This window comes from Acinetobacter sp. GD03645 (genome assembly GCF_029845285.1).
Taxonomy (GTDB): Bacteria; Pseudomonadota; Gammaproteobacteria; order Pseudomonadales; family Moraxellaceae; genus Acinetobacter; species Acinetobacter corruptisaponis.
Window position 1 is genome coordinate 1 of sequence record NZ_JAOCLL010000019.1, and the last position, 57,671, is coordinate 57,671.

The following is a 57,671-nucleotide window of genomic DNA, read 5'->3' on the forward strand; positions in this document are numbered from 1 at the left end:
TAGATGACCTCCTCTACCCTTTATTATCATTTTTATAAAAGTAACTATATGTACTCATTAAAATTTGTAGAGCTCAAAAACAAAAAAGACCGCTATATAGCAGTCTTTTAACTTAATTAAATAATAATTAATTCATTTTCATCATAAGTGCATAAGCATCACGTTTGTTTTGACGCAATGATTCTATCTCGGACTTCGTCAGCTGTTTTACGAGAGTTGAGGATATACTTTGCTTCCCACTCTGTGAGCCTTTCGAAATCGTACCCGTAAATCGATTTCCACCATGCTTCAAGATTACCATATACATCCCTCAATTGCTGAAGAGTTTCTTTACTTAGAGCTAATTGTGATGAGTATTGTTTACCCGTCAGTGCATATGCTCCAATAACTTTATTCGTCCCAGTTGTTTCAATATGACCTTTTAATGCTGCAAAAGTACCACCTTGGGTCTGGGTATCATCAACAATAATAACACATTTATCATTGTTTATTGTCCCATCAAATGCTGGTGGGTTGGCTAATCTATGCCACCCATCACCGCCAGTTCTTGATACTTTTATAGCTTGAACTATATTCGTATCAACTTCAAGCCCAAGTTTCTTTGCTATAACTGCTGAAGTAGCTAAAGGAATCATATTACGACCGACTGCTTCCTCAGCATGTACAGGTACTATAATAGTTTCCCGACCATCGATAATTCTTTCTAGTTCAGCAATCGCCTCATCCGAAACTAAATCTTTAGCTAAAATATACGCACTTTCAACATCCCCTGCTTTAGCAGCTTCATACATGTAATGAGAGGTTGCATCTCCAAGACCACGGTCAATAACCGTTTTAGGAAACATATTCCAATCTGTGCGATATAACTTCATATTTTTAAATAAGTTTTAATGATGGCTAGCATTAAATTTTACACTAAATTTACCGCTAGCATCTCTTGGATATTATTTTTCGTATCAGGCAGCACTCTCAAAAGCCGTTTGTTTGGACAGTCCCCATGATCATACACGAGGCAGCTTCAAATACTTATGGGCCCATCCTATCCAGTTGTATCTTCTTGCATCACATGAATATTGTATACTCATTTTGACTACTTGAAAATTATGGAACAACGTCAATAAAAACAATAACTCTAGAGTCTTTAGTCGACATTCCTAAAAAGGTAAATTCAACATTTCTTTCCATATCATTTCTTTGTGTCTCTGGATGAACAAAAGAAACATAGCTTATTTCAAAGAATCGGGCTAGGGTTTTTATGCCAATGATTTTGTTCTCTTCATTAGCAATTAAAACATCTAATTCCAGATCAAACTCTTCTAATTATTTAATTAAATCTTTAACTTTCATTTTACTATCAACCTCTATGAATTATTTAAAAAATTAGCACAATGAAACTTGTGAAAAAAATGGATTTGAACAAAATTTTTTAGCAAAAAAAGCATAGCAACCAGAAAAATCTTTCCAGCAATCAACAAAAATATCCCCGTGTGCTTCCAGTTTACAACATTTTGACTACCACACTGCCCACAGTAGTAATAATAGCCTTTGATACGGCCACCGCATTCAGGACAATTTTTATGATTAATGAATAAGTTACTCAACGTCTCTTCTCCAAAATTCTTATTATCAAGTTGTAAGTGAAGATAGCACACATTTATAAAAATGTCTTTTTTAAAACATCAAAAGATGTTATAAAAAAGACATTCGCTACTTTAGGATAACTTTTAAGATGAATTTAAATCTCCTTGATGAAGAATCAATCCAACCTTCTGAACCCACGCCATGTGATTTTTTCAAAGGTGAAAATGCTATCAAAAAAGCTAAACAGTTAGGATTACCTGATCTCGAGTTAGTCAGAAACGCAATTATGATCGGTGATGCTGACTATAGAACAAATACTCACTATAACCGTGCACGCTTTATTGCACGATGGGGAAAAATTGGAGAACAGATTGCTTTACTGCTTCGACAATCTGATCCTGCTTGGATATTCCACAATGACAGCCAGCCAAGAATTGAGAATACAGTAAAGAAAATACAAATTATCTTTATGAGCGGGAATATTGCATTGGGGTTAGCTGATCAAGTTGTATCAGCACACTGTGAAAAAGGATTAATGACATTAAATAATATTAAGGAGAATCAGTCTGCTTATGATGATGAGACAAAATTGAGAACATGGATTTTATACTTTCCTTCAGCATCACATCCAGCCTATAAAGACATTGATATCCCAAATATTCCTTTTGAATTTGCATACCCAACTAGCTTCGTACAGGACTTAAAAGCGAAAAAAATTTCAATTTTACCAAGTGACCATACTTGCAGAATTGCATTTGAAATAGATAATACAGTTCCTGTAAAAACTGATCCTAAGCCAGTATTGGAACCATCTAATGAAATTAAACCAGATGATTTTGATATTCAGCTTGTAGTTTAATCTGAGGTTAATGTGTTTAATAAAGATCGTTTACGTATTGCTAAAGAATTACGAGGACTTAGCAATACCGATTTCGCAGAAAAATTGAGTTGCTCTATCTCTAAGGTAAAGCAACTTTTAGACGTGGATAAAGAAATCAATGAAAATGATCAAGATGATATATGCCGTGTATTAAATTTACCCAAGTCATTCTTTGCAGGTAATGACACACAACCACATGAAACAGACCAAATCTTCTATAGATCGGTTGCTCGTATTAAAGCACAGCATAGAAAAGCTAATGAGGCATATACTCTTTTAGCAATAAATATTAACAAGTACTTAAATCAGAAAGTAAAGTTACCTACTTTTCACCGTCCTGATTTAGATATTACTGAGTTTTTGGGTGAATCTAAGTATGCCGATCACCTAGCGTCAGAGTTGAGAGGTTTATGGGCTTTAGGTAATCAACCTATTAATAACATTGTTTCGTTGTGTGAGCTAAAGGGAATCCGTGTCTTTAGATTACCGACTGAAATTCGAGAAATTGATGCACTATCTTTTTTTGATGATGAAAGTGGTAGCCCTTTCATATTTCTAAATACATTTAAGTCTGCCGAAAGAGCCCGCTTCGATTGTGCACACGAACTTGGTCATATCGTTATGCATACGCATAACAAAAAAATTCGTGTCGAGAAAGATAATCGTGTTCTCGAAACTGAAGCGGATCAATTTTCATCTGAATTTTTAATGCCAACAGATGCATTTCTTTCTACTGCTCCACGCTATTTTTCACTAGAAAATATGATTGAGTATAAAAAGATTTGGCGAACATCCCTGAAGGCTATTAACTATAAAGCTCACAAGCTGGGATTAGTTAGTGATTGGGTTAATCGTAGTAACTCTATAAAGATCAATTCGTTGGGCTACAACATTAATGAACCTGAAGAAACTCATCGAGATGAGAGTTTGATGTTGCCCAAAATTATCTCTGTTTTAGCCTCACAACCATCTTTTGATAAAAATAAAATGCTTGATGAAATTGGAATCTCTGAAGAAGATTTTAATCAATTAACATTTGATGCTTTAGCTAAAGTTGAGCCCCCGAAGAAAAAACATAAGTTATATATTGTCGAGTAATACAAACCTTCCTTAAAAATAATGCGCCTTACGGCGCACTATTTATGCAAAATCCTGATTAATTTTTTTATGACTTCACGCCCAACGTAGTTTTGCATCCCATAAGTCATACTTTAACTGAAAATGTAACTTGCCCCATCATGACTTTTTTCATATAGCCTACTTGAACTGACACCATAAATCCCATGTGTTCCATAAAGCATCGTATACAATTTCAGATAAATTCTTTAGTTATGTGATCAGGCTATGTGCTCAAATTACCTATTTCCAAATAAAAGAAATTTGACACTCTTAGGTGTCGATACAAGCCAGTTTGATCTTGAGCTTAAGGATCATGTCTTTCCTTCTTATCACGCTCCAATCATCTTGAATGGCTCAGAACATTTGGAACTTGATATCGCAAAGTTTGGATTACTTCCGAGTTGGGCGAAAGAATTGAAATTTAGCAGCCACACTTATAATGCACGTACCGAGTCTGTAGCTGATAAGCCCAGCTTTCGACACTCATGGAAATACAGCAAGTTCTGCCTAGTCCCTGTGCAAGAGTTCTACGAACCCAAATACATCAATGGCAAGCCATACTGGTACACCATCAAGCGTAAAGATGATCAGCCTTTCACGGTTGCAGGGATCTATGATGATGCCGTGATTGATGGCAATAAGGTACGTTCCTTTTCGATGTTAACCATCAATTCTGATCATCACCCCTTCATGAAGCAATTCCATGCACCGAAGGATGAGAAGCGATCCATCATTGTTATTCCGGAGCAATATCGAAAAGACTGGCTAACAGCAGATCATGAACACGCGCATGAATATTTCTTTCCAATGCCCGATGAATTCGTCACTTTTCCACGCGATGAGCAGAAACAAAACGTCTTATTCTGACGCATACTTGTTTATCCACAACTTTTTAAATTTGAATTTTAAACGCTGTTAGTAATATCCTATTTAAACAAATTCTACTTCCAAACACGCCTCGTAGCGTAGGAGTATCACATGTCTAAGAAGTTGCCGATCTACTTCTCTGACGATGCATGGTCATCTTTACAAGAGCTCATGGGTCCAGAAGGTAAGCCAAGCCCTACCATCAATACTGTTCTAGAACAGATCGCTGTTCAAAATGAACTGGTTGCGCAGTTAGGGCTTAATGCAGTCCTACCCAAATCCAAAGTCTCTATTCCGGTCTCTTTAGAGCGTATCCCTGCAGGTCCAGCCTTCAGCACCAAGGATGAGCAAGACAAAGCACTCGATTTGAATGAGTTCCTGATTCACAACCCTATTTCTACGTTCATTGCTTATGTAGACAGTGAATCCATGCTTGATGCTGGCCTAGAGATTAATGATCCAATCATTATTGATCGCAGTATTGAAGCCAAGCATTACGATATCGTGGTTGCCCTGATTGATAACAATGCCCACTCTATTGTAAACAAGACATTTTTATCTTTTATATTCAATGGCTTATTTTCCTGCTAATTGGTAATACCATGAAAAATACCATGCTCAGAAAAGGCTTAACAATATTTTGAAAAATTGCCTACTGAGCGCTGCCGCACAGCTCCATAGGCCGCTTTCCTGGCTTTGCTTCCAGATGTATGCTCTTCTGCTCCTGCAGCTAATGGATCACCGCAAACAGGTTACTCGCCTGGGGATTCCCTTTCGACCCGAGCATCCGTATGAGACTCATGCTCGATTATTATTATTATAGAAGCCCCCATGAATAAATCGCTCATCATTTTCGGCATCGTCAACATAACCTCGGACAGTTTCTCCGATGGAGGCCGGTATCTGGCGCCAGACGCAGCCATTGCGCAGGCGCGTAAGCTGATGGCCGAGGGGGCAGATGTGATCGACCTCGGTCCGGCATCCAGCAATCCCGACGCCGCGCCTGTTTCGTCCGACACAGAAATCGCGCGTATCGCGCCGGTGCTGGACGCGCTCAAGGCAGATGGCATTCCCGTCTCGCTCGACAGTTATCAACCCGCGACGCAAGCCTATGCCTTGTCGCGTGGTGTGGCCTATCTCAATGATATTCGCGGTTTTCCAGACGCTGCGTTCTATCCGCAATTGGCGAAATCATCTGCCAAACTCGTCGTTATGCATTCGGTGCAAGACGGGCAGGCAGATCGGCGCGAGGCACCCGCTGGCGACATCATGGATCACATTGCGGCGTTCTTTGACGCGCGCATCGCGGCGCTGACGGGTGCCGGTATCAAACGCAACCGCCTTGTCCTTGATCCCGGCATGGGGTTTTTTCTGGGGGCTGCTCCCGAAACCTCGCTCTCGGTGCTGGCGCGGTTCGATGAATTGCGGCTGCGCTTCGATTTGCCGGTGCTTCTGTCTGTTTCGCGCAAATCCTTTCTGCGCGCGCTCACAGGCCGTGGTCCGGGGGATGTCGGGGCCGCGACACTCGCTGCAGAGCTTGCCGCCGCCGCAGGTGGAGCTGACTTCATCCGCACACACGAGCCGCGCCCCTTGCGCGACGGGCTGGCGGTATTGGCGGCGCTGAAAGAAACCGCAAGAATTCGTTAACTGCACATTCGGGATATTTCTCTATATTCGCGGTTCAGCAGGCATGTCCCCTTTGAGGGCGACCCGACGACAGGATAATCGACCTTATGGTGCGCAAATATTTCGGCACAGACGGTATTCGTGGCAAAGCCAACGAAGGCGCGATGACGGCGGAAACCGCCTTGCGCGTCGGCATGGCGGCTGGCCGTGTCTTTCGTCGCGGTGACCACCGCCATCGTGTCGTGATCGGCAAGGATACGCGCCTGTCGGGCTATATGCTTGAACCCGCGCTCACAGCCGGTTTCACCTCGATGGGCATGGACGTATTCCTTTTTGGCCCGCTGCCGACAACGTATAGGAAGAATAAACGCCCTTTTCACCCAAGTCCAACAGCTTTGGACCGCAGTTGACTCTTTCGACACCCCTGCGATGCAACCCAATCCGGCTGACGGGGAGCCAGCAACGCTGAAAATTTACCCTCCTCTTTCCCACTAGCGGCTCCTTTTCCGACAACCAGCACGGCGGATCCCTGCCGCGGCGCTGTGAACGCAGCATTTTGATTGGTATCGTTGGCCTTCAGGCTCGTCAGTCAAACAGACCCAGGAGCAGCTCAGCCGGTGGCGCCCGGCTTTCGGGTAACGCCCTGGTCCCGCTGGTTTCGGCTTTGTGCTTCAGGTGATCAAGGATCTGCTTGATCACTATAGGGTCTTCAATGCAGGCGATGACTTTCATGGCGCCGCCGCAGCCGCTGCAGGTCTCGATGTCGATATTGAAAACACGCTTGAGCCGTTGCGCCCATGTCATCGACGCTCGCCGTTGTGCTGGTGTTGCCGGTTCATCAGCCACCCTGACCTTGTTGCCCCTGCCCCGTTTTGCCGGCGTGACCAACGCCCGGTGCCGACTGTTGGGTGCGAACACCCCGTGGAAGCGGGTTAGGTTGACTCTGGGCTTCGGTACCAGGGCGGCCAGCCTTGCAATGAAATCCAATGGTTCGAAAATGACGTGCGTGGTGCCGTCCCGGTACGGCGTCTTGAGCTGGTAGCGCACGTTGCCGCCTCGTGTTAACGACAGCCGCTTCTCGGATACCGCCGGGCGGCTGATGTACCGGCACAGCCGTTCGAGCTTCTTGCGTTCATCGGCCCTGGCCGCCACGCCGGCGTGCAGGCTGGACCCGGCTACCTTGCCAATCCCGTCACCGAACGGATCACCACTGGTCGGCAGAGTTTGCAAAGTGAACACCTTTCGCCCCGCCTGTGAACCGACAGCGATACGGTAAGTGATCGAGTGCCCCAGCAGGGGTGTCATCGGGTCGTCATCCACCGCATCCGAGGCCAGATAGCTGTTTTCGACATCCCGTTCCAGCAGGCCTTGCCGTTCCAGATAGCGACCCACCCGGTGGGCGATGGTGTGCGTCAGCTGGGTGAGCTCTGGGCTGGTCGGCGCCTTGACCCAGCGGAAACGCGCTGAGCCGTGGGATTGCTCGACATACACACCGTCGAGAAACAGCATGTGGAAGTGAACATTCAGATTGAGCGCCGATCCAAAACGCTGGATCAGGGTGACCGCGCCCGTCTTGGCCACTTGGTGGGTATGGCCCGCTTTCTTGACCAGGTGCGTGGCAATGACGCGGTAAACGATGCCCAGCACCCACCCCATGATCTCGGGCCGGCTGGCAAACAGGAAACGCAGCTGAAACGGGAAGCTCAACACCCACTGACGCATGGGTTGTTCAGGCAGTACTTCATCAACCAGCAAGGCGGCACTTTCGGCCATCCGCCGCGCCCCACAGCTCGGGCAGAAACCGCGACGCTTACAGCTGAAAGCGACCAGGTGCTCGGCGTGGCAAGACTCGCAGCGAACCCGTAGAAAGCCATGCTCCAGCCGCCCGCATTGGAGAAATTCTTCAAATTCCCGTTGCACATAGCCCGGCAATTCCTTTCCCTGCTCTGCCATAAGCGCAGCGAATGCCGGGTAATACTCGTCAACGATCTGATAGAGAAGGGTTTGCTCGGGTCGGTGGCTCTGGTAACGACCAGTATCCCGATCCCGGCTGGCCGTCCTGGCCGCCACATGAGGCATGTTCCGCGTCCTTGCAATACTGTGTTTACATACAGTCTATCGCTTAGCGGAAAGTTCTTTTACCCTCAGCCGAAATGCCTGCCGTTGCTAGACATTGCCAGCCAGTGCCCGTCACTCCCACTCGATTGTAAACAAGCACACAAAACCCTTTAGTGACAACAATTTGCAAGAACTATCAGGCTCAGTGCCATGAAAAATACCATGACCAGATCATGAGGTTGAACACGGCTTGCGCCGGCAGCGTTCACGCTCCTGGTCGGCGATCTCGCCCGGCTGCAATGCTAGCTCAGCATCGGTCATGCGCTCCAGCACGTCGCGTAGGCGGATGGTGCAAGGAATGGGCGGCAGCTCGAACTCATAGCCGCCGGCGATCATTTCGGCCGCAATCTCCTCGGTGATGAAAAACGGCTCGTCGTCTTGGTTCGGCTTCTTCATGCCCTTTCCTCCTGGCGCTCATCCTGGCCGACAGCGGCCAGGGCATCGGCTTCCGTCAATGCGTCCTCCACGAACGCGCCGTGCTGCTTCGCTTCGGCCTGGCTGACCTCGGCCCATATCCGTTTCACCTGGGCCGCACTGTACCCGGCCAGCTCGGCGGTCTTGTTGATGCTGTAGCCGGACTTGCGCAGCGCGACAACTTGGGCGCGGCGCTTCGGATCAGCACGGCGGCCCTTGTACCGCCCGGCCTGGCGGGCCAACTCAATGCCTTGGCGCTGGCGTTCGCGCCTGTCCTCGTAGTCGTCGCGGGCCATCTGCAAGGCCAGGCGAAAAAGCATGATCTGCACGGCTTCCAGCACGATCTTGGCGACGCCCTGGGCCTCGGCCGCCAGGTCGGATAGATCGACCACGCCAGGGACGGCCAGGCGTGCGCCTTTGGCCTGTATCGAGGCCACCAGGCGCTCGGCCTCGGGCAAAGGTAGGCGGCTGATGCGGTCGATCTTCTCGGCAATGACCACCTCGCCGGGCTGTAGGTCGCCGATCATGCGCAGCAGCTCAGGCCGGTCGGCGCGTGCGCCGGATGCCTTCTCACGGTAGATGCCGGCGACGTAGTAGCCGGCGGCCTTCGCGGCCGTAGTGATCGCCTCTTGGCGTTCCAAGTCCTGCGCGTCGGTGCTGACGCGCAGATAGACCCGCGCCACCATCGGCGCGGCTACTGGCTTCGTCCTGCGCATACTTGCGGGCTCCTTTGGGCATACTCAAATGCACCCATCTTAAACTGGCAGGCCAATTTATCACATATCGATCTAAATGCGCCTAGCTCATTTTTACAGCTTAAATGAGCTATTGAGCACACTCCATATTTCGACTATTATTGAAACATGGAAACGATAAATGCTGTAGCCGCCCTGGCGGCCATCGCTCAAGAATCGCGCCTCGCGGTGTTCCGGCTTCTCGTCCAGGCCGGCCCCGCCGGCATGGCCGCCGGAAAAATCAGCGAAGCGGCCGGCATCCCGCCGTCTTCGCTATCCTTCCACCTGAAAGAGCTGGCACACGCCGGCATGGTCACGTCGCGGCAAGAAGGCCGATTTGTGATCTACGAGGCGAACTTTTCGACGGCCACTAACCTGGTGGCCTTTCTCACGGAAAACTGCTGCGGCGGCCAGGTGTGCAACCTGTCTTGCACCACGGAAGCCGGGAAGGTGTTGGCATGAGACTTCGCCATCTTTCCGACCCCGATTCTTTGCCCGCTTTGGACAAATCCTTTGCCATCGAGCGCCCGGCGCTCGGGCTGGCACCCGACGCCCCGCCGGTGCGTATCCTGCTGCTGTATGGCTCGCTGCGCGCCCGCTCGTTCTCACGGCTGGCCGTCGAGGAAGCGGCCCGGCTGCTGCAATTCTTTGGCGCAGAAACACGCATCTTCGACCCGTCCGATTTGCCGTTGCCCGATCAAGTGCAAAGCGACGATCACCCGGCCGTCAAGGAGCTGCGCGCCCTGTCCGAGTGGTCAGAGGGACAAGTCTGGTGCAGCCCGGAACGCCACGGTCAGATTACCAGTGTCATGAAGGCGCAGATTGACCATCTGCCGCTTGAAATGGCCGGCATCCGGCCGACCCAAGGCCGCACCCTGGCCGTGATGCAGGTATCCGGCGGCTCGCAGAGCTTCAACGCCGTGAACACCTTGCGTCTGCTCGGCCGCTGGATGCGAATGTTCACCATTCCGAACCAGTCGAGTATCGCCAAAGCGTTCCAAGAGTTCGACGCGGCGGGCCGCATGAAGCCCTCGCCGTACTACGACCGAATAGCCGATGTGATGGAAGAACTGGTGCGCTTCACGGCGCTGGTACGGCCGCACCGTGAAGCACTGACAGACCGCTATTCCGAACGGAAAGCGGCCGGCCACGTCATCGACGAGGCCACCGATCTTTCATCCATCGCCATTGCTCCCCAGCCACTACCAGAAAGCGAAACATCATGACCGAAAGAATCTATAACGTCCTCATCCTCTGCACCGGCAATTCGGCGCGCAGCATCATGGCCGAAGCTCTCATCAACACGATGGGGCAAGGGCGCTTCCGCGCCTACAGCGCCGGCAGTCACCCAACCGGCAAGGTCAATCCCTTCGCCGTCGAAAAGGTGGAGTCGGTGAATTACCCGACCGAGAATCTGCGCAGCAAGAGCTGGGACGAGTACGCCACGCCCGACGCACCGAAGATGGACTTCATCATCACCGTCTGCGACAACGCCGCCGGCGAAATGTGTCCGGTGTGGCCTGGTCAGCCGATCTCGGCGCATTGGGGATTTGAAGACCCGGCCGCCGTCGAAGGCACTGACGCCGAGAAGCGCCGGGCCTTCGAACAAACCTTCCGGCACATGATGAACCGCGTCCGCCTGTTCGTGAATCTGCCTCTCAAAATGCTTGACCAGACGGCCATCAAGCGCGAGCTGGCGAACATCGGCAAGACCGAGCAGGAAGCATGAGCGCCGGCGCACAGGCCATCGCCGCGAAGCCGCGCCAGGCCCCGATGAGCGGCTTCGAGCGTTACCTGACGCTGTGGGTGGCCCTGTGCATCGTCGCCGGTGTTGCGCTCGGCCAGGGCCTTCCTGACGTGTTCCAGGCCATAGGCCGCATGGAAGTGGCCCAGGTCAATTTGCCGGTGGGCCTGCTGATTTGGGTAATGATCGTCCCGATGCTGGTCAAGATCGACTTCGGGGCGCTGCACCAGGTCAAAGAGCATTGGCGCGGCATCGGCGTCACGCTGTTCGTGAATTGGGCCGTCAAGCCATTCTCGATGGCCCTGCTGGGGTGGCTGTTCATCCGACAAGTGTTCGCTCCGTTCCTGCCGGCCGATCAACTGGACAGCTACATCGCGGGCTTGATCTTGCTGGCCGCCGCGCCCTGCACGGCAATGGTGTTCGTGTGGAGCCGCCTTACCAACGGCGACCCGCTTTTCACGCTCTCGCAAGTGGCTCTGAACGACGCCATCATGATCGTGGCCTTCGCGCCCATCGTCGGCCTGCTGCTGGGCATGTCCTCGATCTCGGTGCCTTGGGACACGCTGCTGATTTCGGTCGTGCTCTACATCATCGTGCCGGTGATCCTGGCGCAGCTCTTGCGGCGGCATCTGCTCAAGCAAGGACAGGCCGCCTTTGAACGGGCCATGCAGAAGATCGGGCCGTGGTCGATGGCCGCGCTGCTGCTGACGTTGGTTCTACTGTTCGCCTTCCAGGGCGAGGCCATCATCCGGCAGCCGTTAGTGATCGCCATGCTAGCCGTGCCGATCTTGATTCAAGTGTTCTTCAATTCCGGGTTAGCCTACTGGCTGAACAAGCGGGCGGGGGAAAAGCACTCTGTCGCCTGTCCTTCGGCCCTGATCGGTGCCAGCAACTTCTTCGAGCTGGCCGTGGCGGCCGCCATCAGCTTGTTCGGTCTGCACTCCGGCGCTGCATTGGCAACCGTGGTCGGCGTCCTGGTCGAAGTGCCGGTGATGCTGCTGGTCGTGCGCGTGGTGAATCGCTCGAAGAGCTGGTACGAACGAGGTTGAACATGAGTAGGAAAAAACTGAGGAAATGATTGCAGATTGCCGCGCCGGCCGCTTCCTGGCGCATTCGATCACTGACCTGGAACACCTAGTATCCATGCTTGCTGAGGTCGCCCGATGACAGACCCAAAGAACCTAGAGAACAGGCTGCATGAGAAGGCCGACCCGGCCCGCGCCGTTTCCACTGGTCGGGTGCGCTACACACTGGCCGAACTACTGGCCGACGCGGAAGCATCCGGGGCTTACCCGCTGCCGCCGGAGGAACGCGAATGGATGGATGCGCCGTCTGTGGGTCGGGAATGGCCAAACAGTGAAGATTGAAAAAGGCGGCCAGTTCGAGTGGCCGCCCTTTCGTCATTAGCTGCACGCTTGGCGCAAGGCGTTCATTGCTTCTTGAAAATCAGCCTGTGTCGCCCGGCCCGTTTCAGCTTGGTAGTACACCACCATAAAAGCATTAGCGACGGCTTCGGCCAATGGCCCAAGGCTCCGCGCTTCCGCTTGGTTGATGTACTCCAAAGAAGAAAGAATAGCCGCTGCTTGATGCACTGCTTGCCCTGGTTCGATAATATGTTGTGTTGTCATAATTCACCTCTCCAGTAGGTGTTGATTGAAAGTGCCGGGCTGGTTGTGGCCAGCCCGGTGCGCCTACAGGTACAGCCCCGCCGCCTCCGCGAATGCTGACCGCTCATTCCTGCCGCCATTAACCTCAATACTTATCGGCTTAGTTTCGCTCTCTCTCATAGGGTCTGGCCGTGATACAAAAGCGGCTGTTTCTGTCTCTGCATCGACCTCGGTCGATTGATCACCCAGCGGCGAAATAAATACCTGGCTGACTTCTTCCCTTGGCGCTTCATCCAGGGCCGCCAATGCGGCCATGTATGTTGATGTCGTCATCGTGCTAACTCCTGACTTCGTTACTATCTGGGCCAGAATCGGCGCCCAAGCTATTGCCCTCGAACTGGCCAGATTGGCTTGCTTCTTTCGGCTCCATGCTTTCGCGTATCGAAGCAGCCAGTTTTCCGCCTGTGGTTTCGCTCACTCGCTCCTGGAATCCCTGCTTCACTTGAGAGCCGACACCCTTGGCTAACTCGGAGGCCGTGCCTGTGGCCAGCTTCGCGGCCTTGGCAAAGCCGCCACCGCTTGAGCTACTGCCGCTGTCACCAAAGCCAGCCGCTTGGGCGAATGGGCTACTGCCAGCAGTACCCGCTTCACCACCACCGTTTCCGCCACTGCTGACAACTGACCCCATGCTGGACATGTCACCGCCGGTTTCCATACTCGCTGATGCTTTCTGAAAAGCCGCTTGGAGTGCACTTGCACCTCCGGCTGCACCGGCTGCGGCACCCATAACCGCTTTACCTGCCAGGGCAGCGCCGCCAGTTGCCATACTGGCCGCCGTCACCGCCGCCCCAACTGCCGCACCCGCACCGAAGTTTCCAATTCCACCGGCTGCGCCAATACCACCACCAGACACAAGACCAGAAATCATCGGCGGAACTTTGTTGACCAAGAAAAGCAAGATGACCGATATAACCAACATCACGGCCAGTTCCTGGGATGCCATGTTCTCGCTGATTTGCGTGTAGTAGTGATTGATGAACTCTTTGCCAATCGCAACCAGAAGCACCATTGCCATAAGCTGTGCGGCCAGGCCCAGCACGGTCTTGTAGTAATTGATCGCCATGTCGGAAGTCCAACGACTTCCACCAAAGCCAAGGAAGAACACACCGGCATACAACAGAATCCAGGCTGATGCGAGCAACAGCAACAGGTTGACCGCAATCAACGCCAGGACAAACAAAACAGCCAGGGCCATTAGCTCCATGACCAGAGCAGTTGCCATCTGCCGCCATCCCAGCTCCGAGGTGGCCTGTACTGTGCGGTTGTATAACTCGAAACCAAGATCAAGGATGCTGGAGGGCCCAAGATTGCTATTGGAAAGTCCCCCCGCCTGCGCGCCCAGAGTTTGCAATGACTGAACAATCGTACCGGCGATATTCATGCCCTGGTTCGCATTCGTCAGCAACCACCAGAAAAAGCCGGTGAAGATCGTGAAGCGAACGAACTCCGCGAAGAACTCGCCAATGTCGGCCTTGCGCAAAGCCATCATGCCGAATGTCCAGACCATCGAAATCACAACCAGCGTCCAGAACAAACGCGATGCAGCGGACTCAATAGCTGGCCCCCATGTTGCGGCAGCATCATGAAAACGCTTGAGCACATCATTCATAACACCGCTGCTACTTAGCTCCTGCGCCATTGCAGGTTCAGCCAGCACCATTGTGGCGACCATCATCAAGCCACCTAGAGCAATTTTCTTTCTCATGGCGACCACCTCAATAATCATCTTTAGGGCTGGGCTTGAACTCCCACTGACGCATCTGCTTGGCCTTCTGGAATGCTCTGCATTCCTCGGTAAAGGCCTCTCGGTTCGCTTCGCTGCGCATTTCATTCAGTGCTGCCTGGAACGCATCGGGGGCACACGTCGCCGCATTTGGTTCGGGCATCCTTTCCTGTTCACATCCAGCCAACAACAGCAACGTAGCCGCGGTAGTAAAAAAGATTTTTTTCATCTCACCGCCTCCCTAGTAGTTGTCTGCCGGACTCGGGCGAAACGTCCAGGTACGCATTTGCTCGGCCCTGGCATCACCTCGCGCCTCGGCATCGAGTTCTGCTGCAATCCGGGCTGCCTCCGCGTTGTGTTGGGCGGTCAACATGGTGCGAATCTGCAAGAGCTGATTGGCCTGCTGGCTGGCGAGCTGGTTGGCGTAGCCGATGGCCTGTAGCTGGCCAGTTGCACCCTGGGCCGCGCCTTGCAGCCGCTCCAGGGTACGGGCGTCATCCTTCAAAGCCTTTTGCTGGTCGGCAACGGTCTGGAACAGGGCATCGTTGGCCTTCTTTTGCGACTCTGACGCCAGGCGGCGGTTCTCTTCCATCGCTGCCTTTTCGGCCGGCGTGCATCCGCCGCTGCCGTTGAAGCATGGCGAGCTGCGGTAATAGGCCACGTCCTGAAACTTGGCCAGGTAACGATCCAGGCTGCCTAGCTGGTTCTCGTAATAGGCCAGCGTGTTTTGCGCGGCAATCAGCCGGTTGATCGTAGTCTGCGCCTGATCCCAGATATACGCGGCTGGGGCCATCGTGTTCTGGAGCTGATTTTCGTACTGCTGCAACTGGGTCTGGTACTGCTCAATCTGCTTGAGCGTCTGCGCCACCGACTCGATGGCCGTCATGATGTTCTGGGCCAGGTTGCCGCCGTCGATGACGGGGATACCAGCTTGCACAGGGGCGGTGGTAGTGGTGATAAAGCCGGTTGCGAGTGCAACGGCTAGAGCGGTTTTTTTAGCCGCTAAAATTTTGGACTTCATGGTCGTACTCCGTCGATGAAAAGAAGGCATTGCCTTGACCAAGCGTTGTGCTTGTTCTCGGCAACGTTTCATCGAAGAGCTACGCCACTAGCTGATCGGTATTGCCCTTGGCGCTGAGGCCCGGACTTACAAACGTAAAACTACTCTGTTTTTTTATCGCTTTCGGACAAGCCAACTTCCCGGCCAATCTCTTCAAGCTCTAGCGGCTGTACTGCCGCCGTCAGTATTTCGCGTATTTCCGCGTCGGTGCTCCTATCGTTGAGCGCTGCTCGAACTTTCAACGCACGGTGCACCTCGGCGGGTAAATTCCTGATAAGCACATTTGCCATATCAATACCCTTTTGGTGTACCCGACAACCATGCTATCAAAGATATTAAAAATAGCAAGACCTATACTCTTGCAACCGGCGGTAGCCGATCAGCCCCGCAGGGCAGGATTCCCGTTGAGTGCCCCCGGCGCGAATAAGGGACAGTGAAGATAGATAACCGGCTTGCCGGTTAGCTAACTTCACCCATCCTGCCCGCATTTCACCCACTATTGAAAATCTAGCGCATATCGAACGTAAAGCGTTTTATCGTCAAACAAACACCGATTCTTGGCAACATAACCGTAATCGTCACCAAATCGGCCTGCAATCGACATAGTCGCTTCAAAATCGCTGCTCAATCGGCTTTAAATCGGAACCTAAAATGCCAACAATCGACACAAACCATTCGCCCCGATGGGGCGAGTTGGACGCCAAAAAAGAAGGGCATAACCCGCCCCTCAAGTGTCAATGAACACAAGAAATTTGCCTCCCCTCCCGTCATACCACTAAGGCGACGTATTGATACTTGAGGGGCAACCTTTCCTGATGTTGACACCTTCACGCAGGTTACTGGTTATGGGCGTCCAACACACACGGCTCATTCCTGCTTGGTAATAATAAGAATAATAATCTTCTTATTATTCTTACCGAACGAATGGGCACTGCTTAGCCATTTCACGTTTCGAGCCAAGGTTTCAGTACAGATAACTACAAGTGCACACAGCGGCCCTCCAGCACCGTTAGACGCAGATTCTGCTTCAGCTCATGGAATAAGGGACTCCGGGTTGTTTTCCCCTCTCACAAGGCGTTTCAGCGGCCACTGAAGCCGCCTTCTCTTCTTGGCGTTAAACCATCGGCCTATGGCCGATTGATAAAGCCCGCCAGGGCTTTATTGGCAAGGTCAGAACGCGCCCTCAAGGCGCGAGCTGCACCGCGCATGATGGATTATCTTTAGATAATCTTGGATGGATTTCCCAAACTGCCCGCAAAGCAGCGCACCGTCTGGGTTTTCCAAATTGGGACGGGGAACGTTACGACGGCAGAAGGGGAGCGTTACGACGGTAACAAGGGAACGTTACGACGGTAAACGGGTGCAGTTGCCGTGGGGCCAGGCCTCTTGATCTCCCATTTTCCCTTGGCGTATTCGTTCACTACCCAACCCACGGCGGCAAGTTCGGCCAGTGCCTTCCGGGCAGTCTGACGGCGTTTTTTCATAGCTTCGGCATTGGCTTCATCTGGCCAGACATAGCCGCAAAGCGTGTCCAGTTCCACGCGCCCGGATTTGCCGGGGTCGATCCAGCCGCATAGCCGTTGGTGCATCAGCCGTGCCGGATCAGTCTGTAGCACCCGCACTTCCGCCATGTCGATACGGGCATATGGACGATGCCCCAGGATCGCTTCGGCAATACGCGGATTCAGGGCAACCCATAGCCTGCCGTCCGTCTCGTCAAAAGCATGACTCATCAGGTGGAACGCGGCTTGCCGCCGTCCCTTCGTCACAAGGATGGTGACGTTCGACATGCGCAGCAGGCTGGCTTTGAGCGCCTTGATGTTGTCGCCGCTATCCGTCATGCCCGTTTCTGAGAGCAGTTTGGTCAGGCTCTCACGAACCACCAAGCCGTCTTGCTCAATGGCTTCGAAACGGGGTTCAAGGAATAGCCGTAGCTGTCGCCCCGTCTCACTGGTCGGTTCCGGGGTTAGCAAGATGCCGTTCGGGCCGCCAAGGGCCACGATGCCTTGCAAAAGACGCATATCATCGGCCCCGAGAGGTTCGAATCCGACGAAACGCATGGATTCGTCCTCGCCAAAGGTGTAGGTCACGTCCAGCTTGCAGCGTTTGCGATCGCCACGCTTGAGGCTGCGGAACAGGCCAGGTGCCAAACAGTGCGCGGGATCATGTCGGACGTGGGTCAGGTCATGCTTAGGCTTCTTCACGCTGTCTCCTTTTCACCTTGCACTGCCGCTCCAGTACAGCAGGCTTCAACACGCCGCCGTCGTGCCGTCTAAACCAGAGTTCTTGAAAAGGTGCGCCATAGTTGGCCTTGCTGACGCCAAAGCGGACAAAATACCCACGCTGACAATCATCGACCCCCAGTATCTCGGCCTCGCCTTGCGTCATGCCGGATAGGTACGATTGCCAACGGATGTTATCAACCAGTACGGACGATCCACGACTGGCCTGCTGTTGATCGCCCGACCCCATCATGGCTGCGCTTTTACTCGCGTGGTGCAGAAACACAATGGAGCAGCCTGTATCAGCGGCTATGGCCTCCATGTGCCCAACAACCTGCGCCATCGGCCCGCTAGCGTTCTCCTCCTCAATGTGGAAGCGCCGCAAAGTGTCCAAGATCATCAAGCGACGACCTTCAGCGGCTCGTTTGAGAGCATCGAACCAGCTAGCAGCCATGATGTTTGGGCATTTACCGATCAAGGGTTCAATGAGCAAACCATCAGCCACGGCTTGCCGTTCCGCTGCGCTGAGGTGTGCCCCAAGGGCGTGCAGACGATGGTGAATAGCGGCCGGTGGATCTTCAGCAGGCAGATAGACCACTTGCCCGGTGGGAAACTCGCCTATTTCAAGTAAATCAGGCCCGCCTGCAATCTGTGCAGCCAATTGAAGGGCCAACATGGATTTACCAGCCCCACCAGGCGACACAAGAGCACCAACAGTGCCAGCAACCATATTAGGCAGAACATAATCAATGGGTGGCGGCAATTCCGTGAAAGCCGCCATAAGATCAAGAGCCATATAACTAGCCCTCTATAGGGCCAGGTCGCGCAGCTTGATCACCCGATGATTTACGTGCCTCAATCCACTCTTCGACCTCTGACAAATCCCAGGCGACATTTCTACTGGTTAACGCGATACGGCGTGGAAAATCCCCTCGCTGCTCCAGGTTATAAATTGTTCGTGTCGAAAGCGGGATCATCTCCAGGAGCTTCTTCCTGTTGATGAGGGTCTTTATATTTTGCATGGGTCAATACCTCTCAAATGAATAGTTGCTATTCATCGAGTAGCTGCGCGAAGCAGCTAATCGGTAATTGACCTGCCCGATGCCAATGGCGGCCTTATTTATAAATTCACGGCATCAACTTCAATGCTATCAAAGATAGCAAAAACATCAACCCTTACTGCCTCCCGAAGTCCACTCATCAATCATATCGGCCCAATCCTGCAACATCGCCGCCCGCTGCTCGCGGTACTCAGCCTTGTTGTAGACAGCCCTCACGCCCTTCTGCTCGTGCGCCAGGCACTTCTCGATCCAGTCGGTGTTGTAGCCGGCCTCATGCAACAGCGTGCTGGCTGTGCGCCGCAAATCATGCGGTCCGAACTTGGTAAGTGACTTCCCATCTTTCTGCGCCGCCTTGTAAGTCAGCGTCAGCACCTGGTTAAGTGTGGCAGCGCTCATCGGCGCATCCGAGTCGTACCGTGATGGCAAAACGAAGTCGGAACCACCGGCAAAGGTTTTCATGGCAATGAAAATATCCAGAGCCTGCTGGGACAGAAATACCAGGTGCGGGTTACGGCGTTTCATCCGCTCCTTTGGAATCGTCCACAACGCTTCGCTGAAATTGATCTCGCTCCAGGTCGCATTGGTCAGCTCGCTCTTGCGCACCATCGTCAGCAATAACAGCTTGGCCGCCGCACGGTTTGTTGGGCTTGTGCCCACTCGCTCCATGTACTGGTACATCAGCCCAATTTCTTCTGGCGTCAACGCTCGGTCACGTGGCTCGAATCGAGCGATGCTTGTTGGGCGCACCAGTTCTGCCGGGTTTTCGACCTTCTGCCCACGCTCGATGGCCCAGCGAAATACCTGCAACACGATTTCACGCACATGAACGGCGGTGGCCGGTGCGCCTCGCTCAACAATGGCATCAGCCAGCGCCCGCAAGTCTTCGTGGGTGATCTCCACCAGCTTCTGATTGCTGAATTTCGGCTTCAGCTCACGCTCATAAACCGAGCGGCGCATATCGCGGGTGGAGTCGGCCATCTGGTAGCCACGCAGCCACTTCTCCGCCCAGGCACCGAACGTCTCTGCATCTTTCACCCGCGCCTTGTCTCGGGCTTTCTCCTTGGCCGGCGACTTGCCCGCCGCAACCATCTTCTTGGCGTCACCCAACAGCTCGCGGGCTTCGGCCAGGGTGATGCCACCGACACCATAACGCCCAAAGGTGATGGTCTCCTGCCGACCGTTGATTGAGTAGTTGTAACGGAACGAGATGGAGCCGGCTGGAGTCACTGCCACATAGAGACCTTCCCGGTCATTCACTTTGTAGAGTTTGTCCCTGGGCTTGAGATTGCGCAGCTTGGTATCGGTCAGCATGTACCTTGTCCTTCTTCGTCTCCGATACCATGCTGAAAAAATCTCGAATTTATCGTATTTTTTCTTACGAAACAGTAACTTATAGAATATTAATACCATGAACACACAAAAGAACGCAGCATGGTATCGGCATCAATCATGGCATCGCCAAACCATAATACCAGCTTTAATGCCATGCTCAAACGGTGCTTGGCGCTTCCTCCCGTTGCCAGATCGTGCCAAACACAAACAAAAAAAAGCCCGCAATTACGCGGGCTTAGCGGCATTTCATGCCATCAGGTGCCTGGCTGTGCCAGACGCGGAATCATTCCTCGACCATTAAGCGGCTGATGATCACCAATAAGATGTCCAAGTCTGAAATCAAAGAGATATTTGGTGATGAAAATTATCCGCTTCCAGAACTTTGGTTGAAGGCTGAAAATCCGAATTACAATCACATCATTCCTGATGACAGTCAGACCATCTCAATCTGGGGTGTGGTGACTTTTAATTTAAAGCGTATTTATCACCGCTCATAACAAGAAGAATAACAATGCAAAGTGAAAATGAAATATTCGCGTTAGTCGACGTGAATAATTGCTACGTCTCATGTGAGCGTGTGTTTAATCCTGCCTTGAATGATCGCCCGACCATTGTACTCAGCAACAATGATGGCTGTGCTGTGGCCAGAAGTCAGGAAGCGAAAGACTTAGGCATCAAAATGGGTGTTCCTGTATTTCACATTCAGGATCTGATCAAGCAACATAGCATTCAGGTGCTATCCAGTAATTTCTCCTTATATGGCGAAATGTCTAAGCGCTTTATGGAACTGCTTGGGGACTATGTTGCACCAGGAGATCAAGAAGTCTATTCGATTGATGAATGCTTTCTGAAGCTCACAGCTTATGAGCATTTATTTGACCTGACCGAATATGCGCAAGATATGAGAGCTAAGGCTTGGCGTTGGTTAGGACTACCCTGCTGCATTGGGATTGGTCGCTCTAAAACTGAAGCCAAGATTGCCAATCATCTCGCCAAAAAGAACAAGTTCTTCAATGGGGTCTGTAATCTGGCCCATATGGACCCATGCTCTACAGAAACGCTACTCGCGCAGGTCGATGTGTCTGAGATTTGGGGCGTCGGCAGGCAGAACTGTAAGAAGCTCAATGCCATGGGTGTTCAGTCTGTGCTGGATCTCATCAATGCCAACCCTAAAGAAATCAAAAAGCAGTTCAGTATCGTGATGGAAAAGACGGTGCTTGAGCTACAGGGTCTCTCTTGTATTGACCTGACTGATGATGCTGTAGCGAAGAAGCAAATCATCAGCAGTCGCTCTTATGGTAACCCAGTGTATGAAATGGATGACATCAAAGCTTCTGTCCGGCTTTATGTGGCCAGAGCTGTAAAGCGAATGCGTGAAGATGGCTCAATCTGCAAGATGATTGGGGTTTATATCCAAACCAGTCGCTTTGATAAAACTGAGCGTTACTCACCCTATATCGTGGTTCAAATGCACGAACATACAGATGATCTACTGCTCATCACCAAAGCTGCAATGAAGGGTATCGATCAGATATTTAAGAAAGGCTTTAAGTATAAAAAGGCGGGAATCGTGCTGCTCGAAATCACGGATAAATCCAAATTTGTGCCCGATCTATTCACGGACTATTCGCATAAACAAGAGCGCGAAAAACTTTCAGATGCTATTGAAGCCATCAGTGAACGGTTTGGGAAGAATCTCGTCACGCTAGGCATTGCCAACAATCAAGAAGCCTCATGGCACATGAATCAAAACCTTAGATCACCATCGTATTTAACAAAATGGTCTGACTTACCAAGAGTGGGATAAAACATGCACTTATTTAAATTAACTGATGAACAACTTGCGCAGATCCTAATCCCGAAACGCTTTGTACCACCTACTCCAGTTGAACATGAAGGCAAGAACATGGTTTATGTTTTTGATAGCGAAGATAAGTTTGAACTGACTTATGATGAGCTGGTGGAAATCATTAGCAAAGCTAGAATGGCTGGTCCGAAGTTGATACCTGTCTTAGGCACCGTGAATTAAATTGTGCAGTGTTCGCACGCCACTTGAAACATAACTTGATTGGAAATGAATTTGGGCTGAGAAAAATTCAGTTCAAATTTAACCTGACGGGCACACTAAAAAATGGGTAATTGTCAGATCGAGTTTGGACTACAACACTTTAGCTCATCGATTTACCAAAGTGCTAATCTTTACACTATTGTCTAAAATCCAGTGACCAAATTGTGATGCTAAAGCTTTTAAATTCCCTTTATTATGAATCAAAGTTAGTATGATGCTTTTCATAAAGACAGTTTACTTATAACCAGAGAGATTTTTAAACAATTCCCCTTTAACATGCTTAGGCTATTTGATCCAGAGTTCATCTTTTTGCATCATTTTTAACATTAAATTAAATATAACCAGCGGAGTAACATTTTTTTTGTTAGAGCCGACAACTCTTTGAAAACTAAATTTAACGGTTCGCTCAGGAGCATCCAAATTAACTGGGTAGTTTTGTTTTTCTAAATACAGATGATCTCCTAACATTGGCTCTATACCAGTAATAAAATTAACAATTTGTTGCTCATCACCTTTCATTCGGCATTGAAAATGTAGAAAATTCTTACGCAGTTTTCCAAATAATAATAATATTTTAAGCGCCTTAACCATGTTCTTTTCTTTCAGTGCATCTTGCTGCCTATCATCTTTATAATGAAAATCAAGGAGAGGAATTATTTCATCTGGACGAGTCAGTTTTTTAGCCTTTTCGTAAAGTTCATCAAACCAACTCTCTTCTAAATTCTTACTATAAACATAATTCGTTTTTAAATTAAATTTTTGGCGATCCATCCATTTAGTGCTCATCCATTGACATCGTTGCATCCATTCTTGAGCTTGAGTATCTTCGCTTAAACGACCTTCTCTAAAACTTATCAAACGTTGAAAAGGTGTCAGAGTACTCTTCTCTATACTAAACTTCTTTTCTTGTCGGCCAGCCATCGTAACTGGCTGTGTTTGCTGATAAGAATTAAACCATTTCTGCTGCTGAGTATAACGATTTAGGTTTATGTAGTCTGTACTTGACTTCACTGGACTAAAACACTGTTCTAATACTTTTTTTGAAATGATACACGGCGAATTATAAATTCGATCGACTGCTAATAAATCCAAAACATGAAGGTAATTTGAAGCCGTTTGCTCAATACTGCTATGCCCCATCCAAGAGGCGAGCACCTGCCATTTATGTTGAATAATCTCTTCTTGAGCACGTGCTTTCATACCAAACAATAAATCCCTCATCTTTTTTGCTTTTACCCAAGGACAATCTGTGTAGGTCTTGATCATTTCTTTTGAACCGAGCAAAGTTATTGCTAGATAGTTAGCAGCACTGTGGCGTAATGTATGAAAACTAAAGCCATGATGCATACCTAATATTTGACTAAACAAATCTACTGTAATTTTGCTGATACATTGATCAGTTAATACACGATGATTCACACTAAAAAGTAGATCATCCTGCTGATTAACCAAATATTGCTCATAACGATGTTGTATGTAACGTTGTACTACTAAAAACTCATGTTCTGACAATGCAATTTTCAATGGTATTTGACGATTCGCACTTCGCGTTTTCAGACGGCGATATGAATTGTCTTGGATATGAAGCGTGATATTATTAAAAACTGTATTTTCTTTTTCTTTATAAAGTAGCTCTGGGCAAATAATATCTTGTATTTTAAGACAACGAACTTCATTTAATCGAAGTCCAGTTCTATAACTTAGTAAATACATCAGCTTTAAACAACTCAGATGATCGACCCACTCTGATGCCGTTGGCTCTTGACTTAAATTTTCTAGTTTTTCCAATAATTTGCCAAATAGCAAAGGACTCACTAGCCGTGCATTGCAAATTTGTAAATGCTTAAAACTTGAATTCTGTAACACCAATACCCCTGGAGCATCATAATTCTCTATACAGAATTGATGAAAATCTTTTAGGCGACCAAAACGGTATTCTGCGCTTTGGTGCATCTTACGAGAGGTTTTTCCTTTCACCGAATCTCGTTGAACTGCTTTTTCATCACGTTCACTGCTGTATTTCAATAGCTGCCGATATAAATCCTCATAGTCATCTATGGATTGTTGCTTTAAATCTAATTTATTGAGCCAAATCTCAAATATAAATTCTTTGCCAAACGATCCTAAGTAGCTTTCAATAGTTGATAATTGAAGCCCTCGTTTTTTTAAATGCATTAACCAGTGAATTAAGCGTAGTTGAGCATCAATTAAAGACTTTTCCTCCGTATTAGCATCAACTATCTTCTCCTCTAACACCCTTCTAGTTTCTTGCCAAAAACGTAGCGTGCGTTCTTCTTTATTCCTCTTTTTATCTAAACGCTCAACTTTTTGACCTTTACGTTTCTTTTGACCAAACAACATCAACTCATACGGAATCGTTTGTAATTTGCTTTGAACAGTCGGAACTTCAGGAAGTAACTGCTCTTGTTCAAAATGAATAGGGCGATTATCTGGTTCTGTGACTTGATTGTAATCATTATTCCACAGCAATCTAAATTCGGATGGCCTTAAAGCAACAGTATTAATCTCTTGCTGAAGCACATTACTCAAAAATATATCTATGCTGAGGTTTGGATTAAATTCGAGTACCATTTGCACATCATTAAATGCACGAAATCCACGGCGTTTAATTTGATATTGCAGATCCCCAAGACTTTTTTTCCTGCCTATCTTACTCAAGCTTTCTAAAATACAATCTTCAACTGAATGTTGCAGACAAAATTCTTTCTGAGAAGCTTTCAACTTTTTTAAATATTGCAAAATGAACTGCGCATATGGGTTAAAAAAAACATGTTTCCATTGGTACAACTTTCCCTGTTCTACATCGTTGCCATATTGAGAGTTTTCAACACGATAATGTAGTAACAATGGATTAGTGATTTTTTTGTAGTCCGAATGGTATAACCGAAAACAATTCAGATCTGTACCAAGCTCAATGGCCTCCTGCAATTGCTTCTGAATAGCAATCAAATGCTGTTCATCTGCACAGCCTGAAATATATATAAAACTTAAGCATAAATTTCCCCATAAGTACTTTGGTTCATTCCAATATTCAAATGAATCTTGCCAATACTGCCTTAATTCCTTAAGTACATGGATATGTAGATGCCCCTGTTCTAACCGTGACTCTGTACTCTCAATTTTTCTAGGCAGTACGATCCGTTTAGTATGTGGATTTAGCTTAATTCTGTATGATTTTTTATCTACATTCTGGTTGAATTGCTTCCTTCTTTTATTAAATTCATCTTCAGTAAATTGCATCAGTTTTGATTGTTCGTCTCGGCTCAACTTTTGACTCAAACAATCAACACTATCTTTAATGTCATGCCATTTTTCAGCGATCTGCTGATCAAGTTTTTGCTGCATTTCTTTCGTCAATACTTCAGGTGGAGAAGGCTGTCTATCTAGCGACTTTTTCACCATTTTATGAATATCAACAAATAGATCATCTAGTTGTGGTTTTATTAGTTCTTTGATTTTTTGCATACAACTATTTTCGCTCTAAGTGTTTAATCGATAAAGATTTGACATTATCTTGCAATTGCTGGCGGGCTTGCTGTACATAGACATTCGGGATAAGTGAAGAATGCGGATGAAAAGCCTCTCGGTCACGTTGGTCATGACCATACAGGGCCTGAATTAAGTGAAAAGCTAATGCTGGTTTACCCTCTTGCTGCTCATGCATCAAAAAGTTCATGTCAAAATGACGTAACCAATTCGAATACATATTCTTTGGAAAGACTCCTTGCATATATGAATTCACCCATTTTCTCGATAAAGGGATTAACTTAATTTTCCTGCTCTGCCATTCTTTGACAGTTATCGGCAAGATATCTTTACTAAAAATGACCTTACCAAAAAGATCATTTACAGTTATCTTCTTCTTTGCAAAGACTTGTCTAAAAAATGAACCGTACGCTTCAATAATTTGTTCTAAAAAGGCAGTGTAATTTTGCAGTGTTTTTATGAAAAAATCAGATAAAGGGATAAAACGACCATCTTTTCTTGCTTTACTATTTTTTTTATCATTCACATATAAAAGCTTGAGCTCAACACAATAATCATCCAAATTCCCCAACAGGTTTTTTTTAGGCCGACTTGCCAAACTCAACAAACTGATATGCCACATCCAACACGCATATGCATTAAGTTGATTAATAATGTGCTTATCTTCTTGGATGTTTTCGTGACAATGTCTATGTAAAATATGGAATTGCTCTTTCACAAAATTGGGTTCAAGTGCCAGTTGGCTCCCTATCCTTCCTATAGATAATGCAGATTGCACTTTGAATTGTTGTTGCAATATTTTTAGTTCAGCCGCGTCTTCAGTAAAATGTGTGGAATGTGGTGTAAGTGCTTTTTCTAAAAAGGCTAGATATGTGCTACTGAGTTGAGTTTTCGGTAGCCCGCCATAATAGATACCAGGCATGTGATGCTGACTATCCCGCCCAGCAATTACATGAGCAAGATATTCATTATATGTTTCATAATATATATGAAAATATAATTGAGCCTGCAGTTTTTCTACAGTGATCGAACCTACAAACCGATTATCAAGCCAATTCTTAAGTTTCGTATTAATGTGTGTTGATGAAATTAGTGGATTCGATGCTTGTTCTATATAGTCAAACCAAGCAGAAGGTAAATGTAGTTGATGTGTCATCACTTCATTCCACCGCACATGATTTAAGCTCTTAATCTTCTGCTCTGTAATTTTAAGATTTAATTTGAGTAAATATTCGCGACGTCTACTTGAACCATTCTGGATCAAAATTCCATCTTGAATAAGCTCGTTAAAATCCATCAGTGCGACGGGTGATAATCCCGTCAAAAGTGACAATAAACATGCTGCAGCGATTGCAGCATCCCTCCAGTGCCCGGATAACTCGGTTCTCAACACATAAACAATTTGCTTCAGTATATCTGGCGCCAAATAATGTGGATTTGTAACAAAAGGAGCATGACGGCGCTGGCGATGCCGCATTAGATGCGTCGCATTATCGCTGAGTATATAATTTAAATTTTTAGACTTTTCATCTTCTGAATAAAACTCCATTTCAGGATCTAATAGATCAACTTCACCCTCTTCATCTTTGTGAAGAGCGGCATCATAAATACTGATCTTTGCGTTATGTCCAATATCTACTTGCTTACCCGTTTTAATTTCACGAAATTTTTTGAGTTCATTTTTCGTCGGCCATTGCAAAACTTTACTTTTTTTTGACTTACGCTGACGATGAACAACACGACGATCATCAAGTCTTTTAAAAATTATTAATAGAGCCGATAAATACTCTATGGCTTGTACTTGTTTGAAATCTTTAATATTAAAAAGTTGATTACGATCCTCTTTTTTCAAATTACGTTCGTATATGACATAACAATTTAGCAGCTTACTGCATTCATGAAATAATTCAGCATTATTAGAATCCAGCACATATCGTGAGACATAGCGTAAGAGGTCACAAACATGCTTTTGCTTATTCTCAGCTTTATCAATTTTTGCAAATTCTTGATACTGCCGATATGTTAAAAAACTCGCTTGTAAAATCAAATAGCGTTGCGATGACAGCTCTTGTGTATTACTAGTATCTGGACATGCAAAAAAACTCACAGCAGCTAAAAAAGAATACTTACCAATCTGCCTAGTGCCTGATATATAGCTATAAATTTGTTGTGCTAATTTGTATAGAGCGTAGACTTCTTCATATAAATCATCTGATAGATCGACAAATTGTGTATTCACAACATCATCATGTAATAGACAATAATCTTGTTGAAATTTTTCTGCTAAATCTAAGAATTGCTCTTCTGTTTCAATCTTGGGCATATTCGCTTTCGCTTAATTTTTTATCAAATTGCATTGGTTAAATTCATTACGATCTGAACAATTTGGTAAAAGTTGATCTTTGATTGAACTTTTTGTCAGCTTAAAAAATCTAGCAAAAAATTTAGCATCTAGCTCTTTCTGAGCTTTTCTCTCAAAGCACAAGTGTTGCTGTGATTTTTCGATAAAATCATCAAGATTATGTATCAACTGTAAGATTGCAACATAATTAGAATGTACACGTAAGCATGGCTCCGTTTGCATTAATAGCAATATTTTTTGCCAAATTTTCACATAGATTATTTTGAACTTTGCTTGTACTACTACTTTCTGGCTCTGTTTAATCTTTTTGATTTTCAGTAGTTCTGAGTTAATTTTTACTATCTTAAATTGAACATTTTGTCGCTCAAAGCAAAAGGGCATGATAAATTGCCCCATAAATATCTCTATATTTTTTACTAAATAGTCAAATTTTAACATTTTTATCGATATAAAAAATGAGCATATCTTTGTATATTAAAATTCATTTAATTTATCAACTAAATTTTCTCAAAATTACAATTATCAACAAATACATATGGTTTACTTATCATGGGTGGTCTAAATTTTAAAAATTCTTCCACTTTTTTTTAGTTTTCTGTTATTACATGAAACAATACCGTTGTATTACATTTTGAAATGCTGTGTATGCAGCATTGATCAAAAAGATTCTCTGCTATACTTACTTCACGTGTAGCATCAATGGAGTTTCGAAATGCTCAGAACCACTGAACAGAAAAAAAAATATATTCAAGCGACACGTGCGCAAAACTATCAAGCCAGCCTAAAGCTTGAAGGCATTACAACGACAGCTCAAACAACTCAACAAAGTAAAGCTGAAATCTTGCAAAAATATAAGAAGTATTCGCAACCCGAAACTTAGTCAGGTGCATGTATGGATAAATATGGGGAAATGGGTGACAGCCTGTATTGTTACCCTGGCACAAATATCCTAAAGAACAAACTCAATATTCATGATGAACAAATTTTAGAACAAGCTGAACTAGAACTGTCTGGATTGGCAAGTAACTTAATTGAATATGCTGAACCACCTTACGACTTACAATACTTAAAATCAATTCATGCGCAGCTCTTTGGCGACTTATACGACTGGGCAGGAAAGTTAAGACAAATCGATATTTCCAAAGGTGACACCCGTTTTTGTAATTTTTCCCGTATTGAAATTGAAACCAATAAACTACTCAAACCGCTTCAAGAAAAAAAATACTTTCAAGGCTTAGCACCACAACAACTGATTCCTCAACTTGCCGACTTGTATTGTGAGCTTAATGTCATACACCCATTCCGTGAAGGTAATGGACGTACACAACGGATTTTCTTTGAGCATCTGATTGCTCATTGTGGTTATGGTATTGATTGGTCTCGCATTGACTCTCAACAACAATGGATTCAAGCCAATATTGAAGGTTTTTATGGTAATTTAAATCCATTAATTAAGATTTTTGAAATATGCTTTATTCAAAATACCTAAAATTTAAGTAGTCGAAGCCCACAATCCTTAATGAGCCATCATCTTTGCTTCAATCCACTGATTAATTTCCCAAATAAACCAACAATCACGATTCTTAGAAATCTTAATACTCTTCGGGTAATTTAGGATCGTAATATTCAGATTACTTATCCAGAATTGAATAGATCGTTAACTTAGATAGACTTTTAAGCAATGTAACTTGCCGCATGTTTATCAACATATGTCTCAAAAAAGTCTGCCCATACATAGATTTATGGCGTTTAGTGCTTAAATTTCAGATTAATCTTCGTCTGATGACCTGAATGGATGTTACAGATTACATGCAGGTGAATTACTCTGTGGCTGTATCATGGCTTTTGTGCAATCCAATCCATTTGATCCGAATGTTCTCTTTTGCAATAAAGCAGCCTCTTCTGCTTTTCCTGAACCAACGAACTATGTCATTGATTTGATTCAACCGACAACAGTGATGCTGAATCAAATCTCCAAAGAAGGGATTAAATGCAAGAAATGTGGTAAGAAAAAGATAGGGGATGGAAGTTATTATCCGTCTAATTGGAACCAGCCCATGAGTCGAGATCAGTTGAGTAAGAATCATTTTAAATGAATAAGAGAAGGATGGCTTACCTCACTTCTCCGAATAACAATGCTATGCTTTTCAACCAAGGTTATAAATTGGCAACTACATTTCATTCTTCTTCATGCTGGTCCTATAGCCTGTAGACAATTACTACATCATTTGCATTCAATGCTCAATACAGCCTGTCAGCAGAACCGCAGCGATACTTTTTTTCGTGCATACATGTAGTGTTTAAATCCATTCATTTTTCAATGATCCTCTGCCGTTTATCACATTTATGGTCGATCTTTAACCTTGTGAAAAATGCACATACCGATCCCTTCAAACTGTCAAATTTATGTATGCATGACATTTAAAGAAAATTATCTGATCAATTTTTTTAGGTAAAATTCATCAAGAAAAAGTTATTATTATTCATAACATCACCAATAACCACATAAAAACAATAATTTAATAAATTATTCTTCCAATTTTTTTATATTTAGTGTTATTCGCATAGGTAAATGACATGCCTATAAAGCATATTAATAAAATTCTTTTCATCTTAATCCCTCTCAAATAATTAGAATATCAACTGTATGATATTTAATAAAAGCCAACATGGCTTAGACTATTTCCAAATATATAAAGTAAAGCCAACAAAACTTTAAATGTATATAAAAAATGGTTAAATAATTGCAAGGGGGGCTTTAAAACGTTTTAATCGTAAAGCATTTCCTAGTACAAATATTGACGAGAGAGCCATTGCACCAGCAGCAAATACAGGAGAAAGTAGCAGTCCAAATTGCGGATAAAGTACACCTGCTGCAATAGGAATCAGAGCTGCATTGTAAACAAATGCCCAAAATAAATTTTCACGAATATTGGTTATAGTCGCTTTGCTTAAAGCGATAGCATTCGGCACTCCTTTCAGGTTGCCAGACATCAAAACCACATCAGCAGCTTCAATAGCTACGTCTGTACCTGTACCTATCGCTAAACCAATATCTGCTTCTGCAAGTGCAGGGGCATCATTAATGCCATCTCCAACATATGCGAGTTTACCATATTGATTTTTTAATTTTTTAACGGCCTCTATTTTACCTTCTGGTAAGACTTCTGCAATAACCTCATCAATACCTAGTTTTTTTGCAATCGCTTGAGCTGTATGACGGTTATCACCTGTAATCATGGCAACCTTTAAACCTAACTGGTGTAACGCTTCAATTGCAGCAAATGTTGATTCTTTAATTGGATCTGCTACAGCAATAATGGCAGCAAGTTTCTGGTCAATCGCAACATAGAGAGGGGTTTTTCCTTCTTCTCCCAAACGATCCGAAAATTGAGAAAAAACATTAGGATTCAAACCTAGTTTTTCCATATATCGATCTGCACCAATATGAACCAAATGTTCAGACACCGTTGCTTCTATTCCATAGCCCGTGACTGACTTGAAATCAGCAACAGGAGACAGGATTAATTCCTTATCTATAGCGGCTTGTACAATTGCTCGAGCAATAGGATGCTCAGACTTTGATTCAACGGCTGCCATAAGTGAAAGTACGGCATTGTATTCAAAACCTTCTAAGACATGCAGATCAGTTAAAATTGGTTTCCCTTCAGTCAGAGTCCCGGTTTTATCAACTGCAACCACTTTAGTTTCTTTGAGCAGCTGTAAAGCTTCCCCTTTACGAAATAAAACACCCATTTCAGCACCACGCCCAGTTCCCACCATGATTGATGTCGGCGTTGCCAGCCCCATTGCACAAGGACATGCAATAATGAGTACCGCAACAGCATTAACTAAACTAAAAGTTAGGGCTGGTTCAGGGCCGAAGATAAACCACGTAAGAAAAGTTAAAAGAGAGAGACCCATGACTACAGGTACAAACCACATGGTAATTTTATCAACCAATGCCTGAATAGGCAGCTTGGAACCCTGTGCCTGTTCAACCATTCGGATGATTTGAGAAAGCACTGATGAACTACCAACAGAGGTGGCTTTGATATTTAAGCTGCCACTTTGGTTAATTGTTCCTCCTACCACAGTAGAGCCTATCGTTTTTTCAACGGGCATAGGCTCGCCAGTAATCATGGATTCATCAATAAAACTTTGGCCGTGAATAACTTCACCATCGACAGGGATACGCTCACCTGGTCTAATCTCTACAATCGTTCCTGTTTGAACTTCGGCAATCGGAACTTCTATCACCTGATTATTGAGCTGTATTCTGGCAACTTTAGGCTGCATTCCAACTAGATGTTGAATTGCTAAAGACGTTCGGCCTTTTGCCTTGGCTTCAAAAAATCTACCTAATAGAATTAAAGTGATAATAACCGCTGCAGCTTCATAATAAACATTGACCGTGCCTTGTGGCAGGACACTTGGAAAGAAAGTAGCAACCACTGAATAAAGATAAGCAGCCAATGTTCCTACAGCCACCAAGGAATTCATGTCTGGTGCTAAGCGGAATAAACTTGGGATGCCTTTTTTGAAGAAGCGTCGGCCTGGAAAAATTAATGCTACTGTGGTCAAGAAAAATTGCATTAACCAGCTATTTTGTTGGCCAATGTTATCCATCATAAACGTATGAAAGGCGGGAATCAGGTGTGATCCCATTTCTAAAATAAAAACGGGTAGAGTCAATAAGACTGACAAAATTAAATCTTTTTTAAGTTTTTCTAATTCAATATTCTTTTTATCTTGAAAGCTTTCCGTAGTTTGATGAACTGACTTTGCTTCAAACCCTGCTTTGGTGACAGCCTGAATTAACGAGTCACGAGTGACAGATGAGCTTGCCTGAATAGTCGCTTTTTCAGTAGCCAGATTTACATGAGCTGATTCCACACCCTCAACAGATTTTAAGGCCTTTTCTACTCGACCTACACAAGAAGCACATGACATACCCTCTATCGTAAGCTCTATCGGTTGCAATACTTCCACTTCGTAGCCTGCTTTTTCTACGACTTTAATCAAAGTAGCGCGATCAAGTGGTTGATGTCCATAAATGACTGCTTTTTCGGTTGCCAGGTTTACATGAGCTGATTCAACCCCCTCAGCAGATTTTAAAGCTTTTTCCACACGCCCTACACAAGAAGCACATGTCATCCCTTCAATCTCTAATGTTTCACAGTAGCGTGGCGTATCAGTCATTTCGGTACTCATATACGATCTCTATCATTTAGATATGCTGAGTTCTATATGCGAAGATCAGCTCGAACCAAGATAATTGGGAATTCAGGCAGCACTTTTATTGCAAGCAAGTACAGATTTTATCTGTACGATGAGAAAAACAAGAGTAAGTAAAGTGATAAGGGATTACCACTTTACTCTAACAGAGATTAAGCAGGCTCAGCTGTAAATCCACGCTCACTGAGAGTGGCAATGACTTGATCCTGACTCACCGTTGTGTTGATTTCAACGATACGGTTTTGTAAATCAATATCGAGTGATGCATTCGAGTCGAGCTCTTTAATTGCAGTAGTAATGCCTCGTGCACAACCACCACAAGTCATATTAGCGATGTGAAATTTCATATGTTGCTCCTTTTTAACAAAATATTTGTTTAAACCATTAGAACAGTAACTCTAAACTTTCACCATACAACCAGCCTTTCTCTGAATCAGTTACTTGCTGTAACTTGGTCTGTTTACATCCATAGTTTTCATCAGAGTATTCTAAAGCATAGCGTTCTAATGACTACAGTAAAAGTACTTAACCAACATTAACGTGACTTAAAAATGACATTTTTGTCATCTACGATCACTTTGAAATTTATAAGATAGTTATTTCAATCAATAGTAGTGAACTGAATAGATGAGACTCTTATGGATTGAAGCTAAAAACCGGTGACTACCTTTAATGTATAAATGCCTTATGATGCGATTTTACTGTTCTGATTGTCGTAAGCTGGCAGTCCAGTAGAAACTTTATTGCTCAGCTACAAAAGATAAAAGTACTAATGTTAAATTTCCTCAATAACCTTATTTTGAAATTCTCTTATTCAATACCCACTACTGTTGTTATATAGCCGGTTGTTAATAGAATTGATAGGCCTAATAACATCTCAAATAAAATGGCATGACTAAGGTGTTTAGCGAATTTAGGATGTTGAAGACGCGGGGTGAAATACCATTTGTTGAAGGCAGCTAAAAGTAGAATACTTATAACAAAAAACATTTTAACCATGAAACCATAGCCATATGCAGTATTGATTAAGGTATTAAAATCTTTAATTAAAAGAAGAGCTACACTAGCGCCACAGGCGATTAATATCCCAACAATGAAAGCAGCAATACGTCCAAATACATGCATGCGATCTTTTAAAGGTAAACCACTTATTTCCCGGCTGGTTTTCCATAACGGATACAAAGCCCCCATCCATAACGACATAACTAGAATATGGATTGATAATAAAATTTGAGCAAGTAAGGTTAAATTAGCGACATGTCCGAGCTGGGAAAAACTAAAAATAATCGGGATAAGTAAAATACAAAATATTGAACTTTCAATTATAGAAAACTCACCTTTGTTCCTGTTAACTTTAACCACCATGAGAAGAAGTAAAAGAGCAAAACTAATAGAACGAAGAACGTATATATACCCCGTCGGAGTATTAACCAATATATTAATATACGTGGGGTCCACCATACCTGTAATACCAGTATTGGCAAAACTACCAATCAGAATAAAAAATCCCAAGGTACTGGAAATTAGGCCTAATCCAGCGCCAATTGTAATATATTTAAGAATCGATTCTTTTAGTTCAAGATATTGTCTAAGTAAAAAATAGCAAAAGGCTCCACCAACGACAAAAGCTACACTTAAATATAAAATAACCTTAGTTAACCAAGTGGCCCACATCCAATATTCAGAAATCATTATTTTTGTCCATTCTAGAACAACATGCCAGCACCTCACTGACATGTTGAAAGGTAATCAATTCTTATTTAGTTGATTTGATAGTGAAACTATATTCACCATTCATGTTGTGACCATCTTTCCCCATTGTTGTCCAGACAACGGTATATTTACCTTTTTTCAGTTTCGGAAGAGCGACATCAAAGGATTTCTTTAAGTCATGAGTAACTTTATATTTTAAAGGAACATCTCTTCGCTGAGCATCCAGTAACTTAATATTCATCAACATAACCTCTGCACCAAAGTTAAGGGTCAAGTTCTTTGGTTGACTAAGGATAGATGCATTTTCCGCAGGAATCGCACTCACTAAACTCACATGAGCGAACGTAGTTGTAGTAGCCACAATCATCGTTGCAGCTACTACAACATTACGTAGAGCAGTCATTTTATTTTGAAATAATTTCATTTACGTTTCCTCTTGATTCGTTAGTTCATTAGAGATGACTTTATAAAATCTATATTTAATGAGACCACATCATCTCCTCTTATATTTCAATTATTAGTGAGAGACAGAAACATAGCGATGACTTCAAAATTACATTTTTGTCATTTTTAAAATTTAAAATCTTTAACTATTAAAATAATCTTATTGAAAAATAATGATCATTTAACAAACAAATTATGTAGGTGGTTGATTTATGAAATGTAGTAATCATTTTGTCTAAGAAAATAGTAGCTATTTAATTTTTTATATTTTAGTGGCTTTGTTGCACAAACATTCAAAAGCTAAACTTCTTCCAAGTTATCTAAATTTAAGTGGCAACTTGGGTGTGAGGTCGACCTAAATCTGTAAATTTATTTAATACGGCCACACGTGCATGAATCTCATTGACTTGGCTTTGAAAGTTTCTCGCACGGAGTTTATCGCCTAATAATTTAATGCAATGCATCTTGGTTTCTATCAGACTTCTGCGATGATAGCCTGACCAATTTTTCCATATTGTTCTTCCTAAACGTTTAACTGTTCGAAGTAATTCATTTCGCTCTAGCGAGCTGGTCTTCGTATCTTTCCAAGGTTTCGCATTTTTTCTTGGCGGAATCACCGCATGTGCTTGTCGGTCTGCAATTACTTGACGGCATTGCTTGGTGTCATAAGCCCCATCAGTATAGACAGAGTCAATCTGCTCATCTTGTGGAATCTGATCGAGTAAATCACCAAGCACTTGTGAATCACTCACATTATTTGTAGTGAGTTGAATAGCGCGTATTTGAAGGGTTTCAGCATCTATACCAATATGAAGTTTAGGCCATTGGCGACGATATTCAGGTTGGTGTTTCTTACGCTTCCATTCACCTTCGCCTAGAAACTTTAAGCCAGTAGAATCGACGAGTAGCTGGAGGCCATTACTGCTTTTTTGATAGTTAATTGCAATATCAATATGCTTTTGTCTTCTGCAGATGGTGGAATAGTCTGGTGCTGTCCAATCTAATCTATAAAGATGAATGAGACTTTGCACAAAGCCAGTGACCATGCGTAAAGAAAGATGAAATAAGGATTTGATCATTAAACAGCATTGGATGGCTGTATCTGAATAAGTTTGATTTCGACCATGTTTACCTTTGGGTTGAGCGTACTATTGAGTCTTGGGATCAAACCAAATTGAGAGATTTCCTCGATTTATTAATGCACTGTTATAAGAAGACCAATTGGTTGTACGATAGATTTTAGGTGTGGGCTTATTCATTTTAGAATTATATTGTGGAATAAGCCTTTAGAGATAGGTTTGTGCAACAAAGCCTATTTTAGTTTAAATATAAACATGTTATGTTTAATTTGATCTAATATAAATTTGTGGGCTAAGCACATGACTCAAACACGTCCAAGAATGACCAAATTATTTGAACAGCTTGGTTTAGCTTCTACTGAAGAAGCAATTGCAAAATTCATAGAGAGCCATCAGCTAGCTGGAGATGTTTTTTTAACACAAGCAATTTTTTGGACTGATGCTCAACGTCATTTTTTAGAAGAAAAACTACACTCTGATGGTGAATGGACGACAGTGATTGATCAATTAAATGAGTCTTTACATGAAAATTCAGTAAAATAATTTTCCGTTAGTATTAAGGATCTACATTCTTCCCTGCATTGAATACAACTCATTCATACAGTAGTACTGTTTTGGAGATGGAATCTCTATTATATAAGTAGTAGATTCCTTACTCTGAAATTTGGATTATAAACCCTAATATTAAAAATAATCTTCTTTACCTTCTATCTAATAAATATACCAATAAGTTTAATAATTAAATTATCCACCCTTTTTTCTATAAAAAACTATTTTGATCAACTGTATTTTTTCTTTAAAGGAATAACAGTGTAAATTACATTAAGAATGTGTCTCTAACTAGCCTTGGAGTCATCTAATCATTTCATTTTTATTTTTTTAAGCACATAAAATCATAACAACTTTAATAGTTTTAAAAGATTAATATTAAATAAAATTTTTGTCATCTCAGCATAGACTATATATTTCGAGAAGATCTCAAAATTACATTTTTGTCATTTTTAAAAATAATTAATTAATAGTGCTAAAATTTTTAAGAGAGACAGAGAATAACCAAAAATTTCATCAGTTTAGTAGTCAAATTCCTAGACTCTGTTCAGTACTAAAACATAGCTTTTACTTCCAAATTATTTAAAGGAAAAAATTATGATGAAATTCAAAAACATTTTTTTGGGCTTATGTATCGCAGCCGCGTCATTGAATACATTTGCACAGCAATCCGATGAACACAAAGATCACCACCCTGAAAAAACAACACCATCTGCAGTAACAATTAAGCAAACAGTTACCAGCACCACTGCTACAGATAAAATGGCTGCAATGGATCAACACATGAAGGCGATGCAAGCCATGCATGAGAAGATGATGGCTGCAAAAACCCCACAAGAACGTCAGAAACTTATGGCTGAGCACATGAAACTCATGCAACGAGGTATGAGTATGATGAAACAGATGGGCAGCCAAAGCATGAATGCAAATATGGCTGACCGTCAGCAGATGATGGAAAAACGTATGGACATGATGCAATCCATGATGCAGATGATGATGGACTGTATGCCTCCGTCAGCAACTAAATAGTTACCCATGAATTAGGGGAAAGCACCATGAATCACCAACACCAAGAAAATAATTCAGTACCTAACTTTTGGTCTACACGTTATGCCATTGGTCTAATCGTGCTGGGTGGTATCGCAGCTTATTTTCTATTAACGGAACATTTAGCCCACGTTATCGGTGCTTTGCCTTATTTATTCCTTTTAGCGTGTCCACTGATGCATATTTTTATGCATGGTGGTCATGGGCATAACCACTCGCAGCAAAAAAAATCCGATATATCTGATAACAAAAAATAGCTCTTATCAGGAGATCCATCATGAATCATGCGGAATCGGCTTATGGTTTATGGACGCTGGTTATCATTAACTCAGCAGTTTTTATCATGTTCGCTTTCAGTTTTTTTAGACCTTCCACTGCGCGCGATTGGCGTACATTTGGGGCCTTTTCGGCTTTTATCATTGCTCTATTTGTCGAAATGTATGGTTTTCCTTTAACCATTTACCTGTTATCTGGTTGGCTTCAAACTCGCTTCCCTCAACTTGACTTACTTTCTCATAATGCAGGTCACTTGTGGTCAACGCTATTAGGTGAAAAAGGTGATCCACATTTTGGCATTTTGCATATCGCCAGTTACGTTTTCTTGGGCTATGGATTTTACCTGTTATCAACGTCATGGCACGTGCTGTACAACGCGCAACGTCAGCATTCTTTAGCGATCACAGGCCCTTATGCACGTATACGTCACCCACAATACGTGGCTTTTGTGATGATCTTGCTGGGTTTTTTATTGCAATGGCCAACTTTACTGACACTGATTATGTTTCCAATCCTACTCTTAATGTACAGCCGCTTGGCAATTAAGGAAGAGGCTGAAATGAGTAAACAGTTTGGCGCTGTCTATGACAGCTATGCTCAACAGACTCCGAGATTTATTCCAAAATTCGGCCATAAAACCACTTTACCATAAGAGAATTATTTATGTCAGATCAAAAAAATCATAACCAGGACCATATGGCACAGGCTACAACAGACGTACTGAAAGACCCAGTCTGTGGTATGACCGTCACTGAAGAATCGAAATACCATGAGGAATTTAAGGGGAAAACTTACTTTTTTTGCAGTGATAAATGTCAATCAAAGTTTCATAGCAGCCCGGTGCAATATATCGCTAAACCCGCAACGACGACTGCCGATGCACATACACAGCATCATCAGACTGTTCAACACGTTAATGCGGCAAGCACAACAGGTACGACCATCTATACATGCCCAATGCATCCAGAAATCAGGCAAGATCATCCTGGAAACTGTCCTAAATGCGGAATGACACTAGAGCCACTCATTCCTGAATTAGAGGAAGATGAGAATCCGGAGTTACGTGATTTCCGCCGACGCTTCTGGTGGACACTGCCATTGACCATCATCGTGACTTTTTTGGCGATGTTTGGTCATCAAATGAACCTGTTCAATATGGCTGTTCAGAGCTGGATTGAACTGGTGTTGTCACTCCCAATTGTACTTTGGGCAGGTTGGCCATTTTTTTCCCGGGGTTGGCAATCGGTTGTGAATCGCAGCCCGAACATGTGGACGCTGATTGGTTTGGGCACTGGAGCTGCATTTATTTATAGTGTGGTCGCAACCATTGCACCGCAAATCTTCCCAGACTCATTTATTTCCATGGGTCGTGTCGCTGTTTACTTTGAAGCTTCAGCGGTCATCATTTCATTGACCCTACTGGGACAAATATTGGAGTTAAAAGCACGTTCGCAAACTTCTGCTGCAATTAAGTCACTCCTTGGGCTCGCTCCTAAAACAGCTCGCCGAATCCTGCCTGATGGAACTGAAGAAGATGTTCCTCTAACGCATGTCCATGTAGGAGATTTACTCAGAATTCGCCCAGGTGAAAAAGTGCCTGTGGATGGTGTAATCACTGAAGGAAGTAGTTCAGTGGATGAATCGATGCTGACAGGTGAACCTTTACCGATCACTAAACGCATCGGTGATAAAGTCATTGGTGCTACCCTGAATACCAATGGTTCCCTAATCATGCGTTCAGAGAAAATTGGTTCAAGTACCATGTTATCCCAGATCGTACAGATGGTGGCGCAAGCTCAACGATCGAGAGCACCAATGCAACGTATGGCTGATCAGGTAGCAGGTTGGTTCGTCATGGCTGTAGTGACCATTGCCTTGCTTACCTTCTTTGGATGGGGACTATTCGGCCCAGAAGAATCAAGCTGGGTTTATGCATTAATCAATGCTGTGGCAGTACTCATTATTGCCTGTCCTTGTGCACTAGGCTTGGCAACTCCAATGTCTATCATGGTTGCGACGGGTCAAGGTGCTACTCATGGTGTGCTGTTCCGTGATGCAGCAGCCATTGAGAATCTACGCAAGATTGACACACTAATCATCGATAAAACAGGTACGTTAACTGAAGGACGCCCTGTATTCGATCGTGTGGTTGCCGCATCAGGTTTCGATGAATCTGAAGTATTACGTTTAGCCGCCAGTCTTGATCAAGGCAGTGAACACCCGCTAGCCGAAGCGATTGTAAACGCAGCACACGAACGTGGCCTGTCTCTTGAAACACCAGATAATTTTGAATCGGGCTCAGGGATTGGTGTTCGAGGTCAAGTGGGCGATCGTCAGTTAGCTTTGGGCAACACAGCACTGATGGAGCAATTGGGTATCTCGGTACAATCTCTGATTCCGCAAGCCGAAGAGCTGCGTTCGGAAGGTGCAAGTGTGATGCATCTAGCCATCAATGGTGAATTGGCCGGTCTGCTTGCAGTATCCGATCCCATCAAAAAAAATACCCCAGAAGCACTTGCCACCCTGAAGGAAGCGGGTCTACGTATCGTGATGGCAACAGGAGATGGTCTCACCACTGCCCGTTCAGTCGCAGCACGTCTAGGCATTGATGAGGTACATGGCGAAGTCAAACCCGCAGATAAACTAGAACTGGTCAGCAAATTGCAGAAGGAAGGTCGCATCGTGGCTATGGCTGGTGATGGCATCAATGATGCACCAGCCTTGGCTAAAGCTGATGTCGGTATCGCTATGGGAACCGGGACTGATGTTGCAATGAATAGTGCCCAAGTTACGCTGGTCAAGGGAGATTTACGAGGGATTGCTGTTGCCCGTTCACTTTCGGAAGCTACTGTTGGCAACATGAAACAGAACCTCATGTTTGCTTTCCTTTACAATGCTTTGGGTATCCCTATCGCGGCTGGCGTACTATATCCATTTACCGGTTGGTTGTTGTCACCGATGATTGCCGCCTTGGCTATGAGTTTGAGTTCAGCTTCAGTCATCACGAATGCCCTTCGCCTGCGAAATAAAAAGTTATGATAGAGAGTTCTTTTCTTCCACCAGATGTACCAGGTCTTATTGCAGCACTTGCCATCGGCCTGCTCATTGGTTTAGAACGAGGATGGAATGATCGTGAACTGCCAGAAGGCAGCCGAGTAGCAGGCCTACGTACCTTCACATTGACAGGATTACTCGGAGGAGTGCTCGGTCATTTACAGCCAAACTTTGGGCCTTGGCCACTAGTCGCAGCCGTATTAGGGCTTTCCCTTTTACTTACGGTATCCTACGCGCGTACCGCAAAAATTTCCGGTAATTTAAGCGCTACCACGACGATCGCGATGCTGTTGACATTAGTTTTAGGTGCATATGCATCCCATGGTAATGTTACTTTAGCATTAACCGCGGCTGTAATCGTCGCTGTATTTTTGGATCTCAAGCCAACCTTACACGGTTGGCTACGCTTGATAGAGCATCGTGAATTAACCGCATCCCTGCAGTTGCTGGTACTTTCTGTCGTTATATTACCCTACTTACCCAATACGGGTCTGGGACCTTTTGCTGCATTAAATCCTTACCAGTTATGGTGGGCAGTGATCCTGATTGCCGGACTCTCTCTGGCAGGTCATTTTGCCATGCGGCTCACCGGTTCAGAAAGAGGCATACTCTGGACAGGTCTATTGGGTGGTTTGGCATCTTCTACAGCTGCAACTGTCGCACTGGCACGCTATACACGCCAGCACCCCGTCATGGTCAGTGCTGCTATTTCTGGAACATTGGCTGCCTGTGGCATCATGTTTTTTCGTATGGTTGTGCTGATAGGCGTCATTGAGCCAGCATTGCTAAGCACTTTTGGTGGTGCAATGATGATTGCGGGAATCCTTCTGCTGGGTATGGCATTGTGGAGACAACGCCAAATTACCAGCGCTGAAAACAACGATCGAACAATAGAAGCAATGGCTCCTTTTGATCTTGGGACAGCATTCAGCTTCGCTGCTTTCCTGGCTGTCATGGCAGTCTTGGTCCCGGCAGCAAAACAATGGTTGGGCACCAGCGGCATCTTCGTATTATCGACTATTTCTGGGCTAGCAGACGTAGATGCTATTTTAGTCTCACTTGCCCGCCTGCATAGTACTGAAGGCTTAACAACAAATGTGGCTGCTGTCGCGCTAGGGCTGGCCACACTGAGCAACATGTTAAGCAAAGCGACAATTGCATGGATGACAGGGGGGGCACAGTTTGGCCGAGCTATCATATTTGGCTACACAATTGCCATGATAGGTGCTGGCGTAGCTCTGGCTCTCAGTTTGAACTTTATGTAAGGTCAACTCGGGTAAATGGAAGATGTTCAAAAAAATGAGTTAAAATGATTCCCCTTGCATGGATTCACTTTGAAAAACAATGGTAAAAATGATTCGACCATTGAGGGATTCAGCCTGGATGGTCGCCCCAAGCATATCAAGAATAGATTTTGTTATCGCGAGCCCTAAGCCGGTTCCTTCTTCTGTTCTTTGTCTAGATGCATCTGTTCGATAAAATCGATCAAATAACCTGGATAGTTGTTCAGGAGAGATTTCAGGGCCTTCATTTTCAATTGAAAATATTGTGTTATCTAAATTCTGTTGAAGTTTTATGCGTATTGTAGAATTCTTATTTCCATATTTAACTGCATTAGATAATAGATTGCTGAGTGCTCGACGTAACATAGCAGGATCACCTTTGACATTTCCAGATCCTGTTTGTTGAAGCGTCATATTTTTTTCGGCAGCTAGCGCATCATAGAAATCAAATAAGGCTGTAACTTCTTTAACCAGGTCAATATTCTGTAAGTTCTGTAATTTTAGGCCATGTTCTGCTTTTGCCAAGAAAAGCATATCGGATACCATTCGAGTCAAACGTTCTAATTCTTCTAAATTAGAAAATAGTACTTCTTGATAGGTACTGGTATCTCGTTTACGGGCAAGACATACTTGAGTTTGAGTCATTAAGTTATTAATCGGTGTTCTAATTTCATGCGCTAAATCAGATGAAAAATCGGAAAGCCTTTCTAAAGCTGATTCTAGTCTGTCGAGCATATCATTGAAGGCAATTGCTAATGATTTTAGTTCTGTTGGTGTGTGCTCAACTTCTAAACGTTCTGAAAGATGTTGGGCAGAAATGCCTTCTGCGACCTTAGCCATTTTTTGCACGGGTCTTAAACCTCTCCAGGTTGCAAACCAGCCTAAAAACATTAAACAAATCGTACCGGCTAAACCAATGTAAAAAAGTTGACGCTTAAAATCATTTAAAAAATGTAGATGTTCAGATGTATCGATCCCCACAATAATGCGTACAGATTGTATTTCAGTATTTTTGTTTATATCCGTGTTGTAGATCATGCCACGATAGGTCTTATTCTTAATTTTCCATTTAATCCAAGGGTTATTTGCTGACTTGATTAACTGTTGAGTATTAATGATTGAAGATGCTGAACTAAATAAAATCTGACCTGCCGGTCGTTCTATTTGGACCATAAGATCATGGTGTCCAACTAAAGCATCTTTCAAATATAGATCAAGTTCTGGAGAATTTTTAGGATGCTGTTGGAGAAGATTCTGAATAAGCTGGATTTTACCTTCTAATTGGGTACGATCTTGCGTTTCAAAATGATGCATCACTAATTTATGGATGAAAAACCCCATCATAATGAGAATGCATATAGTCGATAATGAGAAAATAATACCAATACGAAAACTGATAGATTTGAATAATTTATTATTCATCTTCTACCTCTAATACATACCCCATTCCTCGAATATTCTGAATTAACTTAGGGGTAAAATTACTATCTACTTTATTTCTTAATCGTTTAATAGCGACTTCAACTACATTTGTATCACTATCAAAGTTCATATCCCAAATTTGAGATGCAATAAGTGCTCTTGGTAGAATTTCACCTCTTCTACGCATAAAAAGCTCCATAAGCGCGAATTCTTTAGCCGTTAAATCAATGCGTTGACCTGCTCGTGTTACCCGACGTTTTCTCAAATCAAGTTCTAAATCAGCAATCTTAATAATATTATTATCTTCTCTTTGTTGCCCTCGTCTAAGGAGCGTTTTTATTCGAGCTAGAAGCTCTGCAAAAGCAAAAGGCTTAACTAAATAATCATCAGCGCCTAGCTCTAATCCTTTTACTCGATCTTCGATTTGATCTCGGGCGGTAAGAAAAAGAATGGGCATTGTTTTACCGCTGCTACGAATATCATTGATAATATTCCAACCATTTAGTCCAGGTAACATCACGTCTAAAATAATTAAGTCATACTCTTCAGAAAGAGCTTGATGTTTACCCGTTAACCCATCTGTAACCCAGTCCGTAATATAGCCAGCTTCGGATAAACCTTGCTTGAGATAATCACCAGTTTTTTGTTCATCTTCAACTAATAGTATTCTCATTTCCGAATCCTAAGTCATTCATTAAAACTATAATAACGTTATAAAACATCTGATCGAGATAGATTACAAAAATGTCATTTTCAAGTCACTTAGATGTTCAGTGCTTCACTTTATTGTAGTAGCAAGAAATTAACTTTTAGAGAAACTTATGAAAACTGTAGTGCGTCGTAGTCTAACAATTTTAATGTGTGCTGGAACTTTAATTGCTGGTACTCAATCTTGGGCAAAAGATGTATCAACCTCAAGTGCCACTAATACGGTAAAAGCACAGGAACCTTGTACAAAACCTTGTAAAATGGAAAAAGATGACAAGACTCAGCAAGATCATAGTCAACATCAGTCTCCTAACTCATCTGACATGTCAAAAATGGATCATTCTATGATGAATATGGACCATTCTAAAATGGATCATTCAAAGATGAATATGCCTGGTAGCAATAAATAATTTTATAAATAGCGAGAAAGAAGTATTAAAGTTTATACTAAATATTTGCTTTATTACTTCAATCTTGACCTTTCTAAAGGTGAGATAGAATGTCAAAAAAGTTAAGTCATGTACTCTTAATTGGAGTTGGTTTATTTTCATCAACTTGGGTAATGGCGGCAGTTAAAGAATATGATTTAACAATCGCTGAACAAACTGTAAATATCACAGGAAAACCGCTAAAGAGAATTACCGTTAATGGTAAATTCGTTGCACCACTTCTTGAATTTGAAGAAGGTGATGAGGCCGTTATCCGTGTTCACAATAAGTTAAAAAATCAGGACTCTTCAATCCATTGGCATGGCTTATTATTACCTGGAATTATGGATGGTGTACCTGGATTTAACAAATTTAATGGCATTGCCCCTAATAAAACTTATGAATATAAGTTTAAAGTCCGCCAAAATGGTACTTATTGGTATCATTCACATAGTAAAGGACAAGAACAAGACGGTTTATATGGTGCTTTTGTTATTTATCCTAAAGATAAAACTCCACTAACAGCTGCTGAAAAAACCGATAAAGATTACGTTGTTTTGCTTTCTGATTTTCATAATTCAACAAGTGATCAAATTATGAAAAATCTTAAAAAAGAAGCAGATTACTATCAGAACCGTCGCGAAACAGTATTCGATGTATTAAAACAAGTTAAACGTGATGGATTAAAGGCAACTTGGCAAGACCGCTCTATGTGGAATCAGATGCGGATGTTGAAAACAGATATGTCCGATGTGACTGGTTATACATTTTTAATGAATGGCAAAACACCTCAGCAAAACTGGACCGGTAACTTCAAAGCTGGTGAAAAAGTTCGCCTTCGTTTTATTAATGCTTCCGCTATGTCATTCTTTGATGTACGCATTCCAAACCTAAAAATGACTGTAGTCAGTGCTGATGGTCAACCTGTAAAGCCCGTTCCTGTAGATGAGTTCCGTATTGGTACTGCTGAAACCTATGATGTCATTGTGGAACCAAAACAAGCACATTACCAAATTGAAGCTGAATCTATTGATCGTACCGGTTTTTCAGTGGGAACATTACATGAAGAAAGCAGCCCAGCAGTCAAACAAATTGAGATGCCTAAATCTCGCCCTCGTGCTTTATTAACTATGGAAGATATGGGGATGAGCCATGACATGTCATCTATGAAAGATATGAATCACGATATGTCTTCTATGAAAGGCATGAATCACGATATGTCTTCTATGAAAGGTATGGATCATGATATGTCTTCAATGAAAGATATGAATCATGATATGTCTTCTATGAAAGGCATGAATCACGATATGTCTTCTATGAAAGGTATGGATCATGATATGTCTTCTATGAAAGGTATGGATCATGATATGCCGATGAATAGCGCTACTGTTAAGGCGGCTTCAGACAAGAATGATAATACCGTATTTGGATGGGCAAATGCTTCAACACCTGAAGGTAATAAAGCATTGCAATATAGTGATTTGCAATCGTTAGATCCTCAAAAAGACACTCGTGCAGCTGAACGTGAAATAGAGATCCGTCTTGGTGGAAACATGGAGCGTTATATTTGGACAATAAATGGTAAAAAATTTAATGAAGCCGACCCACTAGTGGTGAAGTATGGTGAACGTATTCGCTTAAAATTTGTCAATGACAGTATGATGGCTCACCCAATGCACTTACATGGCATGTTTATGCAGCTTGAGAATGGTCAGGATCCAAGCAATATGCCAAACAAACATACGGTAATTGTTCCACCTGGGAAAACGATAACCACTCTACTCACAGCTGATGAGTTAGGTGAGTGGGCTATTCATTGTCACCTGCTTTACCATATGAGTGCAGGAATGATGAATAAACTCATTGTAGCTCAAGTGGAAGATGGTAATTCTACAAAGACTGTTCCTCAGTCCCAAGTAAATGAGAAGGGAGTAAATCCACATGCACATCACTAATAATTTGTTTTCAAAAACAACTTTGATGATTGCGCTATTTGGATTATCAAATCTAACGTTCGCTAAAAATGAAACTCCTGTACAAGACAGTAATATTACAAAAAATATGAAAATTCTTTTACAGGAATCTGGAGGATTAAAGTATTCCCTTCAAGAGCGTTATCCAGAATATTATTCAATGGAAAATGCGGATATGGGGGATAAGAGTGTCCAGATTGCGCTTGAGAACTCTAACTCACCTCATGACAATCATCTTAAAGAACATGGTGGACAAATTTATCAAACGACAAAATTTGAAAATGAATGGATGGTTGATGAAGACGGTAAGGGCAACCTAGGAACAAAGTTTGAAACTTTAATTGGAACAGATGAAAATCGTCTATTTATTGAAGCCAATTCGGAAAAGTCAGAAAGTAATGATCCAAAATATGCTGTATCAGCACTTTATAGCCGTAACGTAGCCCCATTTTGGGATGTACAAGCTGGGGTAAGATATAGTGAAAATAAAAATAATAGCAGCAGCGATCGAGTGGATGGGGTTATTGGTATATTAGGTCTAGCTCCTTATTTCTTTGAAACACAAGCATATCTTTATGGCGGTGAGAATAATTTTTGGGGAGCAAGTTTTGAATTAGAACGTGATTTGCTTTTAACTCAGAAACTTATTACTCAACCTTATATCGAAGCAGATGTAATATTTAGCGATGATTCTAACTATGCTGCAAAATCAGGTTTATCAGAATTAAAAACTGGTATTAAAACGCGGTATGAGATAACTAAAAGAATCAGGCCTTTTATTGATGTGGCTTATCAATATGAAAAAGGACAAAAAGCTACCACTATGCAAGAAGCTACTGAGTCTGAAAAAGGTTGGAAATATGGTGCAGGTATCGAATTAGTTTTTTAAGGTAATATGACTTAGTATCATGAATGATAGCTTTGGCTATCATTCATGAAATTATTGCTATTTAATTTCAAATCTGTAAAACTAAAAAAGCTTAAATTTTGGTCTAAATCTATGCAGTGGTTAAAGACATGCCTATCGCTGTTTTTATCGTTTGCTATCCTGTTCGTCGGATCGGCTGCTGTTGCTTCGTCTGTACATAAGCGATGTTTAATGCCATCTGAACAGATGCAACCTATACCAATGGAAGCATCTCAAAATCAGGATACAATGCACACTGATTGTATGAAAGTAGAGACAAAGGCCAAAAAATCTTTACATGATCCATCCTGTATGTCTGAGCAGGAGTGCATTATGTCTTTTGCCAAGATTGCGTATACCCCTTCTCCGCAAGATTTTCTGTACGCAAAGGTGTTCCTTCCTATAGAGCGATCGGCTTTTTATTCTCTGGATCAAAACCTTCCTGCTCCTTTTCCTTCTGTTCTCTGGAAACCCCCACGCTCTATCTAATTTAATGATTCATCGTCATTCATAGCATTTTTATGGATGTTCTGCGCGTGCGCGTGTATATCATTTTAGAGCTAAAAATATGAAACTTTATAAAGAAAAGCTATCTCGCAGGGTGAGATGGCCGATAGGTGTGATCTGTTTTTCTCTAGTCTATGGTCAAGTCTATGCCCAGCCACTGACTTTGGATACAGCTTTGAAGCTTGCCGAGCAATATGCTCCAACTTTAAGAGTAAATAGTGCCCAAATTGAAGGGGCTGAGAATGTAGTTTTAGCTTCAGGTATTTTACCCAACCCTAAATTATTTGTCGGTTTGGAGAATTATCCTATATCTGGTGATGCGTCATGGTCAGTCACACAAGATGGCATGACCATGCAGAAAATTGGCGTTATGCAAGATTTTCCAAACCGCGCCAAAAGACAAGCCGAGGTCGAGTTAGCAAAAGCTGAATTGGGTTCAGTCACTGCTCAAACTGAGATTCTACGTATTGAGTTACGTCAAAAAGTTGCATCTGCTTGGTTTAAACGTTTTTATCTTGAGCGTAAATTGGCGCTATACGATGAACTGTTTTCAGAGAATCGATTACTTTCTCAGATGACCCAAACACAGGTCACCTCTGGTCGGACAATGGTTGCTGATGCACTTGATCCAAAACAAGAAGCCACGGTATTGCTTGACCAGAAGGATGATTTGCTTCGTGATTTAAATAAAGCCAAGCTAGAGTTGCATCGCTTGATCAGTGCAGAGCCTACCGAAAACCTTACTCAAATTGAAACCTTACCTGACCAAGCTCCATCCATCCATCTTGATTCATCAAAGCTGTATCATCATTTGCATCAGCATCCTGAATTAAAAGCTTTTCAGGCTGAAAAGAAAACTGCTGAAGCAAAATTGAAACAAGCTCAAGCTTTACAAAAGCCTGATTGGGGGATTGAGCTTGCATACCAGCATCGTGCCCCAGAGTTTGGCGATATGATCGGTGTACAACTGACAACTGAGCTTCCTGTATTTTCAAAAAAACGTAGTGGTCCCCTCATTCAGGCAGCTTTAGCCGAACAAAACCGGATCATTGCCGATCAAGAAGTTCAATACCGTGAATATCTCACCATGCTGGATGATGGGTTATCTGATCTTGATGCGCTTGATCAGCAAATTAGACGTGCAATGCAAATAAGTATTCCACTCGCTAAACAAAAAGTGGGTTTACAGTTGGCAAGCTACCAAGCTGGTAAAAGCAATTTGTCCAATGTCATTACTGCCCGGCAAGCTCTTTTAGAACAACAGCTGCGACTTATTGATCTTCAACAACAACAAGCAATTACAACAGCACAACTTTATTTTGCCTTTGAAGAGCCGACCTTAAACCATGCTGAGGAGCAGCTATAATGTTAAGAAATAAATTGGCAATGACTGTCATGGGAGTTGCCACAATTAGTCTTGTCGTAGGTGGCGGTGCCGGATATTGGTTTGCTCATCAGGAAGAGGGTTCTCAATCGGCATTGGTAAGCCAGAAGCAGGATGCTAAAGTGCTTTATTGGTACGATCCAATGAAACCAGAACATCATTTTGATAAGCCAGGCAAGTCTCCATTTATGGACATGCAACTGGTACCTAAATATGCAGACGAAAATACTGCGATGACGGATGAAAGTCGTCCTACAGTCAAAATAGATCCATCTCTTCAACAAAATTTAGCCATCCGTTACGGCACTGTTGAACAGGCTGTAATTGGAAATGCCATGTTTACTAATGGCATATTACAAGCAAATGAACGGCAAACAGCTATTTTACAAACTAGAGCAAGTGGCTTTGTTCAGCGAGTGTATGGGCATGCTGTTGGAGATATGGTGACCGAAGGAAGCCCTATAGCTGATATTTCAATACCCGAATGGACTGGAGAGCAAACTGAATTTTTAGCTGTGCTCCGTACTGGAGATCGTTCCCTTATTCAAGCAAGCCGTCAACGTTTGCAGCTTTTAGGAATACCACAAAATGTGATTCATCAAGTTGAGCGAACTCGTCGAGTGCAATCTAATATTACGTTAAGTGCTCCAGTGAGTGGATTTATTGATTCACTAGAAGTCCGCAATGGTATGGCTTTGGCTATGGGACAAACCTTGGCCACAATTAAAGGTATCAACCCGATTTGGCTAGAGGCAGCCGTTCCTGAAAAACAAATTGCTGGAATCAAACGAGGTATGAGTGTAGAAGCCAATTTTGCTGCTTTTTCTCAAAAAGTAACTGGCAAAGTTATCGACATTTTGCCTACCTTAGATACAACATCAAGAACTATTAAAGTTCGGATTGAATTACCAAATCCTAGTGGTCAACTTAAGCCAGGGATGTTTGCTTCTGTCAATATAATAAATAATCCCCAAAGCAGTTTGGTTGTACCAGAGCAAGCTGTTATACGGACAGGTACTCGGAATGTTGTCATTGTGGCTCATGAGCAAGGACGTTTTGAACCAGTTGTTGTACAGTTAGGGCAAAGTGATGGCAATAAAATTGCAGTCCTGCAAGGGTTGAAAGCTGGTCAGAGAGTAGTGATTTCAGGACAATTTCTGATTGATTCTGAAGCAAATTTGCAAGGCGTATTGGATAAGCTCAACACTGGGCAACCAATTGCATCATCTCAAACGATTAAGAGGTCAACATATCAAGGTCTTGGTAAAGTTGAAAAAGTCACAAATCAAGATATTACCATTTCACACCAAGCTATTCCTGAGTTGGGCTGGGGTGCTATGACCATGAGCTTTAAACAGCCCGTACAACCATTTACCCGAATTCAGCAAGGTGACCAGGTCAACTTTAGTTTTACAAAAGTTGGAGATGCTTACGTTATTTCTGACATTTCCAAGATGTCTATGGCATCTTTGAAGAACTAACGGGAGAACTATTATGATCGCTCGTATTATTCGTTTTTCAATTGCGAATCGCATATTTGTTTTGTTGGCAGCTTTAGTTTTGGCAGCTTGGGGAACTTGGGCTGTAAAGAATACACCGGTTGATGCTTTGCCAGATTTGTCTGATGTACAAGTGATTGTCCGAACTAATTTTCCCGGTCAGGCACCACAAATTGTTGAAAATCAGGTGACCTATCCTTTAACAACAACCATGTTATCGGTGCCCGGTGTTAAAACTGTTCGCGGTTATTCTTTTTTTGGTGATTCATTTGTATATGTCATTTTTGATGAACATACCGATCTTTATTGGGCCCGTTCGCGTGTATTGGAATATCTAAATCAGATTCAGGGAAGAATTCCTGCAAATGCGAAATCTTCATTAGGGCCAGATGCCACAGGCGTTGGCTGGGTTTATGAATATGCGTTAGTTGATCCAACAGGACAACATGACCTTGCACAACTGAGAAGCATACAAGACTGGTTTTTAAAGTATGAACTAAAGACATTACCCAATGTGGCTGAAGTTGCCACGATTGGGGGAATGGTGAAGCAATATCAGGTTGTCTTAGACCCAAGCAAAATGGCGGCTTTAGGTGTTACACAAAACAATGTCATTGAAGCGATTCAAAAGGCTAATCAGGAAACTGGTGGTTCAGTCCTTGAAATGGCTGAAACTGAATATATGGTACGAGCTTCTGGTTATTTAAAAACTTTAGATGATTTTCGCCAGATTCCACTACGAACAAATAGTTTGGGTGTTCCTGTTTCTTTAGGTGATGTTGCAACAATTCAACTCGGACCGGAAATGCGTCGTGGTATCACTGAGCTGAATGGACAAGGTGAAACGGTTGGGGGTGTCGTGATTTTACGAGCAGGTAAAAATGCACGTGAAACGATTACTGCTGTGAAAGCGAAGCTAGCTGAATTACAACAAAGTCTACCGAAAGGTGTACAAGTTGTTCCTGTATATGATCGCAGTCAATTGATTGATAGAGCAGTAGAAAATCTCAGCCATAAATTAATTGAAGAGTTCATTGTGGTGGCTTTAGTCTGTGGACTATTCCTCTGGCATTTACGTTCAGCAATGGTGGCTATTGTTTCTTTGCCGCTTGGGATTTTATCTGCTTTCTTGGTGATGCATTATCAAGGGCTAAATGCCAATATCATGTCGTTGGGTGGTATTGCTATCGCGATTGGCGCTATGGTTGATGCTGCAATTGTAATGGTTGAAAATGCACATAAGCATATCGAAACTTGGCAACACGAACATCCTGAGCAAGTCTTGGAAGCACAAGTCCGTTGGAACATCATTACACGTTCTGCCAGTGAGGTCGGGCCAACTTTATTTTTCTGTCTACTCATCATTACCTTATCCTTCATTCCTATTTTTACTTTACAGGCACAAGAAGGTCGCTTGTTCTCACCACTGGCATTTACTAAAACCTATGCAATGGCAGCAGCAGCAGGTTTATCTATTACCTTGATTCCCGTTTTAATGGGTTATTGGATTCGAGGGAAATTACCTTCTGAACAGCGTAATCCACTGAACCGTTTTCTGATCAAAATATACAGCCCTATGTTGGATAAGGTTTTAGCTCATCCAAAGACAATTTTACTTGGTGCATTGCTAATTTTCCTTATTAGTCTTTTCCCTTTAACACGGTTAGGTGGGGAGTTTCTACCCAATATGGATGAAGGTGATTTACTGTATATGCCTTCAGCTTTACCGGGATTGTCCGCAGCAAAAGCTTCTGAGCTACTCCAACAGACTGATCGAATGATTAAAACCGTTCCTGAAGTTGCAACAGTATTCGGTAAAGCTGGTCGCGCTGAGTCAGCCACAGATTCTGCACCATTAGAAATGTTTGAAACCACGATTCAGTTCAAACCACGGTCTGAATGGCGTTCAGGTATGACACCTGACAAATTGATAAAAGAACTAGATAAGGCAGTCCAAGTACCGGGTTTAACAAACATTTGGGTGCCACCTATCCGTAACCGGATTGATATGTTGGCAACTGGGGTGAAAAGTCCAATCGGGATTAAGATTTCAGCAAATGATCTGCAAGATATTGATCGGGTAGCACAGCAAATTGAACAAGTGGCTAAACAGGTGCCCGGTGTTAGTTCAGCTTTAGCTGAACGGCTCACAGGTGGTCGATATGTTGATGTCGATATTAACCGTATGCAGGCTGCGCGATATGGTCTCAATATTAAAGATGTACAGCAAATCGTCTCATCAGCGATTGGCGGGGAAAATATTGGTGAAACTGTTGAAGGCTTGGCACGGTATCCCATTAATGTACGTTACCCACGAGAGATTCGAGATTCACTGGAAGCCTTAAGAAATTTACCGATTCTAACAGAATCTGGTCAACAAATAGTCTTGAGTAGTGTTGCTAATATTCAAATTACAGATGGGCCGCCAATGCTTAAAAGTGAGAATGCCCGTCCAAGTGGTTGGGTCTATGTCGATGTACAAGGACGTGACTTAGCTTCGGTTGTACAAGATTTGAAGCAGGCCATAGACCAAAAAGTAAAACGTTCTTCTGCCATGAGCATTAGCTATTCAGGACAGTTTGAGTTCATGGAGCGTGCGAATGCTCGCTTAAAAGTTGTTATTCCAATTACTTTGATGATCATTTTTCTATTGCTCTATTTGATTTTTAGGCAAGTACAAGATGCTGTTCTGATTATGGCAACACTACCTTTTGCGTTGATTGGTGGTATTTGGGCTATGTACTTGAGTGATTATCACTTTTCGGTTGCGATTGCTGTTGGTTTTATTGCACTTGCTGGTGTTGCCGCAGAGTTTGGTGTAGTCATGTTGTTCTATTTAAAGCAAGCAATTGAGCATGCACAGCAAAGCCTATCTTCTTCAACGGCATCCTTAACAGAGCAACAACTCAATGAGGCAATTCATACAGGGGCCGTGCTACGTGTTCGCCCTAAAGCAATGACAGTCGCTGTCATTTTGGCGGGGTTAATCCCTATTCTGTTGGGGACTGGAACAGGTTCTGAATTAATGAGTCGTATTGCTTTACCTATGGTTGGGGGCATGATTTCAGCCCCTCTCTTATCTATGTTTGTTATCCCTGCGGCATATCAGCTTTTAATCAAAAGAAAACTATCAAAGAATTGATAGTTTTATTATTTCGTCTAAAGAGGTTTTATTATGTTGAAGTTTATAAAAATTATTGCTCTTGTTACCACTATTGCTGCATTAAGCGCATGTAGTAAAAATGAAGCATCAGAGCAGAAGAAAGCAGACGCACCTATGGAGCAGATGAATAAGGAGTCTTCTACCGCTACAACGGCTCAAGCCGTTGGCGTGATTACTGCTATTGATACGAAAGAAAATATTTTAACACTCGACCATGAAGCAATTCCTGCACTTAAATGGCCTGCAATGACTATGGGCTTTAAAGTCGCTGACCCGGTTTTATTAAGTGGTTTAACCGTAGGAGACAAAGTTGACTTTGAATTAAAAGCAGAAGGAGAAAATTATATAGTCATCACTGTGAAGGCTAAAAATCTATAACAGCCTTAGTATATGATGCCAGTAGTGCTATATCCTTTAGACGCTATTGGCATTTTTATAGAAGTTAAATAAGATCGCTTTAAAAATTCCAGTTTATATAGTTCAATTCTTGAATTTTATTTTATCAATTCCACTGTAAGGCAAGAAAGCATTTGAACCGTACCGGGTTTGTCGGAGAGTTTTTTATTTAAGTTAGGCCACCTGACCTAACGGGTTAATCTTATCATAGTACATTGCTTCAAAATCAAAAGGTGATACATAACCTAGTGCACTATGTACACGCTCTTTATTGAACCAATCTACCCAATTTAGTGTCGCAAGTTGTACATCCGCTAAACCTTGCCAATCTGCTTTTAGATATTCAATCACCTCTGTTTTGTATAAGCCATTCACCGTTTCAGCCAAAGCATTATCGTATGAATCACCAGTTGTACCGACTGATGCTCGTAAATTTGCAGCTTCTAAACGATTGGTATAGCGAATAGAAAGATATTGAACACCTCTATCGGAATGATGAATCACATTCTTTGGCATGCCTCGATCGTGCAATGCTTGCTCAAGTGCATCGAGTACCATATCTGTATTCATCCGTGTAGATACTTTCCATCCAACAATTGCTCGTGAGAACACATCAATAATAAATGCAGTATAAACCCAGCCTGAATGAGTTTGAATATACGTAAAGTCACTGACCTGAGAAGCACTGCTTCGCAAGGGTCAGGTCGATCAGCACTAAAATTACGTTTCACTAAATCATCTGCTCGTTTTTGGTCATCTCGGCTACGGGTGGTTTGTTTGTTCTTACCTCGCCAAACACCTTGTATACCTAGCTTTTTCATTAATCGAGCAACAGTACAGCGTGCAATAATATAGCCTTCACGTTTCAGTTTTTGCCAGACTTTACGTACACCATATCGACCTGAACTTTCCTTCCAAATTCGTTTAATCTCCTCAGCATGATGCAAGTCATGTAAATCTCGCTTTGCTCGATGTTCCCTTGCGAAGCAATGCTTCTCATCGCAGAGATCTAGAGTCCGGTAATAGGTTGAGGGTGCGATCGGTAAAATTCTACAAATCGCCTCGACTCCGTACAGCTCTTTATTATTATGGATAAAATCCACCATTATTTGTGTGGGCGGTCGAGCTCCGCCTGGGCGAAAAAAGCGGCTGCTTTACGTAGAATTTCATTGGCACGCTTTAATTCTTTAATTTCACGTTCCATTTGCTTCATTTTTTCTTGATCAGATATCTGTTGTACTTTAATAGGATTTTGCTGATCTAAATGCTTTTGATGCCAGGCACGAAGTGTTTCAGGAGTACAACCAATCTTAGGCGCAATTGCTGTGATTGCAGCCCAAGTAGAAGGATAATCTTTTTCAGATTCAATCAATAATTGAACCGCTCTTTCTCTGATTTCAGGGGTATATTTTAATTTTGTCATCGGGACACTACGCTTCGCTACGTCTTGCGAAGCAATGCTTCTCATCTCAGAATATTGACTCTCCGACAAACCCGGTACGGTTCATCTACTTCTGTACCATCTTTATCGGAGTTATTTTTGGATTAACCATCAGTGGAGCGACGATTTTAGAAAGTTTGATTAACCCTGCACTGGCATTAATGTTATTTGCTACTTTTTTACAAGTACCTATTGCAGAAATTGGCAAGGCATTAAAAAATTTACGTTTTATTTCTGCATTACTTATTACTAACTTTATTGCCTTACCTTTAATTACGGCAGGTCTAATACAATTTTTACCTGAAAACCCACTTATTCGTTTAGCTGTACTTTTTGTTCTACTAGCACCGTGTATTGATTATGTGATTACTTTCACCCATGTTGGGAAAGGTAATGCAAGATTATTACTTGCGATGACACCTGTATTATTGCTTATCCAAATGATCTTATTACCAATTTATCTTGGTGTACTCCTCGGAGAAGAGGTAGCTCAGCTTGTTGAAATTGGTCCTTTTGTCCATGCGTTTGTATGGTTCATTGTTGCACCCTTAGCAATGGCAGCTATAGTTCAGTTCATTGGGAATAGAAATGAACAAGCAGAAAAAGTGGCTGAAAGCCTAAACTTATTTCCTGTACCTGCCACAGCCCTAGTTTTGTTTATCGTCCTAGCATCAGTTATGCCTCAAATTGGGCTTGCAAAAAGTGCAGCTCTTCAAGCTTTACCAATTTATATTTCTTTTGCCATTATTGCTCCATTCGTGGGTTGGATAATTGCTCGTATTTTTCGATTAGAATCTGGCTCTGCTAGTGCTGTGTCCTTTTCAGCATCATATAGAAATTCATTTGTTATTCTTCCATTAGCTTTTGCAATTCCGGGAAGTATGCCCATAATTCCTACTGTAATCTTGACTCAGACTATCGTTGAACTATGCTTTTTACCAATCTATATTCGTCTGATACCTCGACTATTCAAAACCTAGAGATTTAAACATTTAAGTAGTTGTTATAGTTAGATAAAAGTATTCAGAAGCCCACGCTTACATCGAGTAATTTAATAAAGGGGGGGGGGGAGCTA

The 57,671-nt window shown here is 43.4% G+C and carries 54 protein-coding genes, 4 pseudogenes and 1 other annotated feature; of the genes and pseudogenes, 32 read left to right on the forward strand and 26 right to left on the reverse strand.

Features of this window, described 5'->3' with window-relative positions; genetic code table 11:
• Window positions 1–158 precede the first annotated feature (158 nt).
• Window positions 159–872, reverse strand: coding sequence for a hypothetical protein (locus N5J47_RS14430; RefSeq protein WP_001986287.1), 714 nt, complete (start codon window positions 870–872; stop codon window positions 159–161).
• A gap of 857 nt (window positions 873–1,729) precedes the next feature.
• Between N5J47_RS14430 and N5J47_RS14435 the strand changes: the two genes are divergently transcribed.
• From N5J47_RS14435 to N5J47_RS14460, 6 genes and pseudogenes are all read left to right on the forward strand, one after another.
• Entirely contained in the window at window positions 1,730–2,440 is a 711-nt protein-coding gene (locus tag N5J47_RS14435; RefSeq protein WP_001052588.1) for a hypothetical protein, read from the forward strand.
• Window positions 2,441–2,452: 12 nt separating this feature from the next.
• On the forward strand, window positions 2,453–3,559 hold the full coding sequence (locus N5J47_RS14440; protein ID WP_000482094.1) for an ImmA/IrrE family metallo-endopeptidase: 1,107 nt from the start codon (window positions 2,453–2,455) through the stop codon (window positions 3,557–3,559).
• A gap of 246 nt (window positions 3,560–3,805) precedes the next feature.
• On the forward strand, window positions 3,806–4,447 hold the full coding sequence (locus tag N5J47_RS14445) for an SOS response-associated peptidase family protein (protein ID WP_004999980.1): 642 nt from the start codon (window positions 3,806–3,808) through the stop codon (window positions 4,445–4,447).
• A 111-nt stretch (window positions 4,448–4,558) separates the two neighbouring features.
• A pseudogene (locus N5J47_RS14450) lies at window positions 4,559–4,987 on the forward strand (S24 family peptidase); the annotation flags it as partial.
• A 291-nt stretch (window positions 4,988–5,278) separates the two neighbouring features.
• The gene (sul2, locus tag N5J47_RS14455) at window positions 5,279–6,094 is read left to right on the forward strand and encodes a sulfonamide-resistant dihydropteroate synthase Sul2 (protein ID WP_001043260.1); all 816 of its coding nucleotides are present in this window, start codon (window positions 5,279–5,281) and stop codon (window positions 6,092–6,094) included.
• 86 nt (window positions 6,095–6,180) lie between these two features.
• Window positions 6,181–6,483, forward strand: coding sequence for a phosphoglucosamine mutase (locus N5J47_RS14460; protein WP_000251875.1), 303 nt, complete (start codon window positions 6,181–6,183; stop codon window positions 6,481–6,483).
• A 175-nt stretch (window positions 6,484–6,658) separates the two neighbouring features.
• Here N5J47_RS14460 and N5J47_RS14465 read toward each other — a convergent pair whose 3' ends face one another.
• The 3 genes from N5J47_RS14465 to N5J47_RS14475 all read right to left on the reverse strand — a co-directional run bounded on the left by N5J47_RS14465 (window position 6,659) and on the right by N5J47_RS14475 (window position 9,321).
• A complete protein-coding gene (locus tag N5J47_RS14465) occupies window positions 6,659–8,152 on the reverse strand; it encodes an IS91-like element ISVsa3 family transposase (RefSeq protein ID WP_001120888.1) in 1,494 nt (497 codons plus the stop codon).
• A gap of 210 nt (window positions 8,153–8,362) precedes the next feature.
• Window positions 8,363–8,587 (reverse strand): hypothetical protein, encoded by a 225-nt coding sequence (locus tag N5J47_RS14470; protein WP_000743213.1) that lies wholly within the window; start codon window positions 8,585–8,587, stop codon window positions 8,363–8,365.
• Window positions 8,584–9,321: a recombinase family protein gene (locus N5J47_RS14475; protein ID WP_001366550.1), complete on the reverse strand. Its 738-nt coding sequence runs from the start codon at window positions 9,319–9,321 to the stop codon at window positions 8,584–8,586. Before N5J47_RS14475 ends, N5J47_RS14470 begins: the two co-directional genes overlap by 4 nt.
• A gap of 147 nt (window positions 9,322–9,468) precedes the next feature.
• On the opposite strand from N5J47_RS14475, the gene N5J47_RS14480 reads away from it, so the two are divergent.
• The 5 genes from N5J47_RS14480 (at window position 9,469) to N5J47_RS14500 (ending at window position 12,450) form a co-directional block, all read left to right on the forward strand.
• Window positions 9,469–9,801, forward strand: a complete 333-nt coding sequence (locus N5J47_RS14480) for a metalloregulator ArsR/SmtB family transcription factor (RefSeq protein ID WP_000447876.1) — start codon at window positions 9,469–9,471, stop codon at window positions 9,799–9,801.
• Window positions 9,798–10,565 (forward strand): arsenical resistance protein ArsH, encoded by a 768-nt coding sequence (gene arsH, locus N5J47_RS14485; RefSeq protein ID WP_001239389.1) that lies wholly within the window; start codon window positions 9,798–9,800, stop codon window positions 10,563–10,565. The genes N5J47_RS14480 and arsH overlap by 4 nt, the downstream gene beginning before the upstream one ends.
• On the forward strand, window positions 10,562–11,068 hold the full coding sequence (locus tag N5J47_RS14490; RefSeq protein ID WP_000140066.1) for an arsenate reductase ArsC: 507 nt from the start codon (window positions 10,562–10,564) through the stop codon (window positions 11,066–11,068). The genes arsH and N5J47_RS14490 overlap by 4 nt, the downstream gene beginning before the upstream one ends.
• Window positions 11,065–12,132, forward strand: coding sequence for an ACR3 family arsenite efflux transporter (gene arsB / locus N5J47_RS14495; RefSeq protein WP_001272375.1), 1,068 nt, complete (start codon window positions 11,065–11,067; stop codon window positions 12,130–12,132). Before N5J47_RS14490 ends, arsB begins: the two co-directional genes overlap by 4 nt.
• A 114-nt stretch (window positions 12,133–12,246) precedes the next feature.
• On the forward strand, window positions 12,247–12,450 hold the full coding sequence (locus tag N5J47_RS14500) for a hypothetical protein (protein WP_000131871.1): 204 nt from the start codon (window positions 12,247–12,249) through the stop codon (window positions 12,448–12,450).
• A gap of 36 nt (window positions 12,451–12,486) precedes the next feature.
• On the opposite strand, the gene N5J47_RS14505 is transcribed toward N5J47_RS14500, so the two are convergent.
• The 11 genes from N5J47_RS14505 to N5J47_RS14555 all read right to left on the reverse strand — a co-directional run bounded on the left by N5J47_RS14505 (window position 12,487) and on the right by N5J47_RS14555 (window position 20,393).
• Window positions 12,487–12,711: a type I toxin-antitoxin system ptaRNA1 family toxin gene (locus tag N5J47_RS14505; protein WP_000211355.1), complete on the reverse strand. Its 225-nt coding sequence runs from the start codon at window positions 12,709–12,711 to the stop codon at window positions 12,487–12,489.
• 63 nt (window positions 12,712–12,774) lie between these two features.
• Complete coding sequence (locus N5J47_RS14510; RefSeq protein ID WP_000213809.1) at window positions 12,775–13,023, reverse strand: hypothetical protein; 249 nt, start codon at window positions 13,021–13,023, stop codon at window positions 12,775–12,777.
• 4 nt (window positions 13,024–13,027) lie between these two features.
• Window positions 13,028–14,455 (reverse strand): P-type conjugative transfer protein TrbL, encoded by a 1,428-nt coding sequence (gene trbL / locus N5J47_RS14515; protein WP_001405816.1) that lies wholly within the window; start codon window positions 14,453–14,455, stop codon window positions 13,028–13,030.
• A gap of 10 nt (window positions 14,456–14,465) precedes the next feature.
• Window positions 14,466–14,702 carry an entry exclusion lipoprotein TrbK gene (gene trbK, locus N5J47_RS14520; RefSeq protein ID WP_000718002.1) on the reverse strand — a complete coding sequence of 79 codons (237 nt, stop codon included), beginning with the start codon at window positions 14,700–14,702 and terminating at the stop codon, window positions 14,466–14,468.
• Between the two features lie 12 nt (window positions 14,703–14,714).
• Window positions 14,715–15,494 (reverse strand): P-type conjugative transfer protein TrbJ, encoded by a 780-nt coding sequence (trbJ, locus tag N5J47_RS14525; protein WP_000836966.1) that lies wholly within the window; start codon window positions 15,492–15,494, stop codon window positions 14,715–14,717.
• A 140-nt stretch (window positions 15,495–15,634) separates the two neighbouring features.
• Entirely contained in the window at window positions 15,635–15,823 is a 189-nt protein-coding gene (locus N5J47_RS14530) for a stabilization protein (protein ID WP_000024442.1), read from the reverse strand.
• A 1,032-nt stretch (window positions 15,824–16,855) separates the two neighbouring features.
• Window positions 16,856–17,737 (reverse strand): replication protein C, IncQ-type, encoded by an 882-nt coding sequence (gene repC / locus N5J47_RS14535; RefSeq protein WP_000743064.1) that lies wholly within the window; start codon window positions 17,735–17,737, stop codon window positions 16,856–16,858.
• On the reverse strand, window positions 17,724–18,551 hold the full coding sequence (locus N5J47_RS14540; protein ID WP_001162384.1) for a helicase RepA family protein: 828 nt from the start codon (window positions 18,549–18,551) through the stop codon (window positions 17,724–17,726). The genes repC and N5J47_RS14540 overlap by 14 nt, the downstream gene beginning before the upstream one ends.
• 4 nt (window positions 18,552–18,555) lie before the next feature.
• Complete coding sequence (locus tag N5J47_RS14545) at window positions 18,556–18,777, reverse strand: AlpA family phage regulatory protein (protein ID WP_001179606.1); 222 nt, start codon at window positions 18,775–18,777, stop codon at window positions 18,556–18,558.
• 147 nt (window positions 18,778–18,924) lie between these two features.
• Entirely contained in the window at window positions 18,925–20,127 is a 1,203-nt protein-coding gene (locus N5J47_RS14550; protein ID WP_000954590.1) for a site-specific integrase, read from the reverse strand.
• An 89-nt stretch (window positions 20,128–20,216) separates the two neighbouring features.
• The gene (locus tag N5J47_RS14555; RefSeq protein ID WP_001131288.1) at window positions 20,217–20,393 is read right to left on the reverse strand and encodes a hypothetical protein; all 177 of its coding nucleotides are present in this window, start codon (window positions 20,391–20,393) and stop codon (window positions 20,217–20,219) included.
• A gap of 36 nt (window positions 20,394–20,429) precedes the next feature.
• On the opposite strand from N5J47_RS14555, the pseudogene N5J47_RS14560 reads away from it, so the two are divergent.
• The 3 genes and pseudogenes from N5J47_RS14560 to N5J47_RS14570 all read left to right on the forward strand — a co-directional run.
• Window positions 20,430–20,645, forward strand: a pseudogene (locus N5J47_RS14560) (hypothetical protein); the annotation flags it as partial.
• A gap of 14 nt (window positions 20,646–20,659) precedes the next feature.
• Window positions 20,660–21,955: a Y-family DNA polymerase gene (locus N5J47_RS14565; RefSeq protein WP_004999977.1), complete on the forward strand. Its 1,296-nt coding sequence runs from the start codon at window positions 20,660–20,662 to the stop codon at window positions 21,953–21,955.
• A gap of 3 nt (window positions 21,956–21,958) precedes the next feature.
• Window positions 21,959–22,177, forward strand: a complete 219-nt coding sequence (locus tag N5J47_RS14570) for a hypothetical protein (protein ID WP_004999974.1) — start codon at window positions 21,959–21,961, stop codon at window positions 22,175–22,177.
• 324 nt (window positions 22,178–22,501) lie between these two features.
• Here the strand turns inward: N5J47_RS14570 and N5J47_RS14575 are convergent, their stop codons facing one another.
• Genes N5J47_RS14575 through N5J47_RS14585 form a run of 3 tightly spaced genes read right to left on the reverse strand, consistent with a single transcriptional unit; the run spans window position 22,502 to window position 28,523 of the window.
• Window positions 22,502–25,702, reverse strand: a complete 3,201-nt coding sequence (locus N5J47_RS14575) for a site-specific integrase (protein ID WP_279960750.1) — start codon at window positions 25,700–25,702, stop codon at window positions 22,502–22,504.
• A gap of 4 nt (window positions 25,703–25,706) precedes the next feature.
• A complete protein-coding gene (locus N5J47_RS14580; RefSeq protein WP_279960751.1) occupies window positions 25,707–28,046 on the reverse strand; it encodes a hypothetical protein in 2,340 nt (779 codons plus the stop codon).
• 12 nt (window positions 28,047–28,058) lie between these two features.
• On the reverse strand, window positions 28,059–28,523 hold the full coding sequence (locus tag N5J47_RS14585; RefSeq protein ID WP_000911011.1) for a hypothetical protein: 465 nt from the start codon (window positions 28,521–28,523) through the stop codon (window positions 28,059–28,061).
• A 274-nt stretch (window positions 28,524–28,797) separates the two neighbouring features.
• Between N5J47_RS14585 and N5J47_RS14590 the strand changes: the two genes are divergently transcribed.
• The 3 genes from N5J47_RS14590 to N5J47_RS14600 all read left to right on the forward strand — a co-directional run bounded on the left by N5J47_RS14590 (window position 28,798) and on the right by N5J47_RS14600 (window position 30,181).
• Window positions 28,798–28,965: a YhfG family protein gene (locus N5J47_RS14590; protein WP_002125865.1), complete on the forward strand. Its 168-nt coding sequence runs from the start codon at window positions 28,798–28,800 to the stop codon at window positions 28,963–28,965.
• Between the two features lie 12 nt (window positions 28,966–28,977).
• Complete coding sequence (locus N5J47_RS14595) at window positions 28,978–29,574, forward strand: putative adenosine monophosphate-protein transferase Fic (RefSeq protein WP_004658347.1); 597 nt, start codon at window positions 28,978–28,980, stop codon at window positions 29,572–29,574.
• Window positions 29,575–29,923: 349 nt separating this feature from the next.
• On the forward strand, window positions 29,924–30,181 hold the full coding sequence (locus N5J47_RS14600; protein WP_004726728.1) for a hypothetical protein: 258 nt from the start codon (window positions 29,924–29,926) through the stop codon (window positions 30,179–30,181).
• A 640-nt stretch (window positions 30,182–30,821) separates the two neighbouring features.
• Here N5J47_RS14600 and N5J47_RS14605 read toward each other — a convergent pair.
• The 5 genes and pseudogenes from N5J47_RS14605 to N5J47_RS14625 all read right to left on the reverse strand — a co-directional run bounded on the left by N5J47_RS14605 (window position 30,822) and on the right by N5J47_RS14625 (window position 36,739).
• Window positions 30,822–33,299 carry a heavy metal translocating P-type ATPase gene (locus N5J47_RS14605; RefSeq protein WP_279960752.1) on the reverse strand — a complete coding sequence of 826 codons (2,478 nt, stop codon included), beginning with the start codon at window positions 33,297–33,299 and terminating at the stop codon, window positions 30,822–30,824.
• A 176-nt stretch (window positions 33,300–33,475) separates the two neighbouring features.
• Window positions 33,476–33,670, reverse strand: a complete 195-nt coding sequence (locus N5J47_RS14610) for a heavy-metal-associated domain-containing protein (RefSeq protein ID WP_125268863.1) — start codon at window positions 33,668–33,670, stop codon at window positions 33,476–33,478.
• A 463-nt stretch (window positions 33,671–34,133) separates the two neighbouring features.
• Entirely contained in the window at window positions 34,134–35,015 is an 882-nt protein-coding gene (locus N5J47_RS14615; protein ID WP_151788922.1) for a CopD family protein, read from the reverse strand.
• Window positions 35,016–35,079: 64 nt separating this feature from the next.
• Entirely contained in the window at window positions 35,080–35,460 is a 381-nt protein-coding gene (locus N5J47_RS14620; RefSeq protein ID WP_004681441.1) for a copper resistance protein CopC, read from the reverse strand.
• Window positions 35,461–35,806: 346 nt separating this feature from the next.
• A pseudogene (locus N5J47_RS14625) lies at window positions 35,807–36,739 on the reverse strand (IS5-like element ISAha1 family transposase).
• A 120-nt stretch (window positions 36,740–36,859) separates the two neighbouring features.
• On the opposite strand from N5J47_RS14625, the gene N5J47_RS14630 reads away from it, so the two are divergent.
• The 6 genes from N5J47_RS14630 to N5J47_RS14655 all read left to right on the forward strand — a co-directional run bounded on the left by N5J47_RS14630 (window position 36,860) and on the right by N5J47_RS14655 (window position 42,750).
• Window positions 36,860–37,102 (forward strand): DUF2789 family protein, encoded by a 243-nt coding sequence (locus N5J47_RS14630; protein ID WP_004281876.1) that lies wholly within the window; start codon window positions 36,860–36,862, stop codon window positions 37,100–37,102.
• A gap of 603 nt (window positions 37,103–37,705) precedes the next feature.
• Window positions 37,706–38,137, forward strand: a complete 432-nt coding sequence (locus tag N5J47_RS14635; protein WP_279960753.1) for a hypothetical protein — start codon at window positions 37,706–37,708, stop codon at window positions 38,135–38,137.
• Window positions 38,138–38,163: 26 nt separating this feature from the next.
• On the forward strand, window positions 38,164–38,412 hold the full coding sequence (locus tag N5J47_RS14640; RefSeq protein ID WP_004695740.1) for a DUF2933 domain-containing protein: 249 nt from the start codon (window positions 38,164–38,166) through the stop codon (window positions 38,410–38,412).
• 20 nt (window positions 38,413–38,432) lie between these two features.
• On the forward strand, window positions 38,433–39,083 hold the full coding sequence (locus N5J47_RS14645; RefSeq protein WP_004281871.1) for an isoprenylcysteine carboxylmethyltransferase family protein: 651 nt from the start codon (window positions 38,433–38,435) through the stop codon (window positions 39,081–39,083).
• 11 nt (window positions 39,084–39,094) lie between these two features.
• Entirely contained in the window at window positions 39,095–41,470 is a 2,376-nt protein-coding gene (locus N5J47_RS14650; RefSeq protein ID WP_151788920.1) for a heavy metal translocating P-type ATPase, read from the forward strand.
• Window positions 41,467–42,750, forward strand: coding sequence for an MgtC/SapB family protein (locus N5J47_RS14655; protein WP_279960755.1), 1,284 nt, complete (start codon window positions 41,467–41,469; stop codon window positions 42,748–42,750). Before N5J47_RS14650 ends, N5J47_RS14655 begins: the two co-directional genes overlap by 4 nt.
• 39 nt (window positions 42,751–42,789) lie before the next feature.
• Here the strand turns inward: N5J47_RS14655 and N5J47_RS14660 are convergent, their stop codons facing one another.
• On the reverse strand, window positions 42,790–44,190 hold the full coding sequence (locus N5J47_RS14660) for a heavy metal sensor histidine kinase (protein WP_279960756.1): 1,401 nt from the start codon (window positions 44,188–44,190) through the stop codon (window positions 42,790–42,792).
• The gene (locus N5J47_RS14665) at window positions 44,183–44,863 is read right to left on the reverse strand and encodes a heavy metal response regulator transcription factor (protein WP_004679347.1); all 681 of its coding nucleotides are present in this window, start codon (window positions 44,861–44,863) and stop codon (window positions 44,183–44,185) included. Before N5J47_RS14665 ends, N5J47_RS14660 begins: the two co-directional genes overlap by 8 nt.
• Window positions 44,864–45,011: 148 nt before the next feature.
• Here N5J47_RS14665 and N5J47_RS14670 point away from each other — a divergent pair, with 148 nt between their 5' ends.
• The 8 genes from N5J47_RS14670 (at window position 45,012) to N5J47_RS14705 (ending at window position 55,137) form a co-directional block, all read left to right on the forward strand.
• Complete coding sequence (locus tag N5J47_RS14670) at window positions 45,012–45,308, forward strand: hypothetical protein (RefSeq protein WP_279960757.1); 297 nt, start codon at window positions 45,012–45,014, stop codon at window positions 45,306–45,308.
• 89 nt (window positions 45,309–45,397) lie between these two features.
• The gene (locus N5J47_RS14675; protein ID WP_279960758.1) at window positions 45,398–47,281 is read left to right on the forward strand and encodes a copper resistance system multicopper oxidase; all 1,884 of its coding nucleotides are present in this window, start codon (window positions 45,398–45,400) and stop codon (window positions 47,279–47,281) included.
• Complete coding sequence (locus N5J47_RS14680) at window positions 47,268–48,188, forward strand: copper resistance protein B (protein WP_279960759.1); 921 nt, start codon at window positions 47,268–47,270, stop codon at window positions 48,186–48,188. The genes N5J47_RS14675 and N5J47_RS14680 overlap by 14 nt, the downstream gene beginning before the upstream one ends.
• A gap of 45 nt (window positions 48,189–48,233) precedes the next feature.
• Window positions 48,234–48,695, forward strand: a complete 462-nt coding sequence (locus tag N5J47_RS14685; protein WP_042893404.1) for a hypothetical protein — start codon at window positions 48,234–48,236, stop codon at window positions 48,693–48,695.
• A gap of 79 nt (window positions 48,696–48,774) precedes the next feature.
• Complete coding sequence (locus N5J47_RS14690) at window positions 48,775–50,079, forward strand: TolC family protein (protein ID WP_279960760.1); 1,305 nt, start codon at window positions 48,775–48,777, stop codon at window positions 50,077–50,079.
• The gene (locus N5J47_RS14695) at window positions 50,079–51,578 is read left to right on the forward strand and encodes an efflux RND transporter periplasmic adaptor subunit (RefSeq protein WP_279960761.1); all 1,500 of its coding nucleotides are present in this window, start codon (window positions 50,079–50,081) and stop codon (window positions 51,576–51,578) included. The genes N5J47_RS14690 and N5J47_RS14695 overlap by 1 nt, the downstream gene beginning before the upstream one ends.
• A gap of 13 nt (window positions 51,579–51,591) precedes the next feature.
• The gene (locus N5J47_RS14700; protein WP_279960763.1) at window positions 51,592–54,738 is read left to right on the forward strand and encodes an efflux RND transporter permease subunit; all 3,147 of its coding nucleotides are present in this window, start codon (window positions 51,592–51,594) and stop codon (window positions 54,736–54,738) included.
• Window positions 54,739–54,771: 33 nt separating this feature from the next.
• Window positions 54,772–55,137 carry a copper-binding protein gene (locus N5J47_RS14705; protein WP_058971422.1) on the forward strand — a complete coding sequence of 122 codons (366 nt, stop codon included), beginning with the start codon at window positions 54,772–54,774 and terminating at the stop codon, window positions 55,135–55,137.
• 192 nt (window positions 55,138–55,329) lie between these two features.
• Here the strand turns inward: N5J47_RS14705 and N5J47_RS14710 are convergent.
• A pseudogene (locus N5J47_RS14710) lies at window positions 55,330–56,578 on the reverse strand (IS3 family transposase).
• Window positions 56,187–56,303: a sequence feature (AL1L pseudoknot), on the reverse strand. (Overlaps the previous pseudogene by 117 nt.)
• Between N5J47_RS14710 and N5J47_RS14715 the strand changes: the two are divergent.
• The gene (locus N5J47_RS14715; protein WP_262463130.1) at window positions 56,572–57,576 is read left to right on the forward strand and encodes an arsenic resistance protein; all 1,005 of its coding nucleotides are present in this window, start codon (window positions 56,572–56,574) and stop codon (window positions 57,574–57,576) included. The pseudogene N5J47_RS14710 and the gene N5J47_RS14715 overlap by 7 nt on opposite strands.
• Window positions 57,577–57,671: the final 95 nt, after the last annotated feature.

What these genes read in the sequence shown, in the direction of transcription:
- N5J47_RS14430 (WP_001986287.1), bottom strand. Translation starts at nt 872, where the DNA reads ATGAAGTTATATCGCACAGATTGGAATATGTTTCCTAAAACGGTTATT.
- N5J47_RS14435 (WP_001052588.1), top strand. Translation starts at nt 1,730, where the DNA reads ATGAATTTAAATCTCCTTGATGAAGAATCAATCCAACCTTCTGAACCC.
- N5J47_RS14445 (WP_004999980.1), top strand. Translation starts at nt 3,806, where the DNA reads ATGTGCTCAAATTACCTATTTCCAAATAAAAGAAATTTGACACTCTTA.
- sul2 (WP_001043260.1), top strand. Translation starts at nt 5,279, where the DNA reads ATGAATAAATCGCTCATCATTTTCGGCATCGTCAACATAACCTCGGAC.
- N5J47_RS14460 (WP_000251875.1), top strand. Translation starts at nt 6,181, where the DNA reads ATGGTGCGCAAATATTTCGGCACAGACGGTATTCGTGGCAAAGCCAAC.
- N5J47_RS14465 (WP_001120888.1), bottom strand. Translation starts at nt 8,152, where the DNA reads ATGCCTCATGTGGCGGCCAGGACGGCCAGCCGGGATCGGGATACTGGT.
- N5J47_RS14470 (WP_000743213.1), bottom strand. Translation starts at nt 8,587, where the DNA reads ATGAAGAAGCCGAACCAAGACGACGAGCCGTTTTTCATCACCGAGGAG.
- N5J47_RS14475 (WP_001366550.1), bottom strand. Translation starts at nt 9,321, where the DNA reads ATGCGCAGGACGAAGCCAGTAGCCGCGCCGATGGTGGCGCGGGTCTAT.
- N5J47_RS14480 (WP_000447876.1), top strand. Translation starts at nt 9,469, where the DNA reads ATGGAAACGATAAATGCTGTAGCCGCCCTGGCGGCCATCGCTCAAGAA.
- arsH (WP_001239389.1), top strand. Translation starts at nt 9,798, where the DNA reads ATGAGACTTCGCCATCTTTCCGACCCCGATTCTTTGCCCGCTTTGGAC.
- N5J47_RS14490 (WP_000140066.1), top strand. Translation starts at nt 10,562, where the DNA reads ATGACCGAAAGAATCTATAACGTCCTCATCCTCTGCACCGGCAATTCG.
- arsB (WP_001272375.1), top strand. Translation starts at nt 11,065, where the DNA reads ATGAGCGCCGGCGCACAGGCCATCGCCGCGAAGCCGCGCCAGGCCCCG.
- N5J47_RS14500 (WP_000131871.1), top strand. Translation starts at nt 12,247, where the DNA reads ATGACAGACCCAAAGAACCTAGAGAACAGGCTGCATGAGAAGGCCGAC.
- N5J47_RS14505 (WP_000211355.1), bottom strand. Translation starts at nt 12,711, where the DNA reads ATGACAACACAACATATTATCGAACCAGGGCAAGCAGTGCATCAAGCA.
- N5J47_RS14510 (WP_000213809.1), bottom strand. Translation starts at nt 13,023, where the DNA reads ATGACGACATCAACATACATGGCCGCATTGGCGGCCCTGGATGAAGCG.
- trbL (WP_001405816.1), bottom strand. Translation starts at nt 14,455, where the DNA reads ATGAGAAAGAAAATTGCTCTAGGTGGCTTGATGATGGTCGCCACAATG.
- trbK (WP_000718002.1), bottom strand. Translation starts at nt 14,702, where the DNA reads ATGAAAAAAATCTTTTTTACTACCGCGGCTACGTTGCTGTTGTTGGCT.
- trbJ (WP_000836966.1), bottom strand. Translation starts at nt 15,494, where the DNA reads ATGAAGTCCAAAATTTTAGCGGCTAAAAAAACCGCTCTAGCCGTTGCA.
- N5J47_RS14530 (WP_000024442.1), bottom strand. Translation starts at nt 15,823, where the DNA reads ATGGCAAATGTGCTTATCAGGAATTTACCCGCCGAGGTGCACCGTGCG.
- N5J47_RS14540 (WP_001162384.1), bottom strand. Translation starts at nt 18,551, where the DNA reads ATGGCTCTTGATCTTATGGCGGCTTTCACGGAATTGCCGCCACCCATT.
- N5J47_RS14545 (WP_001179606.1), bottom strand. Translation starts at nt 18,777, where the DNA reads ATGCAAAATATAAAGACCCTCATCAACAGGAAGAAGCTCCTGGAGATG.
- N5J47_RS14550 (WP_000954590.1), bottom strand. Translation starts at nt 20,127, where the DNA reads ATGCTGACCGATACCAAGCTGCGCAATCTCAAGCCCAGGGACAAACTC.
- N5J47_RS14555 (WP_001131288.1), bottom strand. Translation starts at nt 20,393, where the DNA reads ATGCCGCTAAGCCCGCGTAATTGCGGGCTTTTTTTTGTTTGTGTTTGG.
- N5J47_RS14565 (WP_004999977.1), top strand. Translation starts at nt 20,660, where the DNA reads ATGCAAAGTGAAAATGAAATATTCGCGTTAGTCGACGTGAATAATTGC.
- N5J47_RS14570 (WP_004999974.1), top strand. Translation starts at nt 21,959, where the DNA reads ATGCACTTATTTAAATTAACTGATGAACAACTTGCGCAGATCCTAATC.
- N5J47_RS14575 (WP_279960750.1), bottom strand. Translation starts at nt 25,702, where the DNA reads ATGCAAAAAATCAAAGAACTAATAAAACCACAACTAGATGATCTATTT.
- N5J47_RS14580 (WP_279960751.1), bottom strand. Translation starts at nt 28,046, where the DNA reads ATGCCCAAGATTGAAACAGAAGAGCAATTCTTAGATTTAGCAGAAAAA.
- N5J47_RS14585 (WP_000911011.1), bottom strand. Translation starts at nt 28,523, where the DNA reads ATGTTAAAATTTGACTATTTAGTAAAAAATATAGAGATATTTATGGGG.
- N5J47_RS14590 (WP_002125865.1), top strand. Translation starts at nt 28,798, where the DNA reads ATGCTCAGAACCACTGAACAGAAAAAAAAATATATTCAAGCGACACGT.
- N5J47_RS14595 (WP_004658347.1), top strand. Translation starts at nt 28,978, where the DNA reads ATGGATAAATATGGGGAAATGGGTGACAGCCTGTATTGTTACCCTGGC.
- N5J47_RS14600 (WP_004726728.1), top strand. Translation starts at nt 29,924, where the DNA reads ATGGCTTTTGTGCAATCCAATCCATTTGATCCGAATGTTCTCTTTTGC.
- N5J47_RS14605 (WP_279960752.1), bottom strand. Translation starts at nt 33,299, where the DNA reads ATGAGTACCGAAATGACTGATACGCCACGCTACTGTGAAACATTAGAG.
- N5J47_RS14610 (WP_125268863.1), bottom strand. Translation starts at nt 33,670, where the DNA reads ATGAAATTTCACATCGCTAATATGACTTGTGGTGGTTGTGCACGAGGC.
- N5J47_RS14615 (WP_151788922.1), bottom strand. Translation starts at nt 35,015, where the DNA reads ATGATTTCTGAATATTGGATGTGGGCCACTTGGTTAACTAAGGTTATT.
- N5J47_RS14620 (WP_004681441.1), bottom strand. Translation starts at nt 35,460, where the DNA reads ATGAAATTATTTCAAAATAAAATGACTGCTCTACGTAATGTTGTAGTA.
- N5J47_RS14630 (WP_004281876.1), top strand. Translation starts at nt 36,860, where the DNA reads ATGACTCAAACACGTCCAAGAATGACCAAATTATTTGAACAGCTTGGT.
- N5J47_RS14635 (WP_279960753.1), top strand. Translation starts at nt 37,706, where the DNA reads ATGATGAAATTCAAAAACATTTTTTTGGGCTTATGTATCGCAGCCGCG.
- N5J47_RS14640 (WP_004695740.1), top strand. Translation starts at nt 38,164, where the DNA reads ATGAATCACCAACACCAAGAAAATAATTCAGTACCTAACTTTTGGTCT.
- N5J47_RS14645 (WP_004281871.1), top strand. Translation starts at nt 38,433, where the DNA reads ATGAATCATGCGGAATCGGCTTATGGTTTATGGACGCTGGTTATCATT.
- N5J47_RS14650 (WP_151788920.1), top strand. Translation starts at nt 39,095, where the DNA reads ATGTCAGATCAAAAAAATCATAACCAGGACCATATGGCACAGGCTACA.
- N5J47_RS14655 (WP_279960755.1), top strand. Translation starts at nt 41,467, where the DNA reads ATGATAGAGAGTTCTTTTCTTCCACCAGATGTACCAGGTCTTATTGCA.
- N5J47_RS14660 (WP_279960756.1), bottom strand. Translation starts at nt 44,190, where the DNA reads ATGAATAATAAATTATTCAAATCTATCAGTTTTCGTATTGGTATTATT.
- N5J47_RS14665 (WP_004679347.1), bottom strand. Translation starts at nt 44,863, where the DNA reads ATGAGAATACTATTAGTTGAAGATGAACAAAAAACTGGTGATTATCTC.
- N5J47_RS14670 (WP_279960757.1), top strand. Translation starts at nt 45,012, where the DNA reads ATGAAAACTGTAGTGCGTCGTAGTCTAACAATTTTAATGTGTGCTGGA.
- N5J47_RS14675 (WP_279960758.1), top strand. Translation starts at nt 45,398, where the DNA reads ATGTCAAAAAAGTTAAGTCATGTACTCTTAATTGGAGTTGGTTTATTT.
- N5J47_RS14680 (WP_279960759.1), top strand. Translation starts at nt 47,268, where the DNA reads ATGCACATCACTAATAATTTGTTTTCAAAAACAACTTTGATGATTGCG.
- N5J47_RS14685 (WP_042893404.1), top strand. Translation starts at nt 48,234, where the DNA reads ATGAAATTATTGCTATTTAATTTCAAATCTGTAAAACTAAAAAAGCTT.
- N5J47_RS14690 (WP_279960760.1), top strand. Translation starts at nt 48,775, where the DNA reads ATGAAACTTTATAAAGAAAAGCTATCTCGCAGGGTGAGATGGCCGATA.
- N5J47_RS14695 (WP_279960761.1), top strand. Translation starts at nt 50,079, where the DNA reads ATGTTAAGAAATAAATTGGCAATGACTGTCATGGGAGTTGCCACAATT.
- N5J47_RS14700 (WP_279960763.1), top strand. Translation starts at nt 51,592, where the DNA reads ATGATCGCTCGTATTATTCGTTTTTCAATTGCGAATCGCATATTTGTT.
- N5J47_RS14705 (WP_058971422.1), top strand. Translation starts at nt 54,772, where the DNA reads ATGTTGAAGTTTATAAAAATTATTGCTCTTGTTACCACTATTGCTGCA.